General features: G+C 72.4%; 52 protein-coding genes (2 of these 52 running past the window's edge). 31 read left to right on the forward strand and 21 right to left on the reverse strand.

Features of this window, described 5'->3' with window-relative positions; all coding sequences use genetic code 11:
- Positions 1–606, reverse strand: the 5' portion of a protein-coding gene (locus ACFXMG_RS32155) for a helix-turn-helix domain-containing protein (protein ID WP_383821116.1). The gene continues 564 nt to the left of window position 1, outside the view; the window shows 606 of its 1,170 coding nt (coding positions 1–606); the start codon lies at positions 604–606; its stop codon lies off the left edge, out of view.
- 407 nt (positions 607–1,013) lie between these two features.
- Positions 1,014–1,418, reverse strand: coding sequence for a hypothetical protein (locus tag ACFXMG_RS32160; RefSeq protein ID WP_383821119.1), 405 nt, complete (start codon positions 1,416–1,418; stop codon positions 1,014–1,016).
- Positions 1,419–1,787: 369 nt separating this feature from the next.
- Between ACFXMG_RS32160 and ACFXMG_RS32165 the strand changes: the two genes are divergently transcribed.
- Complete coding sequence (locus ACFXMG_RS32165) at positions 1,788–2,309, forward strand: universal stress protein (protein ID WP_355958018.1); 522 nt, start codon at positions 1,788–1,790, stop codon at positions 2,307–2,309.
- 184 nt (positions 2,310–2,493) lie between these two features.
- A complete protein-coding gene (locus tag ACFXMG_RS32170) occupies positions 2,494–3,057 on the forward strand; it encodes a GPR1/FUN34/YaaH family transporter (RefSeq protein ID WP_383821122.1) in 564 nt (187 codons plus the stop codon).
- Between the two features lie 164 nt (positions 3,058–3,221).
- On the opposite strand, the gene glmS is transcribed toward ACFXMG_RS32170, so the two are convergent.
- Positions 3,222–5,039 (reverse strand): glutamine--fructose-6-phosphate transaminase (isomerizing), encoded by a 1,818-nt coding sequence (gene glmS / locus ACFXMG_RS32175; protein WP_383821124.1) that lies wholly within the window; start codon positions 5,037–5,039, stop codon positions 3,222–3,224.
- A gap of 56 nt (positions 5,040–5,095) precedes the next feature.
- Entirely contained in the window at positions 5,096–5,371 is a 276-nt protein-coding gene (locus ACFXMG_RS32180; protein WP_383821127.1) for a hypothetical protein, read from the reverse strand.
- Between the two features lie 166 nt (positions 5,372–5,537).
- On the opposite strand from ACFXMG_RS32180, the gene ACFXMG_RS32185 reads away from it, so the two are divergent.
- On the forward strand, positions 5,538–7,151 hold the full coding sequence (locus ACFXMG_RS32185; RefSeq protein WP_383821130.1) for a beta-N-acetylhexosaminidase: 1,614 nt from the start codon (positions 5,538–5,540) through the stop codon (positions 7,149–7,151).
- Here the strand turns inward: ACFXMG_RS32185 and ACFXMG_RS32190 are convergent, their stop codons facing one another.
- A complete protein-coding gene (locus tag ACFXMG_RS32190) occupies positions 7,152–7,364 on the reverse strand; it encodes a DUF397 domain-containing protein (protein ID WP_383821132.1) in 213 nt (70 codons plus the stop codon).
- The gene (locus ACFXMG_RS32195) at positions 7,361–8,200 is read right to left on the reverse strand and encodes a helix-turn-helix domain-containing protein (RefSeq protein ID WP_383821135.1); all 840 of its coding nucleotides are present in this window, start codon (positions 8,198–8,200) and stop codon (positions 7,361–7,363) included. The genes ACFXMG_RS32190 and ACFXMG_RS32195 overlap by 4 nt, the downstream gene beginning before the upstream one ends.
- A gap of 94 nt (positions 8,201–8,294) precedes the next feature.
- Between ACFXMG_RS32195 and ACFXMG_RS32200 the strand changes: the two genes are divergently transcribed.
- The 4 genes from ACFXMG_RS32200 to ACFXMG_RS32215 all read left to right on the forward strand — a co-directional run bounded on the left by ACFXMG_RS32200 (position 8,295) and on the right by ACFXMG_RS32215 (position 10,487).
- Positions 8,295–8,723, forward strand: a complete 429-nt coding sequence (locus tag ACFXMG_RS32200) for a hypothetical protein (RefSeq protein ID WP_383821138.1) — start codon at positions 8,295–8,297, stop codon at positions 8,721–8,723.
- A gap of 153 nt (positions 8,724–8,876) precedes the next feature.
- Positions 8,877–9,110, forward strand: coding sequence for a DUF397 domain-containing protein (locus ACFXMG_RS32205; RefSeq protein WP_383821141.1), 234 nt, complete (start codon positions 8,877–8,879; stop codon positions 9,108–9,110).
- Between the two features lie 65 nt (positions 9,111–9,175).
- Complete coding sequence (locus ACFXMG_RS32210) at positions 9,176–10,069, forward strand: JmjC domain-containing protein (protein ID WP_383821144.1); 894 nt, start codon at positions 9,176–9,178, stop codon at positions 10,067–10,069.
- On the forward strand, positions 10,056–10,487 hold the full coding sequence (locus ACFXMG_RS32215) for a hypothetical protein (protein WP_383821147.1): 432 nt from the start codon (positions 10,056–10,058) through the stop codon (positions 10,485–10,487). The genes ACFXMG_RS32210 and ACFXMG_RS32215 overlap by 14 nt, the downstream gene beginning before the upstream one ends.
- Here ACFXMG_RS32215 and ACFXMG_RS32220 read toward each other — a convergent pair.
- A complete protein-coding gene (locus ACFXMG_RS32220) occupies positions 10,445–11,941 on the reverse strand; it encodes a hypothetical protein (RefSeq protein ID WP_383821150.1) in 1,497 nt (498 codons plus the stop codon). The two genes, ACFXMG_RS32215 and ACFXMG_RS32220, sit on opposite strands and share 43 nt — an antisense overlap.
- Positions 11,942–12,211: 270 nt before the next feature.
- On the opposite strand from ACFXMG_RS32220, the gene ACFXMG_RS32225 reads away from it, so the two are divergent.
- From ACFXMG_RS32225 to ACFXMG_RS32250, 6 genes are all read left to right on the forward strand, one after another.
- Positions 12,212–13,270 carry an ABC transporter substrate-binding protein gene (locus ACFXMG_RS32225; RefSeq protein WP_383821153.1) on the forward strand — a complete coding sequence of 353 codons (1,059 nt, stop codon included), beginning with the start codon at positions 12,212–12,214 and terminating at the stop codon, positions 13,268–13,270.
- Positions 13,271–13,274: 4 nt separating this feature from the next.
- Positions 13,275–14,168, forward strand: a complete 894-nt coding sequence (locus tag ACFXMG_RS32230; protein WP_383821156.1) for a siderophore-interacting protein — start codon at positions 13,275–13,277, stop codon at positions 14,166–14,168.
- Between the two features lie 160 nt (positions 14,169–14,328).
- Positions 14,329–15,768, forward strand: a complete 1,440-nt coding sequence (locus tag ACFXMG_RS32235) for a pyridoxal phosphate-dependent decarboxylase family protein (RefSeq protein WP_383821159.1) — start codon at positions 14,329–14,331, stop codon at positions 15,766–15,768.
- On the forward strand, positions 15,755–17,038 hold the full coding sequence (locus ACFXMG_RS32240) for a lysine N(6)-hydroxylase/L-ornithine N(5)-oxygenase family protein (protein WP_383821162.1): 1,284 nt from the start codon (positions 15,755–15,757) through the stop codon (positions 17,036–17,038). The genes ACFXMG_RS32235 and ACFXMG_RS32240 overlap by 14 nt, the downstream gene beginning before the upstream one ends.
- Positions 17,035–17,583 carry a GNAT family N-acetyltransferase gene (locus ACFXMG_RS32245; protein ID WP_383821165.1) on the forward strand — a complete coding sequence of 183 codons (549 nt, stop codon included), beginning with the start codon at positions 17,035–17,037 and terminating at the stop codon, positions 17,581–17,583. Before ACFXMG_RS32240 ends, ACFXMG_RS32245 begins: the two co-directional genes overlap by 4 nt.
- On the forward strand, positions 17,580–19,397 hold the full coding sequence (locus ACFXMG_RS32250) for an IucA/IucC family protein (RefSeq protein WP_383821168.1): 1,818 nt from the start codon (positions 17,580–17,582) through the stop codon (positions 19,395–19,397). Before ACFXMG_RS32245 ends, ACFXMG_RS32250 begins: the two co-directional genes overlap by 4 nt.
- A gap of 68 nt (positions 19,398–19,465) precedes the next feature.
- On the opposite strand, the gene ACFXMG_RS32255 is transcribed toward ACFXMG_RS32250, so the two are convergent.
- From ACFXMG_RS32255 to ACFXMG_RS32270, 4 genes are read right to left on the reverse strand one after another with little or no spacing between them, the layout of a single operon-like run.
- Positions 19,466–20,626, reverse strand: a complete 1,161-nt coding sequence (locus tag ACFXMG_RS32255; protein ID WP_383821171.1) for an acyl-CoA dehydrogenase family protein — start codon at positions 20,624–20,626, stop codon at positions 19,466–19,468.
- Positions 20,627–20,634: 8 nt separating this feature from the next.
- Positions 20,635–21,552, reverse strand: coding sequence for a hydroxymethylglutaryl-CoA lyase (locus ACFXMG_RS32260; RefSeq protein ID WP_383821208.1), 918 nt, complete (start codon positions 21,550–21,552; stop codon positions 20,635–20,637).
- A gap of 14 nt (positions 21,553–21,566) precedes the next feature.
- The gene (locus ACFXMG_RS32265) at positions 21,567–23,492 is read right to left on the reverse strand and encodes a biotin carboxylase N-terminal domain-containing protein (protein WP_383821174.1); all 1,926 of its coding nucleotides are present in this window, start codon (positions 23,490–23,492) and stop codon (positions 21,567–21,569) included.
- Between the two features lie 20 nt (positions 23,493–23,512).
- A complete protein-coding gene (locus tag ACFXMG_RS32270; protein ID WP_383821177.1) occupies positions 23,513–25,120 on the reverse strand; it encodes a carboxyl transferase domain-containing protein in 1,608 nt (535 codons plus the stop codon).
- Positions 25,121–25,207: 87 nt separating this feature from the next.
- Between ACFXMG_RS32270 and ACFXMG_RS32275 the strand changes: the two genes are divergently transcribed.
- A complete protein-coding gene (locus ACFXMG_RS32275) occupies positions 25,208–25,807 on the forward strand; it encodes a TetR/AcrR family transcriptional regulator (protein ID WP_383821180.1) in 600 nt (199 codons plus the stop codon).
- 43 nt (positions 25,808–25,850) lie between these two features.
- A complete protein-coding gene (locus ACFXMG_RS32280) occupies positions 25,851–26,633 on the forward strand; it encodes a phosphatase (protein ID WP_383821183.1) in 783 nt (260 codons plus the stop codon).
- Between the two features lie 32 nt (positions 26,634–26,665).
- On the opposite strand, the gene ACFXMG_RS32285 is transcribed toward ACFXMG_RS32280, so the two are convergent.
- The 4 genes from ACFXMG_RS32285 to ACFXMG_RS32300 all read right to left on the reverse strand — a co-directional run bounded on the left by ACFXMG_RS32285 (position 26,666) and on the right by ACFXMG_RS32300 (position 30,879).
- Positions 26,666–27,595, reverse strand: coding sequence for a cation diffusion facilitator family transporter (locus ACFXMG_RS32285; RefSeq protein WP_383821186.1), 930 nt, complete (start codon positions 27,593–27,595; stop codon positions 26,666–26,668).
- A 21-nt stretch (positions 27,596–27,616) separates the two neighbouring features.
- A complete protein-coding gene (locus ACFXMG_RS32290; RefSeq protein WP_383821188.1) occupies positions 27,617–28,489 on the reverse strand; it encodes an acyl-CoA thioesterase in 873 nt (290 codons plus the stop codon).
- Positions 28,490–29,647, reverse strand: a complete 1,158-nt coding sequence (locus ACFXMG_RS32295) for an acyl-CoA dehydrogenase family protein (RefSeq protein ID WP_383821191.1) — start codon at positions 29,645–29,647, stop codon at positions 28,490–28,492.
- A gap of 71 nt (positions 29,648–29,718) precedes the next feature.
- Entirely contained in the window at positions 29,719–30,879 is a 1,161-nt protein-coding gene (locus tag ACFXMG_RS32300) for a helix-turn-helix domain-containing protein (RefSeq protein ID WP_383821194.1), read from the reverse strand.
- Between the two features lie 163 nt (positions 30,880–31,042).
- On the opposite strand from ACFXMG_RS32300, the gene ACFXMG_RS32305 reads away from it, so the two are divergent.
- Entirely contained in the window at positions 31,043–31,648 is a 606-nt protein-coding gene (locus ACFXMG_RS32305; RefSeq protein WP_383821197.1) for a hypothetical protein, read from the forward strand.
- A gap of 10 nt (positions 31,649–31,658) precedes the next feature.
- Here ACFXMG_RS32305 and ACFXMG_RS32310 read toward each other — a convergent pair whose 3' ends face one another.
- Entirely contained in the window at positions 31,659–33,080 is a 1,422-nt protein-coding gene (locus tag ACFXMG_RS32310) for a PucR family transcriptional regulator ligand-binding domain-containing protein (protein ID WP_383821199.1), read from the reverse strand.
- Positions 33,081–33,265: 185 nt separating this feature from the next.
- On the opposite strand from ACFXMG_RS32310, the gene ACFXMG_RS32315 reads away from it, so the two are divergent.
- The 9 genes from ACFXMG_RS32315 (at position 33,266) to ACFXMG_RS32355 (ending at position 44,765) form a co-directional block, all read left to right on the forward strand.
- Positions 33,266–34,762 carry a sodium:solute symporter gene (locus ACFXMG_RS32315; RefSeq protein ID WP_383821202.1) on the forward strand — a complete coding sequence of 499 codons (1,497 nt, stop codon included), beginning with the start codon at positions 33,266–33,268 and terminating at the stop codon, positions 34,760–34,762.
- Positions 34,763–34,847: 85 nt separating this feature from the next.
- Positions 34,848–35,813, forward strand: coding sequence for an agmatinase (gene speB, locus ACFXMG_RS32320; protein WP_383829233.1), 966 nt, complete (start codon positions 34,848–34,850; stop codon positions 35,811–35,813).
- 74 nt (positions 35,814–35,887) lie between these two features.
- Positions 35,888–37,570, forward strand: coding sequence for a thiamine pyrophosphate-binding protein (locus ACFXMG_RS32325; protein WP_383829230.1), 1,683 nt, complete (start codon positions 35,888–35,890; stop codon positions 37,568–37,570).
- Between the two features lie 116 nt (positions 37,571–37,686).
- Positions 37,687–37,896 (forward strand): type II toxin-antitoxin system VapB family antitoxin, encoded by a 210-nt coding sequence (locus tag ACFXMG_RS32330; RefSeq protein ID WP_383829227.1) that lies wholly within the window; start codon positions 37,687–37,689, stop codon positions 37,894–37,896.
- Positions 37,893–38,315, forward strand: a complete 423-nt coding sequence (locus tag ACFXMG_RS32335; RefSeq protein ID WP_383829224.1) for a PIN domain nuclease — start codon at positions 37,893–37,895, stop codon at positions 38,313–38,315. Before ACFXMG_RS32330 ends, ACFXMG_RS32335 begins: the two co-directional genes overlap by 4 nt.
- 130 nt (positions 38,316–38,445) lie before the next feature.
- On the forward strand, positions 38,446–42,192 hold the full coding sequence (locus ACFXMG_RS32340; protein ID WP_383829221.1) for an ABC transporter ATP-binding protein: 3,747 nt from the start codon (positions 38,446–38,448) through the stop codon (positions 42,190–42,192).
- 49 nt (positions 42,193–42,241) lie between these two features.
- Positions 42,242–42,622 carry a hypothetical protein gene (locus ACFXMG_RS32345; RefSeq protein WP_383829218.1) on the forward strand — a complete coding sequence of 127 codons (381 nt, stop codon included), beginning with the start codon at positions 42,242–42,244 and terminating at the stop codon, positions 42,620–42,622.
- Positions 42,623–42,714: 92 nt separating this feature from the next.
- Positions 42,715–43,221 (forward strand): hypothetical protein, encoded by a 507-nt coding sequence (locus ACFXMG_RS32350; protein ID WP_383829216.1) that lies wholly within the window; start codon positions 42,715–42,717, stop codon positions 43,219–43,221.
- A gap of 86 nt (positions 43,222–43,307) precedes the next feature.
- Positions 43,308–44,765: an aminopeptidase gene (locus tag ACFXMG_RS32355; protein ID WP_383829213.1), complete on the forward strand. Its 1,458-nt coding sequence runs from the start codon at positions 43,308–43,310 to the stop codon at positions 44,763–44,765.
- Positions 44,766–44,812: 47 nt separating this feature from the next.
- Here the strand turns inward: ACFXMG_RS32355 and ACFXMG_RS32360 are convergent, their stop codons facing one another.
- Both ACFXMG_RS32360 and ACFXMG_RS32365 read right to left on the reverse strand, forming a co-directional pair.
- Positions 44,813–46,642, reverse strand: coding sequence for a glycoside hydrolase family 3 protein (locus ACFXMG_RS32360; RefSeq protein WP_383829210.1), 1,830 nt, complete (start codon positions 46,640–46,642; stop codon positions 44,813–44,815).
- Between the two features lie 195 nt (positions 46,643–46,837).
- Positions 46,838–47,749: a LysR substrate-binding domain-containing protein gene (locus tag ACFXMG_RS32365; protein WP_383829239.1), complete on the reverse strand. Its 912-nt coding sequence runs from the start codon at positions 47,747–47,749 to the stop codon at positions 46,838–46,840.
- A 101-nt stretch (positions 47,750–47,850) separates the two neighbouring features.
- Here ACFXMG_RS32365 and ACFXMG_RS32370 point away from each other — a divergent pair, with 101 nt between their 5' ends.
- Both ACFXMG_RS32370 and ACFXMG_RS32375 read left to right on the forward strand, forming a co-directional pair.
- On the forward strand, positions 47,851–48,792 hold the full coding sequence (locus ACFXMG_RS32370; RefSeq protein WP_383829207.1) for an EamA family transporter: 942 nt from the start codon (positions 47,851–47,853) through the stop codon (positions 48,790–48,792).
- Entirely contained in the window at positions 48,789–49,355 is a 567-nt protein-coding gene (locus ACFXMG_RS32375; protein ID WP_383829204.1) for an AAA family ATPase, read from the forward strand. Before ACFXMG_RS32370 ends, ACFXMG_RS32375 begins: the two co-directional genes overlap by 4 nt.
- Before the next feature lie 89 nt (positions 49,356–49,444).
- Here the strand turns inward: ACFXMG_RS32375 and ACFXMG_RS32380 are convergent, their stop codons facing one another.
- Positions 49,445–50,491, reverse strand: a complete 1,047-nt coding sequence (locus ACFXMG_RS32380; protein ID WP_383829201.1) for a LacI family DNA-binding transcriptional regulator — start codon at positions 50,489–50,491, stop codon at positions 49,445–49,447.
- Between the two features lie 222 nt (positions 50,492–50,713).
- Here ACFXMG_RS32380 and ACFXMG_RS32385 point away from each other — a divergent pair, with 222 nt between their 5' ends.
- Positions 50,714–51,865: a Gfo/Idh/MocA family protein gene (locus ACFXMG_RS32385; RefSeq protein WP_383829198.1), complete on the forward strand. Its 1,152-nt coding sequence runs from the start codon at positions 50,714–50,716 to the stop codon at positions 51,863–51,865.
- 50 nt (positions 51,866–51,915) lie between these two features.
- Here the strand turns inward: ACFXMG_RS32385 and ACFXMG_RS32390 are convergent, their stop codons facing one another.
- Positions 51,916–53,118 carry an RNA-guided endonuclease InsQ/TnpB family protein gene (locus ACFXMG_RS32390; RefSeq protein ID WP_383829195.1) on the reverse strand — a complete coding sequence of 401 codons (1,203 nt, stop codon included), beginning with the start codon at positions 53,116–53,118 and terminating at the stop codon, positions 51,916–51,918.
- A gap of 144 nt (positions 53,119–53,262) precedes the next feature.
- On the opposite strand from ACFXMG_RS32390, the gene ACFXMG_RS32395 reads away from it, so the two are divergent.
- Together ACFXMG_RS32395 and ACFXMG_RS32400 are read left to right on the forward strand one after the other, a co-directional pair.
- Positions 53,263–54,417: a dihydrodipicolinate synthase family protein gene (locus tag ACFXMG_RS32395; protein ID WP_383829192.1), complete on the forward strand. Its 1,155-nt coding sequence runs from the start codon at positions 53,263–53,265 to the stop codon at positions 54,415–54,417.
- Positions 54,418–54,443: 26 nt separating this feature from the next.
- Positions 54,444–55,217, forward strand: coding sequence for a sugar phosphate isomerase/epimerase family protein (locus tag ACFXMG_RS32400; RefSeq protein ID WP_383829236.1), 774 nt, complete (start codon positions 54,444–54,446; stop codon positions 55,215–55,217).
- A 115-nt stretch (positions 55,218–55,332) separates the two neighbouring features.
- Here the strand turns inward: ACFXMG_RS32400 and ACFXMG_RS32405 are convergent, their stop codons facing one another.
- On the reverse strand, positions 55,333–55,797 hold the full coding sequence (locus tag ACFXMG_RS32405; RefSeq protein ID WP_383829189.1) for a DUF937 domain-containing protein: 465 nt from the start codon (positions 55,795–55,797) through the stop codon (positions 55,333–55,335).
- A 114-nt stretch (positions 55,798–55,911) separates the two neighbouring features.
- Between ACFXMG_RS32405 and ACFXMG_RS32410 the strand changes: the two genes are divergently transcribed.
- A protein-coding gene (locus tag ACFXMG_RS32410) for an ATP-dependent RecD-like DNA helicase (protein WP_383829186.1) crosses the window boundary here: on the forward strand, positions 55,912–56,289 show its 5' portion. The gene runs 1,854 nt beyond the window's last position; 378 of the gene's 2,232 nt are visible here — the first part of the coding sequence; it begins with the start codon at positions 55,912–55,914; the stop codon falls past the right edge of the window.

The raw sequence follows: 56,289 nt of genomic DNA on the forward strand, positions 1-56,289 counted from the left end.
CGCCAGCGCGCCCGCGGCCTCGGTGCCGTGGTCGGTCCGCACGATGTGCAGACAGAGATCGATTCCGGCCGCGGTGCCGGCGGAGGTGAGCACGTCCCCGTCGTCGACGAAGAGCTCCCGCGGGTCCACGTGGACCGACGGGTAGCGCTTGGCGAGCGTCGGCGCGTACATCCAGTGCGTGGTCGCCGGGCGGCCGTCGAGCAGGCCGGCCGCGGCGAGGACGAACGCCCCGGTGCACAGGCCGACGATCCTGGCCCCTTCCTCGTGCGCCCTGCGGAGCGCTTCGAGCGCTTCCGGCGGCGGCGGCGAGGTGATCGAGCGCCAGGCGGGGACGACGACCGTCCCCGCGCGGCCGATCGCCTCCAGGCCGTACGGCGCGGTGAGTTCGAGCCCGCCCGTGGTCCGCAGGGGGCCCTCCTCACCGGCGCAGACGAGCAGCCGGTAGCGGGGCACCCCGGCGTCCTGCCGGTCGATGCCGAACACGGAGAGCGGGATGGAGCTCTCGAAGATGGGGCCGCCGCTGAACAGCAGCACCGCGACGACTTCGCGACGGCGGCGCCCGGACAGCTTCCGTGCGACCTCCGGTGCGGCGGAGTCCTGGCTCATGGTGCTAAGCCCCCCTCGGTGTTGGCGTCTCCCTGGTCGTGTCGCTGTGCCACGTTTCCCCTCGGTTTTGCACGAGACCCCAGTCTTCGGTACCCATGATCGAATCTACTGCGTCCCGTGCCGCCGGCGTGACAAGTTCTCCATCCGGCACATTGTCGACAAGGCCACTTGGCGTGAAGCGATCGATCGCGGGGGGAGCGGCCGGAGGGGCTCCGGAAGGGGTCCCGCGGTGACGAAGTGGCCGTACGCGAAGGGTGCGGCCCCTTGTGGCACGGCGTTCCCGGGGGATCGGGGAGGGCTTGACGTACCGTTTCGCCAAGGACGCGCCGGGAACTTCAAGTTGGCTGAAAACATATGGGATCGGCTGTGCGAACCTGTCAACTCGAAGGGGGTCCGGACGCGTCCGCTCAGCCCTGGCGACGGCTCCCGGCGCCCGTGGCGCCCTCCGCGCGCAGCCCCCGCTCGGCGCGGCGCAGCAGCAGCCGGCAGGCGGCCGTCACGGAGGCGAGCCCGAGGGCGGCTCCGCCCGCCCCGCCCAGCGAGGTCCCGAAGGCGACGAGCACCAGCGGGACGAGGGCGCAGCAGAAGACCGCCCAGCGGACCACGTCGCCGGCCGGGTCCGCGAGGACCCCGCCGTCCGCCGCCGGCTCCGCCCCCGCGGCCGCCACGGGTCCGCCCGGTCCGCCCGGTCCGCCGCCCGGTCCGCCCGTCTCCGGGGCGACGGGCGCCGCGGGGCCCGGGACCCGGGTGCGGCGGCGGGAGCGGACGGAGGGGGCGGGGGCGGCGGAGGCGGGCGTGGACGGTGCGGGCACGGGCGGTCTCCCTGCGGCGGTGATCCGGACCTGTGGGGAACGAGGAACGGAAGGTTCCGGTCACTCTGAGCGACGCCCGTTCGGCCCTCGCGGCGGCGGCCGGAGGACGCCTGTAGGACACATCCGGCATTGCCAGATGGTGAATCCTTCGTGCATCCTCCGGAGGACGCCGCGCGCGCAGAGCCGCGCACGAGCGGTCAGCACGCCGGGTGTGGCACGGCGGGCGCTGGGCAGGAGAGGAGTGTCGCCGTACCCTTGGGGGTATGGGATTGGGAAGATGATTCCCGGACACAGCAGCTCCGCCGCCACCCGTTGTTCCGTCCCTCTCCACCGTCCCTTCCCACGAGGACTTCCCTAGCCGAGACACCCATGGCCGGTCACGAATTCCCCGAACCCGCGGACCGCAAGCGCGTCGCCGACTCCACGGTGGACCCCCTCGCGGTCGAACAGCCACGCCACGCCTGCGACCCGGCCTTCCGGCACGGTGTCGTCGTCGGCTTCGACGGCTCCACGTCCAGTGAGCGCGCCCTCGCCTATGCCATCGGCATGGCCCGGCGCTCCGGCTCCGGCCTGATCATCGTGCACGTCGCGAACCGGCTCCCCACCACCGTGTGGGCCGGCTGCGAGCCGCCGGTCTTCGTCGACGTCCCGGACCACAGGACCGAGGTCCTGGGTCTTGAGCTGGCCTGCGCGGAGCACCTCTCCGAGGTGCCGTGGATCCTGGTGGAGCGCGGCGGGGACATCTGCCACGAGCTGGAGGAGGTCGGCCGGGAGTACTCGGCCGACGCGATCGTGGTGGGCTCGACGCACGGGATCGTCGGGCGGATCTTCGGCTCGGTGGCCGGCCGCCTCGCGCGGCGCGCCCGCCGGCCCGTGATCGTCATCCCGTGACCGTGACCGTGATCCTTTGACGGTGCCCGGACCTCGTCCGTAACGCCCGACCCTCCCTCAACTCCCTTCCCGTGGCGAGAATTTCTGTCCGCCTCAGGTGATTTGTGCGCTTGTGAAGGGTAGCTAAAGAGCACCGGAATCAGCAGCTCACGCGGCATCACCGCTCGTTCGAAGGGAGCCCCACGTGAACAAGGACGTCGCGTCGGGGAACGGCACCTCCACTCTCGGAAACCTCGCACTCGGACTGACCCTCCTGGCCTTCGGCCTGGGTGGTACCGGGGTGCTCGACAACGTCGCGGCAGCGGATGCCGCGGGACTCGCCACCTGGGTGGGTGGCGTGGCGCTCTTCCTGGTCGGCCTGCTCGCCCTGCGCGCGGGCAGCACCGGCGACGGCACGGCCTTCACGGCGCTCGGCGCCTTCTGGTTCACCTGGGGGACCGGGGTGGGCGGCGGGGCCTCGGCCGACGCGGCGGGTCTCTTCCTGCTCCTGTGGGCGCTGCTCGCGCTCACGCTGACGCTGGCCGCCTCGGGCGGCGGGGTCTTCGGGCAGGGCGTGTACGGCCTGCTCTTCGTCGCGCTGGTGCTCTCGGGCATCGCCGCGCTGGCGGGCAACGAGGGCCTCGGCAAGGCGGGCGGCTGGGTGGCCGCGCTGGCGGGCCTCGCCGCCTGGTACGGCGCCACGGCGGCGGTGGCCGGCTGGCCGATGGCCCTGCGCCGCACGAGCGGCGGCACGGCGGCGGCCGCGTAACGGAGGGAAGCACAGCAGAACGGCCCCCTCTCGCTCCTGGGAAGCGAGAGGGGGCCGTTCCTCGTGTCCGGTCGGCTTCGCCGGGGGACAGGCCCGGCGTACGGCTCCGGGGGACAGGCCCGGGGCCGTGGCGTGCTCGGCGGGTGACAGGTCCCGCCGGGCGACTACTCGACCGTGACGGACTTGGCCAGGTTGCGCGGCTTGTCGATGTCGCGGCCCATGGCGAGGGCGGTGTGGTACGCGAAGAGCTGGAGCGGGATGCCCATGAGGATCGGGTCGAGCTCGTCCTCGTTCTTCGGCACGACGATGGTGTGGTCGGCCTTCGCCTGCGGCTGGTGCGCGACCGCGAGGATGCGGCCGGAGCGGGCCTTGATCTCCTCCAGGGCGGCGCGGTTCTTCTCCAGCAGGTCGTCGTCGGGGACGATCGCGACCGTCGGCAGGGCGGGCTCGATGAGGGCGAGCGGGCCGTGCTTGAGCTCGGAGGCCGGGTACGCCTCGGCGTGGATGTAGGAGATCTCCTTCAGCTTGAGGGATGCCTCCAGGGCGACCGGGTAGCCCCGGACGCGGCCGATGAACATCATCGACTGGGCGCCGGCGTACTCGGCGGCGATCCGCTTGATCTCGTCCTCGGTCTTGAGGATCTCCTCGATCTGCGCGGGGAGCCTGCGCAGGCCCTCGATGATCCGCTTGCCGTCGGTGACGGACAGGTCGCGGATGCGGCCGAGGTGGAGGGCGAGGAGGGCGAAGGCGGTCACCGTGTTGGTGAAGCACTTGGTGGAGACGACGCAGACCTCGGGGCCGGCGTGGACGTAGACGCCGCCGTCGGCCTCGCGGGCGATGGCGGAGCCGACCACGTTGACCACGCCGAGGACGCGGGCGCCCTTGCGCTTGAGCTCCTGGACGGCGGCGAGCACGTCGTAGGTCTCGCCGGACTGGGAGACGGCGATGTACAGCGTGTCGGGGTCCACGACCGGGTTGCGGTAGCGGAACTCGGAGGCCGGCTCGGCGTCGGCCGGGATGCGGGCCATGCCCTCGATGAGGGAGGCGCCGATCATGCCGGCGTGGTACGAGGTGCCGCAGCCGAGGATCTTGATGCGGCGGATGGTGCGGGCCTCGCGCGGGTCGAGGTTGAGGCCGCCGAGGTGCACGGTGGAGAAGCGGTCGTCGATCCGGCCGCGCAGCACGCGGTCGACCGCGTCGGGCTGCTCGGAGATCTCCTTGTGCATGTACGTGTCGTGGCCGCCCATGTCGTAGGAGGCGGCCTCCCACTCGACGGTCTCGGGGGTCGACGTGGTGGAGGCGCCGGCCACCGTGTAGGTGCGGAAGTCGTCGGCCTTGAGGGTGGCCATCTCGCCGTCGTCGAGGGTGACGACCTGGCGGGTGTGGGCGATGAGGGCGGCCACGTCGGAGGCGACCAGCATCTCCTTCTCGCCGATGCCGAGGATGACCGGGGAGCCGTTGCGGGCGACGACGATGCGGTCGTTGAAGTCGGCGTGCATCACGGCGATGCCGTAGGTGCCCTCGATGACCTTGAGCGCCTCGCGGACCTTGTCCTCCAGGGACTCGGCCTGGGAGCGGGCGATGAGGTGGGTGATGACCTCGGTGTCCGTCTCGGAGGCGAAGACGACGCCGTCGGCCTCCAGCTTGGCGCGGAGCTCCTGGGCGTTGTCGACGATGCCGTTGTGGACGACCGCGACCTTGTTCTCGGGGTCCAGGTGGGGGTGCGAGTTGTGGTCGCTGGGGGCGCCGTGGGTGGCCCAGCGGGTGTGCGCGATGCCGGTGGTGCCGGAGAAGCGCTTGGGGACGCGGGCTTCCAGGTCACGGACCCGGCCCTTGGCCTTGACCATCTTCAGCGCCGCGCTCTTCGGGCTGTTGATGACGAGGCCGGCGGAGTCGTAACCGCGGTACTCCAGGCGGGCGAGGCCCTCCAGGAGCAGCGGCGCCACGTCGCGCTTACCGATGTAACCGACAATTCCGCACATAAAGGAAACCCCTCCGGTTGGTGATGGTGGTGCTCGGCCTGGACGAGAGGGCCGGACTAGCCGTAGACGATCCGGCGCAGCTGCCGGAGCGAGAGCTCCGGCGGCGCGACGGCCCGGTGCGGCAGTTCGGCCGAGATCCGCTCGAAGATGTCCGCGTTCACCGCTCCGCCGGACTGAAGCTCGCGGTGGCGGCGGCGGACGAACTCCTCGGTCGTCTCGTCGAAGTACGCCAGCACGTCGAGCACCACCCGGGCGGCCTCACCACGCTGGAGCGCGGTGCTCCGGACCAGGTGGTCGATGAGGTCGTCATGGGTCGGGCGGCGTTCGAGCACCCATGAATACTGAGGGGTACCGCGTGGTTCTCGCAAGAATCCTGCCCGAAATCGGGCAGGGACCGCATGATCATCGCGTTCGACACGCTTATTGGTCCAGACCTTGACCCCGAGTGCGGGCGGCAGTACGCATGGTGACCCGCCCGCGCACCGAAAGGGTCCGCCCGTGAGACGGCGCCTGATCGCCCCCGCAGTCCTGCTGCTCGCCGCCGCCCTCGGCTGTACGGAGGCGCCCCCGGCCGACTCCGCGCCGGGACCGGCCCTCCCCGCCGCCGAACCCGAGGTCCGCCCGCTCGGCCGGGTGATCCCCCTCCCCGCCTCCGTCGCGCCCGGCGGAGCCCCGTACACCCTCACCGCCGCCACCCGCATCGGCGTCCCCGGCGGCGGCCCCGGCGTCCGCGCCGTCGCCGAGCAGCTCGCCGCCCGGCTCCGCCCCGCCACCGGCTTCCGGCTCCCCGTCGTCACCGGCGCCGACGCGGAGATCCGCCTCCTGCTCGACCCGGCCGCCGGGGACCTCGGCGACGAGGGGTACCGGCTCCGCTCCGAGCCCACCCGGCTCACCCTCACCGCCCGCACCCCCGCCGGCCTCTTCCGCGGCGTCCAGACCGTCCGCCAGCAGCTCCCCGCCGCCATCGAGCGCACCACCGTCCAGCACCGCGCCTGGAAGATCGCCGGCGGCACCGTCACCGACACCCCGCGCTTCCCCTACCGCGGCGCCATGCTCGACGTCGCCCGCCACTTCTTCACGGTCGAGGAGGTGAAGGCGTACATCGACCGCATCGCCCTCTACAAGCTCAACACCCTCCACCTCCACCTCACCGACGACCAGGGCTGGCGCATCGCCATCGCCTCCCGGCCGAACCTCACCACCGTCGGCGGCGCCACCGAGGTCGGCGGCGGGCCCGGCGGCTTCTACACCCAGGACCAGTACAAGGAGATCGTGCGCCACGCCGCCGCCCGGCACATCGAGGTCGTCCCCGAGATCGACATGCCCGGACACACCAACGCGGCCCTCGTCTCCTACCCGGAGCTCAACTGCGACGGAAAGGCCCCCGAGCCGTACACCGGCGTCGAGGTCGGCTTCTCCACCCTCTGCGCCGGCAAGGAGGTCACCTACGACTTCGCCGACGACGTGCTGCGCGAGATCGCCGCGCTCACCCCCGGCCGGTACGTCCACATCGGCGGCGACGAGGCGCGCTCCACCAGCCCCGCCGACTACCGCACCCTCATGGACCGCATCCAGCCCCTCGTCACGAAGCACGGCAAGCAGGTCATGGCCTGGCACCAGCTCACCGGCGACGCCACGCCCGTGCCCGGCGCGGTCGTCCAGTACTGGGGACACGACCGCACTTCCGCGGAGGAGAAGGAGAAGGTCGCGGAGGCGGCGAAGGCCGGCGCCGGGATCGTCGTCTCGCCCGCCGACCGCGCCTACCTCGACATGAAGTACACCGCCGACTTCCCGCTCGGCCTCCAGTGGGCCGGCACCGTCACCGTCCGCGAGGCGTACGAGTGGGACCCCGGCAGCCACCTCCCCGACGTCCCCGAGAGCGCCGTCCGAGGCGTCGAGGCCCCGCTCTGGACCGAGACCCTGTCGTCCTTGGAGCAGCTAGACACGATGGCCTTCCCTCGCCTCCCCGGCCTCGCCGAACTCGGCTGGTCCCCACGCGAGGGCCGCACCTGGGACACGTATCGGCTCCGCCTCGGCGAACAGGCCCACCGCTTCGAGGCGTTGGGGGTGGACTGGTACCGGTCGCCGGAGGTGCCGTGGCCGGCGGGGTAGTCAGCGGGGGGTGTCGAACCCGCCGTTCTTGACGCCGGTCACGAAGGCGGAGAAGGCGGCGGAGGGGAGGGAGAGGGTGGGGCCGGTGGGGCGCTTGGAGTCGCGGACGGGGACGAGGCCGTGGGGGGTGACGAGGTTGGTGGCAACCTCGACGCACTCGCCGCCGCCGGAGCTGTATGAGGACGTGTGCCAGCGGGGGGAAGCGGTCGTCATGACATGCCCTTTCGTACCTTCTCGATCAAGGCCACGGACTCTGCCTGAGAGAGGCATTCGGCCTGGAGTTGATGGTAGGCGGTCATCAGGGATGCCACGGCGGTGCGCTCGCGGTCCACGTATCCCTGTGCGTGGGTCTCCGCGTACGCGACCATTGAGCGGTCGGCCAGGGTGAGCAGATTGACCGGCAGATCGAACGGGCGACGCTCGCCTATCTCGTACGGCGCCACCTGGAGCATGGTGTTCGGCAACTCGGCAAACTCGACCAGGCGTTCCAGTTGCGCGCCCATGACGGTGCATCCGCCGACTGGGCGGCGGACGCAACTCTCGTCCATCACCACGAGCAGCATGGGCGGACGGCCCGTCTTCAGCGTCGCTTGCCGTTCCGCTAGGAACGCGACGCGTTCGTCTGCCTGTTGCTGCGTGATGGAGCCTCGCCGTACGTCGCCGTTCGCGAGCGCCTGCGCGTAGCCGGCCGTCTGTAGCAGACCCGGAATGATCCCCAGGTGGAACGACCGGATCTCGACGGCGCGCCCCTCGTATGCGACGTACTCCGGAAAGCCCTCTCGCAAGCTGCCATACCGGATCTCGTTCCACAGGCGTTCGAGCGAGTCGGTGGTCCCTGCCGTACCGAGAGCCTGGTCGGCTTCCCGCGAAAACGGAAGGGTTGGAGGCTTCCGGGCAGTTTCCACCGCAGAGACGTGCTGGCTGGAGTAGCCCGTCTGAGCTGCCAGGTCGTCCTGGGTCCAACCCCGACGCTCTCGCAGCCTGCGTAAATGCGCACCATAGGCCGCGCGTGGACCGTCCTCTGGGCTCAGTTCCTTGCGATTAACCATAACTCTTCCTTCCGGACTGCCCGGTTGAAGGGTTCTCGACTCTACGCCACGCTGAGCACCCTTGGTAGTGGAATCGCTACAGAGAGGAGCCGTCATGTCCTCGTTCAACATCCCCGCCGCCGGCGCCTACGTCGTCGACACCGGCCACGGAAAGGCCCGGCTCGGGCGGGTTTCGCGGAGTCAGGCCGGGAGGGTGTACGTGAGCCCGCCGGGCGGCGGCGCCGAGTGGGCCGCGTCGCCCGGGGACCTGCGGGCGCCCGACGAGGGCGAGTGGGCGACGATCCGCGTCCTCACCACGCCCGTGCCCCCGGCACCGGTGATGGTGCTGTCCGTCGACCACGGGCTCCGGCCCCGCCCCGAGCCCGCACCCGACTGCACGGCCTGCGCACACCTCGTCCGGTGGTTCGACCTCTACACGGGTGCGGGGGCACGCCACGACGAATCCGCCGCCGTGGACTGCGTGGTGGAGATCCGGAACCACCCGCACGACCCGCCCAAGATGCGCATCGAGGCGGCGCCGTGAACGACTCCGTGCGCCCCTGCAATGGGTGATGTCTGAACACTCCGCCCTCTCGTTAGAGGGAGCGGTCGCGTCCCGCCCCCGGTCATGTCCGGCAAGACCGTCCGGGGCCGGGACCCAGTCCCCATCGAAGTCAGAGACAGGAGACCAACGGTCATGAGTGATCTGTACGAGCGGGAGGTCACCGGCGAGTTCGCCGCGCTCTGCGGGGGCGGGACGGACAACGACGGCAACATGGAGAGCTGCATCACGCTGGCCGAACTGCACGGCGGCGGATACGCGCTCGGGGACAGCAAGCCCGAGGGCGTCGGGCGGGAGCTGCGGATGAGCGCGGCCGAGATCACCGCGTTCGCGCGCGCCTGGATCGCCCGGGCCGACGCGGCCCACTGACCCACGGCGGGATCCACCCGCGAAGGGGTGGGTCCTGCCCGGCCTCCCTACCGAAGGAGTCAGCTATGCCGCTGGCCGATCTCGTGGACCACGTCCCGGAGATCCTCACGGAATGGCCTACCAGGCCGACCCTCTTCCACCGCGATCCCTCCGCTCTGGCCTCGCTGTTGTCCCTGGGTGAGGTCGACGCGCTGGTGGACGCGGAGTGCCTTCCCGCCAGGAACGTCGTCCTGTTGTCGGAGGGGAAGGTACTGGAGCGGTCCACGTACATCGACGGGGAGATGCCCCGGCCCGGCGCGGTCCGCGCGCACCTCGACGGCGGGGGCACGCTCTCGGTGCGGCAGCTCCAGACGGTGAAACCGTCCCTGAGCGTGCTGAGACGCGAGATCCAGGCCGAGACCGGGTGCGCGGTGCATGTGAACGCGTATCTGACCCCGGCGGGGGCGCAGGGGCTCAAGTACCACTACGACCCGTACGTCACGCTGATCGTCCAGCTTTCCGGACGGAAGGCGTGGCCCCTGCATGCGCCCCTCGTCAAGAATCCGATGACGGAGTACGGGAACTTCCTGGAGAGGGGGTTCACCCCGGCGGAGCGGCACTTCCTCGCCCATACGGCACCGGAGCGGACGGTCACGCTGGCTCCCGGTGACGTGTTCTGGCTGCCGCGCGGCTATGTCCACTCGCCGTACACCGTCGGCGACGAGCCCTCGTTGCACCTCACCTTCGCGCTCAAGGAGCGCACGTTCCACTGGCTGGCCTCCGAGATGACGAGCGAGGTGCTCGCGCAGGCTCTGGTGGATCCCGCCCTCCGGGCGGAGATTCCACCGGCGGACCTGCTGTCCGCACCGGGGGACGCGATCCGGTGGACGCGGGAGTATCTGGTCGGTGCCCTGCTGCTCCTGGAGTCCGGGCACGTCGCCGAGATCGCACGGAGGGCGGCCGCCCGTGCCGGACGGTGAGGAGGGCGTGAGGCGGCACTGGCACGCGTACGCGTACACCGGCAGGTCGTACCCGGACTCGGCGATCCGCCGAGGGGAGGTGCCGGCCGAGTATCCGCCCATCGAGATCAAGGACTGGCTGCGGCGGCCTGCCGGGCAGGTGGTCGCCACGTACTCCGACGTCGATGCGGCGGTCTCCTGGCTGGAAGGGGAGCTGACGCGGAACCCGCCGGTGGACCAGGAGCACTTCCCGGTGTGGGACCGGCTGCTGCGGTGCCGGGAGACGTTGCTGCTGGCGGCGGGGTGTGACGTCGTTCAGGGCTACTACTCGAAGGCCCAGCAGTACGTGTCCCGGGCGCTCGTCGTCTGTCCGCGCGGCGAGGGGGACTCCTGCCCTTACGGGACTACATGGGGTTCGGTCGCCGATGGGGCGATGTAGGCGTCGAGGGGGCGCCAGCCGGGGGCGGAGGGGAGGCGGGTGCGGGGCCAGGTCTGGGCGTAGGGGGGTGGGGTGCGGCCTGCGTGGACGACCACCGCTAGTGGGACCGTGCGGGCAGCCGCTGCCAGGCCCGCTTCGGTGATGCTGCCGTCGTGGCCGCGGGGTTGGCGGGAGGAGCAGCCGGTGTAGTAGCCGATCGGGACGTACTCGCGGCCGGTGACCAGGCAGGGCGGGCGGACGCCGAGGCCGTGCAGGGCGGCCGCGATGCCGGTGAACTGCACGCGTACGGAACGGCTGTAGCCGACGGCGCGGTGGAGGACGGCGTACTGCACGGCCAGATGGACGACCAGCAGGGCGGCCAGCAGGCCGACCCAGAGGCGACGGCGGGCCGAGCGGGTCGCCGCGGTCCACAGGAGGAGCGCGCACTCGCCCACGGGCAGGGCGAGCAGCGCGTAGGCGGGCAGCAGGAAGCGGGGGGCCGCGTAGCCGATGGTGAAGAGGTACGGCCCCGCCAGCGAGGCCGCCGTCACCGTCGCGAGGAGGACGGGCGCGGCGCGGCCCGCCCGGCGCGCGGCGACGAGACCGCCCAGGACGGCGAACGGCAGCAGGAACCACCAGAAGCCCGTCCACGGGTGCGCCCACGCGATGTCGCACGGCCGGCACAGGGTGCGCCCGGCGAGCGCCCGCACATGGTCGTCGACCGAGAAGTACCAGCCCATGTCGCCCTGGATCTCACCGGCCCGGTGCAGCCGCGCGGCGAGCCCGCCGTAGGAGGTGTACGCCTCCACCACCCAGGGGACGGCGCCGAGGAGCAGCCCGGCGGCGGTCACGACCGGGACCCGGGGGCGGCGCCAGGCGGGCACCAGCAGCCCGGCGGCGAGGAGCGGCAGCGCGAGCCAGAGGCCGTCGGCGGGCCGCAGCAGCGTGACGGCCGCGACGGCCGCGCCCAGTCCGGCGAGGGCCCGCCGGTCGCGGCCCGCGCGCGGCAGGCAGCCGACGGCCACCAGGGCCCCGAAGGCGCACCACAGGTTGGGCATCACCCGCGGGCCGTAGAAGAGGGTGACCCACAGCCCGGCGAAGAGGGCGCCCCCGGCGACGAGCACCCGCGCGGGCAGCAGCGGGCGCCACACCCGCAGCGCGCCGTAGAGCGCGGCCCCGGAGAGCAGCGCCAACCAGACGCGGATCGCGGTGGTGGAGGCGGTGAACGCGGCGACGGGGGCGACGAGATAGGTGATGCCCCGGGCCCGGGGGGCGCTGAAGTACGCGGGCGGGGCGTTGCCGCCGACCTGGCTGACGTACACCGCCTCGTCCCAGCCGAGGCCCGTCCCGGGGACGGAGAGGGCGAGTTGGGCGAGGGTGAAGGCCGCCGCGAGGGCGGCCAGGAGCCACCCGCCGCCGTGCACCCGCACAGGGACCAGGGACCGCGGGCCGGTTCGCGCTTCGGAGGTGGTCACACCGTCAACCCTGCGGCGGGCGGCGGGCGCACGTCCGGCGGCGCGCCGCGCCACGGGGCGCACCACCTCGACAGGAGTAGCCGCGCCTCTCAAGGGGTGCGCTCTGCCGTGGGTCCGTCGGCCCCTGGTGGCTCCGGTCTGTCGGAACACGCGCGGTGACGGCGATGTGACGGAGTCCTCGGGCTCGGACCTGTCGATCGCTGTGAGGTTAGGCTAACCTACCTTCGACTTGCCCAGGCCGACCCCGGCACGTACCGAAAGCGACCCCACATGCCCAGCAACGCCCGAGCCACCTCCCTCACCCGCCGCGGCATCCTCGCCGCGGGCGGCGCCCTCGGGCTCGGCGCCGCGCTCGCCGCCTGTGGCGGCGACGGTGACAAGAAGAAGGACTCCGGCGCCTCTTCGTCCGCCTCGGCGAAATCGGGTTCCTGGGAGTTCAAGGACGACCGCGGCCAGACCGTGAAGACCAAGGCGACGCCGAAGAACATCGTCGCCTTCACCGGCATGGCCGCCGCCCTCAAGGACTTCGGCGTCGAGGTCACCGGCGTCTTCGGCCCGACCTACGTCGAGGACCCGAAGACCAAGGAGAAGACGCCCGACGTCCAGGCCGGCGACCTCGACATCACCAAGGTGAAGGTCATCGGCAACGTCTGGGGCGAGTTCAACATCGAGGAGTACCTCAAGCTCCAGCCCGAGGTCCTCATCACCGACATGTGGGAGAAGGACGCCCTCTGGTACGTGCCGGAGGAGCAGAAGGCCAAGATCCTCAAGATCGCGCCCAGCGTCGCCCTGTGGGCCTCCGGCAAGTCGATGCCGTCCGTCCTCCAGCGCCACGCCGACCTGGCCGCCTCCCTCGGCGCCGACGTGAACAGCGAGCAGGTCAAGAAGGACAAGGCCCGCTTCGAGGCCGCCGCCGAGCGCCTGCGCAAGGCCGCCCAGGGCAAGAAGGACATCAAGGTCCTCATCGGCTCCGGCGCCCCGGACACCTTCTACGTCTCCACCCCGGTCCGCCCGACCGACACGCTGTTCTTCCAGGAGCTGGGCATCAACCTCGTCGTCCCGGGGAAGCTGGACCCGTCCGGCTGGTTCGAGCTCCTGAGCTGGGAGAACGTCGACAAGTACAAGGCCGACGTGATCCTCCTCGACAACCGCACGGGCACCCTCCAGCCCGAGCAGCTGAAGGCCAAGCCGACCTGGGCCGCGCTGCCCGCCGTCAAGGCCGGCCAGGTCTTCCCGCGGGTGACCGAGCCCGTCTACTCCTACGCCAAGTGCGCTCCGCTCCTGGAGGACCTGGCCGCCGCCCTGGAGAACGCGAAGAAGGTGTCCTGACCCGATGACGAACGCCGAGACCGCCCCGTTCCAGTTCTTCTCCCTCCAGGTCGACCGGACGCGGCGGCTCGGCCCGTCGCTGGTCCGCGTCACCTTCACCGGAGCGACCGGCGAGGAGCTGAAGGGCTTCGCCGCCGGCGGGCGCGACCAGTCACTCTCGCTCTTCCTGCCGCACCCCGGCCAGGAGGCCCCGGTCCTCCCGCCGCTGGACGACCCGGACATGTACGCGATCCTCGGCGCCTGGCGGGCCATGCCCGACGACGTCCGGGCCGTGATGCGCTCGTACACCGTCCGCGCCCAGCGCACCGAGCCGGTGGACGAGATGGACATCGACTTCGCCGTCCACGAGGACGGCGGCCCGGCCTGCCGCTGGGCGCAGCACGCGAAGCCCGGGGACCGGGTGGTCGTGCTCGGCCCGGCGGTCGCCGACAACACCGGGGTCCGCTTCCGGCTGCCGGAGGGCGCCGACTCGGTGCTGATCTGGGCGGACGAGACGGCGCTGCCCGCCGCCTCCGGGATCCTGGAGTGGCTGCCGGCCGAGACCCGCGCCCAGGTCTTCCTCGAAGTGCCGTACTCCGGCGACCGGATGGAGCTCGCCACGCAGGCGGACGCCACCGTCACCTGGCTGGTCCGGGAGGAGGGCGCGCCCTCCGGCCTGGAGGCCATCGCGGCCGCGGAGCTGCCCGGGGAGTCGCCGTACGTGTGGATCGCGGGCGAGTCCGGCGCGGTGAAGGCGCTGCGGCGGCACTTCGTGCGCGAACGCGGGCTCGACCGGCGCCGGGTGACGTTCGTGGGCTACTGGCGCAAGGGCCTGTCGGAGGACGCCCTGCGCGAGGTCCCGGACGAGACGACGCAGGACGCGGCGCAGGACGAGACGAAGGTCGGAGCTCCGGAGTAGGCAGTCCCAGAAGGAGCCGGCGCAATTCGGCCATTCACCGCACAGCCCCTCAATCTTCACTGATTGAGGGGCTGTTGTCACACAAAATTAGGTTAGGCTAACCTTACTAAGCACCCACGGTTGCGTATTCCGCGTCCCTCGTCCCGAAAGGGCCCCCCACATGCGTTCGCACCTGCTCAACGACACGACGGCGGAGAGCTACCGACGCTCCGTCACCGAAGGAGTCGAGCGGGTGGCGAGGAAACTCGCCACGACGCGCGGCCCGTTCACCGGCGTCACCCCCGCCGAACTGGCGCCCGTGATCGACGCCGTGGACCTCGACCGCCCCCTCGGTGACGCCTCCGCCGCCCTCGACGAGCTGGAGGACGTCTACCTGCGCGACGCGGTCTACTTCCACCACCCGCGCTACCTGGGCCACCTCAACTGCCCGGTCGTCATCCCCGCCGTCCTCGGCGAGGCCGTCCTCTCGGCGGTCAACTCCTCCCTCGACACCTGGGACCAGTCCGCCGGCGGCACCCTCATCGAGCGCAAGCTCATCGACTGGACCGCCGCCCGCATCGGCCTCGGCCCGTCCGCCGACGGCATCTTCACCAGCGGCGGCACCCAGTCCAACCTCCAGGCGCTGCTGCTCGCCCGCGAGGAGGCCGACACCACCGACCTCTCCCGCCTGCGGATCTTCTCCTCCGAGTGCAGCCACTTCTCCGTCCAGAAGTCGGCCACCCTCCTCGGTCTCGGCCACGAGTCGGTCATCTCCATACCCGTCGACAAGAACAAGCGGATGCAGTCCGTCGTCCTCGCCGCCGAGCTGGAGACCTGCCGCGCCGAGGGCCTCGTCCCGATGGCCATCGTCGCCACCGCCGGCACCACCGACTTCGGCTCGATCGACCCGCTGCCCGAGATCGCCGCCCTCGCCGAGGAGTACGGCGCCTGGATGCACGTCGACGCCGCCTACGGCTGCGGACTGCTCGCCTCCCTCAAGCGCCGCCACCTCCTCGACGGCATCGAGCGCGCCGACTCCGTCACCGTCGACTACCACAAGTCCTTCTTCCAGCCGGTGAGTTCCTCCGCCGTGCTGGTCCGCGACCGGGCCGCCCTGCGCCACGCCACCTACCACGCGGACTACCTCAACCCGCGCCGTACCGTGGCCGAGCAGATCCCCAACCAGGTGGACAAGTCGCTCCAGACCACCCGCCGCTTCGACGCCCTCAAACTGTGGATGACCCTGCGCGTCATGGGCGCGGACGGCGTCGGCGAGCTCTTCGACGAGGTCTGCGACCTGGCCCGCGCCGGACACGACCTGCTCGCCGCCGACCCGCGCTACGACGTGGTCGTGGAGCCGCAGCTGTCCACCCTCGTCTACCGCTACGTCCCCGAGGCCGTCACCTCCCCCGCCGAGATCGACCGGGCCAACCTCTACGCCCGCAAGGCGCTCTTCGCCTCGGGCGAGGCCGTCGTCGCCGGCACCAAGGTCGACGGCCGCCAGTACCTCAAGTTCACCCTGCTCAACCCCGAGACCACGGTGTCCGACATGGCCGCCGTCCTCGATCTGATCGCCGGCCACGCCGAGCAGTACCTGGGAGAGAACCTTGTCCACGCCTGAGATCGCTGAGATCCACGACTTCATCGGGATCGGGCTCGGTCCCTTCAACCTCGGACTCGCCTGCCTGACCGAGCCCATCGAGGAGCTGAACGGCCTCTTCCTGGAGTCCAAGCCGGACTTCGAGTGGCACTCGGGCATGTTCCTCGAAGGCGCCCACCTCCAGACGCCGTTCATGTCGGACCTGGTCACCCTCGCCGACCCGACCTCGGCGTACTCCTTCCTGAACTACCTGAAGGAGAAGGGCCGGCTGTACTCGTTCTACATCCGCGAGAACTTCTACCCGCTGCGCGCCGAGTACAACGACTACTGCCGGTGGGCCGCGAACAAGGTCACCTCGATCCGCTTCTCGACGACCGTCGCCTCCGTCGCGTACGACGAGACCGGCGAGGTGTACGTCGTCACCACCGAGGCCGGAGAAACGTTCCGGTCGCGCCGGATCGTCCTCGGCACCGGCACCCCGCCGTACCTCCCCGCCTCCTGCGAGGAGCTCGGCGGCGACCTGATCCACAACTCGCGCTACGTGCCGAACAAGGCGGCGCTCCAGCGCAAGAAGTCGATCACGATCGTCGGCAGCGGCCAGTCCGCCGCCGAGATCTACTACGACCTCCTCGCGGAGATCGACGTCCACGGCTACAAGCTCAACTGGGTGACCCGCTCCCCGCGCTTCTTCCCGCTGGAGTACACCAAGCTCACCCTGGAGATGACCTCCCCCGAGTACGTGGACTACTTCCACGCGCTCCCCGAGCAGACCCGCTACCGCCTGGAGTCCCAGCAGAAGGGCCTCTTCAAGGGCATCAACGGCGACCTCGTCGACTCCATCTTCGACCTGCTCTACCAGAAGAACTTCGCCGGCCCGGTCCCCACCCGGCTCCTCACCAACTCCGCGCTGCACACCGCCTCGTACGACGAGGAGAGCGGCACGTACACCCTCGGCTTCCGCCAGGAGGAGCAGGAGAAGGAGTACGAGATCGAGACCGAGGGCCTGGTCCTCGCGACCGGCTACAAGTACGCCGTCCCCGCCTTCCTGGAGCCGCTCCGCGACCGGCTGCGCTTCGACGGGCAGGGCCGCTTCGACGTGGCGCGCAACTACGCGGTCGACACCACGGGCCGCGAGGTCTTCCTCCAGAACGCCGGTGTCCACACCCACTCGATCACCTCGCCCGACCTGGGCATGGGGGCGTACCGCAACGCCTACATCATCGGGGAGATGCTGGGGTCCGAGTACTACCCCGTCGAGAAGACCATCGCGTTCCAGGAGTTCAGCGTATGATCGCCCCCACCACCCCCGCCGTCGAGATCCGCCCGCTCGATCCCCTCAAGGACGCGGAGCTGATCCACCCCTGGGTCACCCACCCCAAGGCCGCGTTCTGGATGATGCAGGACGCGAAGCTCCAGGACGTGGAGCGCGCCTACATGGAGATCGCCGCCCACGCGCACCACGACGCCTTCATCGGCCTCGTCGACGGTGAGCCCGCCTTCCTCATGGAGCGGTACGACCCCGCCCACGTCGAGCTGGTCGGGCTCTACGAGCCCCAGCCCGGTGACGTCGGCATGCACTTCCTCGTCGCGCCCACCGACACCCCCGTGCACGGCTTCACCCGCACGGTGATCACCGCCGTGATGCGGGAGCTGTTCGCCGACCCGGCGACCGCCCGCGTGGTCGTCGAGCCCGACGTGCGCAACACCGCCGTGCACGCGCTCAACGAGGCCGTCGGCTTCGTGCCCGACGGCCCGATCCGGAAGCCCGAGAAGGAAGCCCTGCTGAGCTTCTGCACCCGGGCGCAGTTCGACGCCGCCGTGGGAGCCGCGATATGAGCCGCCTGGACGTCACCGACCCGGTCGCGCACCTCACGCCCGACCGCTGGGCCGCCGCCAACCGCGCGCTGATCCGCAAGGGCCTCGCCGAGTTCGCCCACGAGCGGCTGCTGAACCCGCAGGAGCTTGGGGGCACCTCCCAGGCCGAAGGCTCTGGGGGAGAGTCCCGCTACCGGGTGCTCAGCGACGACGGCGCCACCGAGTACCGCTTCACGGCGGACCGTTTCGCCCTCGACCACTGGCAGGTCTACCCCGAGTCGATCAGCCGGCACCGGGGCGACGAGCAGCTGCCGCTGGACGCCCTCCAGTTCGTCACCGAGCTGCGCGGCGCGCTGGGCCTGAGCGACGAGATCCTGCCGGTCTACCTGGAGGAGATCTCCTCCACGCTCGCCGGCACCGCCTTCAAGTCGACCAAGCCGCAGGTGCCCGCCGCCGAGCTGGCCCGCGCCGACTTCCAGGCCATCGAGACCGGGATGACCGAGGGCCACCCCTGCTTCGTCGCCAACAACGGGCGCCTCGGCTTCGGCGTCGACGAGTTCCGCGCCTACGCCCCCGAGGCCGCGAGCCCGATCCACCTGGTGTGGCTGGCCGCCCGCCGCGACCGGGCCGCCTTCACGGCCGGCGCGGGCATCGAGTACGAGACCTTCATCCGCGCCGAGCTCGGCGACGCGGCCGTGGACCGCTTCGCCGGGATCCTCACCGCGCGCGGCCTGGACCCGGCCGACTACCTCCTCATGCCGGCCCACCCCTGGCAGTGGTGGAACAAGCTGTCGGTGACCTTCGCCGCCGAGGTGGCGCAGCAGCGCCTGGTGTACCTGGGCGAGGGCGAGGACGCCTACCTGGCGCAGCAGTCGATCCGTACCTTCTTCAACACGGCCGACCCGGCCAAGCACTATGTGAAGACCGCCCTGTCGGTCCTCAACATGGGCTTCATGCGCGGCCTCTCGGCCGCGTACATGGAGGCCACCCCGGCGATCAACGACTGGCTGGCGCAGCTGATCGAGTCGGACTCGGTGCTGAAGGCGGCCCGCTTCTCGATCATCCGGGAACGGGCGGCGGTCGGCTACCGGCACCTGGAGTACGAGGCCGCGACGGACCGCTACTCGGCGTACCGGAAGATGCTGGCGGCGCTGTGGCGCGAGTCGCCGGTGGAGCGGCTCGCCGACGGCGAGCGCCTTGCGACGATGGCCTCGCTGCTGCACGTCGACCACGCGGGCGCGTCCTTCGCGGGCGCGCTGATCAAGGAGTCGGGCCTGGAGCCCGCGGTGTGGCTGCGGAAGTACCTGGACGCGTACCTGCTGCCGGTGCTGCACTGCTTCTACGCCTACGACCTGGTCTACATGCCGCACGGCGAGAACGTGATCCTGGTCCTGGACGAGCGGGGCGCAGTCGACCGGGCGGTCTTCAAGGACATCGCCGAGGAGATCTGCGTGATGGACCCGCACGCGGTCCTTCCGCCGGCGGTGGAGCGGATCCGCGCCGAGGTCCCGGAGGACATGAAGCTCCTCTCGGTCTTCACGGACGTCTTCGACTGCTTCTTCCGCTTCCTGGGGGCGACCCTGGCGGCGGAGGGCACGGTCGGCGAGGACGTGTTCTGGCGGACGGTCGCGGAGTCCGTGAAGGGCTACCAGGAGTCGAAGCCGGAGCTGGCGGACCGCTTCGCGCAGTACGACGTGTTCGCGGAGACCTTCGCGCTGTCCGCGCTCAACCGCCTCCAGCTGCGCAACAACAAGCAGATGGTCGACCTGGCCGACCCCTCGGGGGCGCTCCAGCTCGTCGGCGACCTGGTGAACCCGATCGCCCGGTTCGCCTGACCCATACCGATGCGGGCCCCGGCGGAGTACGGTCCTCCGCCGGGGCCCGCATCTCTGCGCGAGCGGGCTCAGCCGCCGAGGCCGAGCTCCCGGGCGATGAGCATGCGCTGGACCTCGCTGGTGCCCTCGCCGATCTCCAGGATCTTCGAGTCGCGCCACATGCGGGCCACGGGGTACTCGTTCATGAAGCCGTAGCCGCCGTGGATCTGGGTGGCCTCGCGGGCGTTGTCGACGGCGACCGTGGAGGAGTACAGCTTCGCGATGGCCGCCTCCTTCTTGAAGGGCTCGCCCAGGACGAGGCGGGAGGCCGCGTCCCGCCAGCCGATGCGGGCCATGTGGGCGCGCGTCTCCATGTCGGCGATCTTGAACTGGATGGCCTGGTTGTCGGCGATCGGCCGGCCGAAGGCGTGACGTTCCTTCGCGTACTTCACGGACTCGTCGACACAGCCCTGCGCGAGGCCCGTGGCGAGCGCCGCGATGGCGACCCGGCCCTCGTCGAGGATCCGGAGGAACTGCGCGTAGCCGCGGCCCTCCTCGCCGAGGAGGTTCTCCACCGGGACGCGCACGTCGTCGAAGGAGAGCTCCCGGGTGTCCGAGGCGTTCCAGCCGACCTTCGAATAGGGCGCGGCGACGGTGAAGCCGGGGGTGCCGGAGGGGACGATGATCGAGGAGATCAGCGGGCGGCCGTCCGGCTTGCGGCCGGTGACGGCGGTGACGGTCACCAGACCGGTGATGTCCGTACCGGAGTTGGTGATGAAGCACTTCGAGCCGTTGATGACCCAGTGGTCGCCGTCGCGGACGGCCGTCGTGCGGGTGCCGCCCGCGTCCGAGCCCGCGCCGGGCTCGGTCAGGCCGAAGGCGCCCAGCATCTCGCCGGAGCACAGCTTCGGCAGCCAGGCGCACTTCTGCTCCTCGGTGCCGAAGCGGTAGACGGGCATGGCGCCGAGCGAGACGCCCGCCTCCAGGGTGATCGCCACCGAGGAGTCGACCCGCGCCAGTTCCTCCAGGGCGATGCCGAGCGCGAGGTAGTCGCCGCCCATGCCGCCGTACTCCTCCGGGAACGGCAGGCCGAAGAGGCCCATCCGCCCCATCTCGGCGACGATCTCGTACGGGAACTCGTGCCGCTCGTAGTAGTCGCCGATCTTAGGCGCCACCACATCGTGGGCGAACTGCTCGACGGTGCGGCGCAGTTCCTCGTGCTCTTCGGTGAGCCGGTGGTCGAGGGACATGTCTTTCGTCACTCCTTGTGGGAGAGGGCGCGGACGGTGCGGGACGGGCTTGGGCGGCCCAGTTGGTCGGCCATCCACGTGCTTGTGGCGGTGAGGGCGGCCAGGTCGACCCCGGTCTCGATGCCGAGGCCGTCGAGCATCCACACCAGGTCCTCGGTGGCGAGGTTGCCGGTGGCGGACTTGGCGTAGGGGCAGCCGCCGAGGCCGCCCGCGGAGGCGTCCACGGTGGTCACGCCGGCCCGGAGCGCGGCCAGCGTGTTGGAGAGCGCCTGCCCGTAGGTGTCGTGGAAGTGGACGGCGACCCGGGAGAGCGGCACGCCGGCGCCGGACAGCTCGCCGAGGAGCTTGTCGACGTGTCCCGGGGTGGCGACGCCGATGGTGTCGCCGAGGCTCAGCTCGTCGCAGCCCATCTCGGCGAGCGCCTTGGTGACGCGGACGACCTGCTCGACGGGGACGGCGCCCTCCCAGGGGTCGCCGAAGCACATCGACAGATAGCCGCGGACCCTCAGGCCCGCCTCTATCGCCCGGATGACGACCGGCTCGAACATGGCGAGCGCCTCGTCGACGGTCCGGTTGAGGTTGGCCTTGGCGAACGACTCGGTGGCGGAGGCGAAGACGGCGACCTCGCGGGCGCCGAGCGCGAGCGCCCGGTCGAGCCCGCGCTCGTTCGGCACGAGGACGGGGAGGCGTACGGGCACGTCCCGGACGAGCGGGAACAGCGCCTCGGCGTCGGCCAGCTGGGGCACCCACTTCGGGTGCACGAAGCTGGTCGCCTCGACGGTGGAGAGCCCGGCGGCGGCGAGCCGGCGGATGAACTCCGCCTTCACCTCGGTCGGGACGGCCGTCTTCTCGTTCTGGAGCCCGTCCCGCGGCCCCACCTCGTGGATCCGGACCCGGGCGGGCAGCGACGGGTCGGGCACGGTCATCGGCAGTCCGGTGCTCACGCGTCCTCCTCCTCGCGGGGGGTGACCACGGCCAGGACCTGGTCCATGGCGACGGTCGTGCCGGGCGTGACGTCCAGTTCGGTGACGGTGCCGGCGTGCGGGGCGGAGATGACGTGCTCCATCTTCATCGCCTCCACCACCAGCAGGCTCTGCCCCGCCTCCACCTCGTCCCCGACCGCCACCTTCACGACGGTGACGGTGCCGGGCATCGGCGCGGCGAGCGTGTCCGCCCCGCCGTGCCGCGCCCCGGAGAGCGCGGCGGCGACCGGATCGTGGTCCAGGACGTGCCAGGAGTGCCCGTCCCGGCCGAGCCAGGCGCCGGCCCGGTGGAAGGTGTGGGTGACGCCGTCGACCGTGACGGTGACGGAACGGTCCGTCACGCGCGCGCCGCCGGGTGCCTCGACCGTGACGGCTTCGAGTCCGGGCGCCCGGAGCGGGAAGCCGAGCGGCTTCGGCGTGCCGCCGAGACGCCAGCCGCTCGGCACGTCGAACGGGTCCGTCCAGCCGGCCCGCGGCGCGGGCGCCAGCTCCGCCCGCCGCACGGCGGCGGCCGCCGCGTACACCTCGGCCGGGACCTCCGCCGTCGTCAGGCTCTCCGCGTCCCGCTCCACCAGCCCCGTGTCCATGGCGCCCGACACCACGTCCGGGTGGGCGAGCAGGTTGCGGAGGAAGCCCGCGTTGGTGGGGACGCCGAGGGTGACGAGGTCGGCGAGGGCGGCGCGGAGCTTGCGGAGGGCGGTGGGGCGGTCGGCCGCGTGGACGATGACCTTCGACAGCATCGGGTCGTAGAGCGACGAGACCTCGGTGCCTTCGAGGAGGCCGGAGTCGGTGCGCACTCCCTCGCCGGACGGCTCGTTCAGCGCCAGCACCGTGCCGCCCGAGGGCAGGAAGCCCCGGGAGGGGTCCTCGGCGCAGATCCGCGCCTCGACCGCCCATCCGTCGAGCCGGACGTCCTCCTGGCCGAAGGCCAGCGGCTCGCCGGCCGCGACCCGCAGCTGCCACTCCACCAGGTCCAGGCCCGTGATCAGCTCGGTCACCGGGTGCTCGACCTGGAGGCGGGTGTTCATCTCCATGAAGTAGTACGCGGACGGGTCCCCGCCCGGCACGATGAACTCGACCGTGCCCGCGCCGACATAGCCGCAGGACCGGGCCGCCTCCACGGCCGCCGCGCCCATCGCCGCCCGGGTCGCCTCGTCCAGGAGGACGCTCGGCGCCTCCTCGATGATCTTCTGGTGGCGGCGCTGGAGCGAGCACTCGCGCTCGCCGAGGTGCACCACGTTCCCGTGGGTGTCCGCCAGGACCTGGATCTCGATGTGCCGGGGGCGGTCGATCCACCGCTCCACGAGCAGCGTGTCGTCGCCGAAGGAGGCGCGCGCCTCCCGGCGGGCCGCCGCGATCTCCTCCTCCAGGACCGTCAGGTCCCGCACCAGGCGCATGCCCTTGCCGCCGCCGCCCGCGCTGGGCTTCAGCAGGACGGGCGCGCCCAGCTCACGGGCGGCCTCGGCGATCTCCGGGTCGGCGGCGCCGGGCACGACCGGGACGCCGGCCTTCTTCACGGTCTCCTTGGCCCGGATCTTGTCGCCCATCAGGGCGATCGCCTCGGCGGAGGGCCCGATGAAGACGAGCCCGGCCTCGGCGCAGGCGCGCGCGAAGGCCGCGTTCTCCGCGAGGAAGCCGTAGCCGGGGTGGACGGCCTGCGCGCCGGTGCGGCGGGCCGCGTCCAGCAGGGCGGGGACGGAGAGGTACGACTCCGAGGCCGGCGCGGGCCCGATCCGTACCGCCGTGTCCGCCTCCCGTACGTGCCGGGCGTCGGCGTCCGCGTCGCTGTACACCGCCACCGAGCGGACGCCGAGCGCGCGCAGGGTGCGGATGACGCGGACGGCGATCTCGCCCCGGTTCGCGACGAGGACGGTGTCGAACATGTGCTGCATCGTCGTGGTCCTCACATCCGGAAGACGCCGAACTGGGGGTCACCCAGGGGCGCGTTGGCACAGGCGGTCAGGGCGAGACCCAGCACCTGCCGGGTCTCCAGCGGGTCGATCACGCCGTCGTCCCAGAGGCGGGCGGTCGCGTAGTAGGCGCTGCCCTGGGACTCGTACTGCTCGCGGATCGGCGCCTTGAACGCCTCTTCCTCGTCGGCGCTCCAGGCGTCCCCGAGCTGGTCGCGCTTGACCGTGGCGAGGACCGAGGCGGCCTGCTCGCCGCCCATGACGGAGATCTTGGCGTTGGGCCACATCCACAGGAAGCGGGGGGAGTAGGCCCGGCCGCACATCGAGTAGTTGCCCGCGCCGAAGGAGCCGCCGACGACGACCGTCAGCTTCGGCACGCGCGTGGTGGCGACCGCCGTGACCATCTTGGCGCCGTGCTTGGCGATGCCGCCGTGCTCGTACGCCTTGCCGACCATGAAGCCGGTGATGTTCTGGAGGAAGACCAGCGGGATGCCGCGCTGGTCGCACAGCTCGATGAAGTGCGCGCCCTTCTGGGCGGACTCGGCGAACAGGATGCCGTTGTTGGCGACGATCCCCACCGGGTGGCCGTGGATCCGGGCGAAGCCGGTGATCAGCGTCTGCCCGTACTCGGACTTGAACTCCTGGAAGCGGGAGCCGTCCACCACGCGGGCGATGACCTCGCGCACGTCGTACGGGGTGCGGGAGTCGACCGGCACCGCGCCGTACAGCCCGTACGGGTCGACCTTGGGCTCCTCGACCGGCTCGACCTTCCAGGGCAGCGGGCCCCGCTCGGGCAGGGTCGCCACGATGTTCCGGACGATCCGCAGCGCGTGCGCGTCGTCCTCCGCGAGGTGGTCGGTGACGCCGGAGATCCGCGAGTGGACCTCGCCGCCGCCCAGCTCCTCGGCCGTGACGACCTCGCCGGTCGCCGCCTTCACCAGCGGCGGCCCGCCGAGGAAGATCGTCCCCTGGTTCCGGACGATCACGGCCTCGTCGCTCATCGCCGGGACGTACGCGCCGCCGGCCGTGCAGGAGCCCATGACGGCCGCGATCTGCGGGATGCCCGCGCCCGACATGCGGGCCTGGTTGTAGAAGATCCGCCCGAAGTGCTCGCGGTCCGGGAAGACCTCGTCCTGCATCGGCAGGAAGGCGCCGCCCGAGTCGACGAGGTAGAGGCAGGGGAGGCGGTTGTCGAGCGCCACCTCCTGCGCCCGCAGGTGCTTCTTCACGGTCATCGGGTAGTAGGTGCCGCCCTTGACCGTCGCGTCGTTGGCGACGATCACGCACTCGCGGCCGCTGACCCGCCCGATCCCCGCGATCACTCCGGCGGCCGGGGCCTGGTCGCCGTACATCCCGTTCGCCGCGAGGGGCGCCAGTTCCAGGAACGGCGAGCCCGGGTCGAGGAGGGTGTCCACCCGGTCGCGCGGCAGCAGCTTCCCGCGCGCGGTGTGCCGGGCGCGGGACCTCTCACCGCCCCCGAGCGCGGCCTCGGCCAGCTTGGCGCGCAGGGTCTCGGAGAGCTCCTGGTGCGCCGCCTCGTTGGCCCGCCAGGCCGCCGAGGCGGGGTCTGCCGCACTCGACAGCACAGGTGCCTGCTGCATCGACCGATCTCCCTTGTCCGGTTAATGAGCGTTAACGTACGTGTCTCAGGTTAACGACCGCTAACAGGGTTGTCTAGAATCGAAAGCATGACCACGAGCCCGACGCGGATGGACGCGCCGACCCGCCGCGAGCAGATCCTCAAGGAGGCCGCCCGCCTCTTCGCCGAGCGCGGCTTCCACGGCGTCGGTGTGGATGAGATAGGAGCCGCCGTCGGCATCAGCGGCCCCGGCCTCTACCGCCACTTCCCCGGCAAGGACGCGATGCTCGCCGAGCTGCTGGTCGGCATCAGCGAGCGGCTGCTCGACGGCGGGCGCCTGCGGGCGGCCGAGTCCGACGGCGACCCGCGGCTCCTCCTCGCCGCCCTCATCGACGGCCACATCGACTTCGCCCTCGACGACCGGCCGCTGATCACCCTCCACGACCGGGAGCTCGACCGCCTCAAGGACGAGGACCGCAAGCGGGTCCGGCAGCTCCAGCGGCAGTACGTCGAGCTGTGGGTGGACGTCGTCCGCGCCCTCCACCCGGAGGCGGGCGAACCGGAGGTCCGGGCCGCCGTGCACGCGGTCTTCGGCCTGCTCAACTCCACCCCCCACCTGCGCACCCCGCTCTCCCGCGAGGCCCTGGAGCAGCTCCTGCGGAACCTGGCCCACGGCGCGCTGACCGCCCTCGCCGCGCCGACCCCCTGAGACACCGTCCCGGCCGGGACGGGGGCGCGGCAGAATGAGGCGCATGCCGATACTCAGCCGTGACGCCCTCGTCGAGCACCTCCTCCGCAGCCGGATCGCGGGGGACGTCGCCACACCCCGCGAGAACAACCTGGACCACTACCGGAAGCTCGCCAACGGAGACCGGCACTACTGGCTCGGTCTGGAGCTCGGCGACCGGTGGACGGACGAGCAGGACGTGCTGGCGGTGATGGCCGAGCGTTGCGGCGTCGTCGACGACCCCGCCCACCGGGCCGGCCAGGACACCATCGACCCCGAGCTGACCGTCGACGCCCTGGACCGGATGGCCGCCCGGCTCAAGGAGGCCGCCGCCGGCCGGCAGCGGGTGCTCTTCGCGACCGGCCACCCGGGCGCGCTGATCGACGCGCACAGCCGGGTCGCCTCCGCGCTGCGCGCGCAGGGCTGCGACATCGTGCGGATCCCCGGCGGGCTGACCGCCGACGAGGGGTACGTCGTGCAGTTCGCCGACGTCGCCGTCTTCGAGCGGGGCGCCAGCCTCTGGCACACCCACTCGCCCGAGCCGATGAACGCGATCCTCGACGGCCTCGCCCTGCTCGGCGAGGCCGCGCCGGACCTCGTCGTCGCCGACCACGGCTGGGCCGGGCGCGCGGCCCAGCGCGGCGTCGACTCCGTCGGCTACGCGGACTGCAACGACCCGGCGCTCTTCCTCGGCGAGGCCGAGGGCACCATGAAGGTCACCGTCCCGCTGGACGACCACGTCGTGGACCCCCGCTTCTACGAGCCCCTGACCGCGTACCTGCTGAACGCGGCGGGGCTGCTCGGCTAGGGCCTGCCCGACCGTTCCCACCTGGTCCGGCCCTACGGCCCCGGCGTCGGGTCCAGGTAGACCCGGCGTACCGAGGGGAAGCGGGCCCGCAGCCGGGCCTCCGCCTGTTCGCAGGCCCGCTCCACCTCGGCCGCCGTCACCACGTCCCGGAAGTCGATCTTCGCGGCGATCAGCACCTCGCCGGGGCCCTGGATCAGGGTGACCAGGTCCAGGACCTCCACCACGTGCGGGACGCCCAGCAGTTCCTCCCGGACCTCCGCGCGCATGGGGCGGGGGAGCGGGCGGCCGATGAGGAGCTGCGCGTTGGCGTGGCCCAGCACCCAGGCGACGTACACGAGCAGGCAGCCGATGAGGATCGAGGCGACGCCGTCCCAGACGCCGGAGCCGGTGATCTGGCCGCCGAGGAGGCCGCCGGCGGCGAGCATCAGACCGGCGAGGGCGGCGGAGTCCTCCAGCACCACCGCCTTCACGGTGGTGTCCGGGGTCAGCCGCAGGTACTGGGCGAACGGCGCCCGCATCCGCTCCGCCTCCGCCTTGACCTGTCGGACGCCGGTCCGCAGGGAGAACGCCTCCAGGACGAAGGAGACGCCGAGCACGATGTAGGAGACGAGCGGGTCGCCGAGCTCCTCGCCGTGGGTGAGGGTGTGGATGCCGTCGTAGACGGAGAAGACCGCGCCGCCGACGAAGGTGGCGACGGCGGCGAGCATCGCCCACACGTACCGCTCGCCCGCGTGCCCGACGGGGTGGTCCTCGTCGGCGGGTTTCTCGCTCCGCTTGAGCGCGGTGAGCAGCATGACCTCGGTGACCGTGTCGGCGACCGAGTGGGCGGCCTCCGACAGCATCGCGCTCGATCCGCTGATGACACCGGCGACGGCCTTGGCGACCGCGATCCCGAGGTTCGCGCCCGCCGCCACGATCACCGTGAAGGTGCTCTCACCGTTCTCCGTCTTGGCATCCGTCATGACATCGGACGGTATGTCCGGTCAGAGGCGCGGGACGCGAACGACACCCTCCTGGATGACGGAGATCGCCAGGCGTCCGTCCCGGGTCCAGATCCTGGCCTGCCCGAGGCCGCGTCCGGCGGAGGCGGACGGCGACTCCTGGTCGTAGAGGAGCCATTCGTCGGCCCGGAAGGGCCGGTGGAACCACATGGCGTGGTCGAGCGAGGCGCCGACCACGTCCCCGACGGCCCAGCCGCCGCGCCCGTGGGCGAGCAGCACCGAGTCGAGCAGCGTCATGTCGGAGACGTAGGTGGCGAGCACGACGTGCAGCAGGGGGTCGTCGGCGAGTTTGCCGTTGGTACGGAACCAGACCTGCGAGCGGGGTGCGCGCGGCTCGCCGACGGAGCCCCACGGCGGGGTCTCGGCGTACCGCAGGTCGACGGCGGCGCGGGCCTCGACGAGGCGCCGGGCGACGCCCTCCGGCAGGTGCCGGGGGAGCATCTCCTCGGCGGTCGGCAGCGTCTCCGGGTCGGGCGCGTCCGGCATCGCGTCCTGGTGGTCGAGCCCGTCCTCGTACGTCTGGAAGGACGCGGAGAGGTGGAAGATCGGCTGCCCGTGCTGGATCGCGACGACCCGGCGGGTGGTGAAGGAGCGGCCGTCCCGGATCCGGTCGACCTCGTAGACGATCGGCGCGCCGGGGTCGCCCGCCACGAGGAAGTACGCGTGGAGGGAGTGGGCGAGCCGGTCGGCGGGGACGGTCCGGCCCGCGGCCACCAGCGCCTGGGCGGCCACCTGGCCGCCGAAGACGCGGGGGACGATCGCGGACCGGGACCGGCCCCGGAAGATGTCCTGCTCGATCCGCTCCAGGTCGAGCAGAGCGAGCAGGTCATCCAGTGCGGAAGGTGCTTCGGGCACTTACAGGCCCATGCTCTTGGCGATGATCGTCTTCATGATCTCGCTGGTGCCGCCGTAGATGCGGTTGACGCGGTTGTCCGCGTACAGGCGGGCGATCGGGTACTCGTTCATGTAGCCGTAGCCGCCGTGCAGCTGGAGGCAGCGGTCGATGACGCGGTGCGCGACCTCGGTGCAGAAGAGCTTGGCGCTCGCGGCCTCGGCCGGGGTCAGCTCGCCCGCGTCCAGGGCCTCCAGGGCGCGGTCGGCGACGGCCTCGGCGGCGTCGACCTCGGCCTGGCAGCCGGCCAGCTCGAACTTGGTGTTCTGGAAGGAGGCCACCGTCTTGCCGAAGACCGTGCGGTCCTGCACGTACTGCTGGGCGAAGCGGATCGCGGCCTTGGCCTGCGCGTAGGCGCCGAAGGCGATGCCCCAGCGCTCGGAGGCGAGGTTGTGGCCGAGGTAGGAGAAGCCCTTGCCCTCCTCGCCGAGCAGGTCCTCGACGGGGACCTTGACGTCGACGAAGGCGAGCTCGGCGGTGTCGGAGGTGCGCAGGCCGAGCTTGTCGAGCTTGCGGCCGATGGAGTAGCCCTCGGACTTGGTGTCGACGGCGAAGAGGGAGATGCCGAAGCGGCGGTCCTCGGCCGAAGGGGCGGAGGTGCGGGCGCAGACGATCACGCGGTCGGCGTGGACGCCGCCGGTGATGAAGGTCTTGGCGCCGTTGAGGACGTAGTGCGTGCCGTCCTCGGAGAGCTTGGCGGTGGTCTTCATGCCCGCGACGTCGGAGCCGGTGCCCGGCTCGGTCATCGCGAGGGCCCACATCTCCTCGCCGGAGACGAACTTCGGCAGGTAGCGCTTCTTCTGGTCGCCGGTGGCGAGCATCTTGATGTACGGCAGGGCGAGCAGCACGTGCACGCCGGAGCCGCCGAACTGCACGCCGGCGCGGGAGGTCTCCTCGTAGAGGACGGCCTCGAACTTGTGGGTGTCGAGACCGGCGCCGCCGAACTCCTCGGGCACGTTGATGCCGAAGATGCCCAGCTCACCGAGCTTGTAGTAGAAGTCGCGCGGAGCCTGGCCGGCCGCGAACCACTCGTCGTAGACGGGCACGACCTCGGCCTCGATGAAGGCCCGGATGGTCTCCCGGAACGCCTCGTGGTCCTCGTTGAATACGGTACGGCGCACGAGCCGCCTCCTCATCGCTGCCAGTTGTCTAAGCGCTTGCTCAGCCTGTCACGTTCGAAGTTACCCAGCGGTCACCCGCCCTGTCCAGACTCCGCGCCTGTGATCCAGGCCCGCCCGGCGGAGTCGTACGCGTACACCGGCCGCCCCTCGCTCCCGCTCGTCCGGAAGGGCGCCCCGCCCTCGTCCCCGATCCGCGCCGTGCCCCTCCTCCCCTCCGCGCTCCACTCCAGCTCCAGGTACCAGCGGCAGTCGCAGCCCGCCGTCCGCGCCGACACCAGCAGCTCCTCGGGATCGGCCGCGGTCACCGCGTACGGGAAGGAGACCGCCGGGAGCCTCCGTCCCTCCTCCCCGGAGGCGTCATACCCGTCCACGGGCCGCGCCACCGGTCGCGGCCGGTCCAGATCCACCGCGAAGTGCCGCGGGGTCACCGCCCCGCCGCACCCGTCGTCCATCCGGTACCCCGCCCACGGCAGCGGCGCGCCCCGCTCCACCACGCGCACGTGCAGCGCCTGGAGCACCACCGCGGAGGCCCCCTTCCCCTGCACCGAGACCCGCACCAGCGTCTCCCCGCCGTGCACCGCGCCCTCCGCCGCCGCCCACCGCCGCGCGTCGGCGGCCGGCGGCGGGGGAGCGGGCGTCCCGTCCACGAGGTAGGTGTGCCCGCACCCGTTCTGCCAGACGTGCGAGGCGACGGTCCACGTCAGCGGCGGAGGCGGAGCGGCCGCCGGCTCCCGCGACTTCCCCGGAAGGAGTACGGCTCCGAGCGTCACCGCCCCGACGACCGCCAGCGCCCCACTCCCCACGCCCACCCGCGCCCACCGGCGGCGCCGCCCCCGGGACGGGAGGCCCGCCGGGCCGGCCCCGGCCACCGCGCGGGGGACCTCCGGCCCGGCCGCCGGCTCTCGCGGCGGGGTGGGCGCAGGACCGGGCACGGGCACGCGCGCGTGCGGGGCCTCCGGCACCGGTGGCCTGCGGGTGCGGTCCGCCGCGGACCAGGCCGCCTCCAGGGCCCGTCGCTCCTCCTCGTCCGCCCCGCACAGCAGGGCCAGACGGTCGACCACGGCGAAGGTCTCCGGGACGGTCGCGCCGGAGCAGTAACGGTGGAGGGTGGACGCGCTGACGTTCAGACGGCGGCCCAGCGCCTCGTAACTCCGCCCGTCCTTCGCCTTCAGCGCGCGCACGAGCCGCGCGAACTCCTCGACGGCGGCGTCCTTCACCCGTCCCGGAACCATTCCATCCCCCTCGACCCCGCGTCCCACGCTTCACGTCCATGCACGTCAGCGGGGGTGGAATGGTTCCGGGACGGGTGACGGGCGCGTCACCGTTGCGGGCGGCGGGCGCCGGCCCGACGCTGGTGGAGCACTGACCGAACGACCCGACGGGGGATCCACCACCATGAACAAGCTCCGCACCGCACTCGCCACCGCCGCCGCCGGCGCCCTGGGCCTCGCCGCCCTCGCCACCGCCCCGGCGCAGGCCGCCGCCCAGCCCGCCTTCCTCGCCGCCTCCCAGATGCCGAAGTCGTCCACGCCGTGGACCGCCACCCAGATCTTCGACGGCGTCCCGGAGAACGGCGGCGTCCTCTGCGCCCCGTACAAGATCCCGGCGCAGAACACCCGCTACCGCGAGTTCGCCACCGAGCTCGACACCAACGGCGTCCAGGTCACCACCGTCGCCCGCACCGAGGCCGACGCCGTGAAGCTGGTCGACACCCTGCGCAAGGCCCTCGCCGGCTGCGGCCCCCTCCTGGAGCGGCAGAACCCCGGCCTGAAGGCCGTCAGCGCCTCCCACGGCAAGCTCGCCGTCGAGGAGGGCGCCTGGGTCTACAGCCTGGACACCGCCGACCCGCAGGTCGGCAACACCGACATCCACCTCTTCTCCGTCGGCCGCGACGGCCGCACCGTCACCCTCGTCCGCTGGGGCCAGATGGGCGACTTCAAGGACGCCCCGCTGACCGCCTTCCGCACCACGACGAAGACCGCCGTCAACAAGCTGTACTGACCCCCCGTCCTCACCTGAGGGCGAACCACAGCTCCATCCGCGCGTCCGCGTCGTCCAGGTCGCGGTCGAGGAGCAGCGCGCAGCGGGCGATGCGCTGGCGGACCGTGTTGCGGTGGACGCCCAGCGCGGCGGCGGTGCGGTCCCAGCTGCCGTGCAGGGAGAGCCAGGTGCGCAGGGTCTCGGCCTGCGGCTCGCTGAGGGGGGCGAGCAGCACGCGCGCGTGGGCGGCGGCCTCGTCAGGGTCCACCAGACCAGCGAGGCCGTTCGCGCGGTGCCGCACCAGCGGCGCCCGGGTCGCCTCCGCCCGCCGCAGCGCCCTGGCGGCCTGGGCGTCCGCCGCCGGGAGGCCGTCCGGCCCGGCGGGAGCGCTCACCCCGAGCGCCCAGCCCGGCTGGGCCGCGACCGCCGCGCCCGGCGGCAGCAGGAGCCGTACCGTCGGCCCCGCGTCCACCAGGTCCGTGCCCAGCGCCGCCGCCAGCGCCGCCGCCGCGAACGGGGTGCCGTCGCCGCCCCGGGCGTGCACCACCGTCCACGGCCCGGCGGAGAGCGAGGCCGCCGCCTCCGCCGCCGGCGCGCCGAGCAGCAGCCTCGTCAGCGCCCCGTCCCGCACCGACACGTCGGTCGCCCGGTGCGGGGCGGTCAGCAGCGACAGCAGCACCACCGCCACCCCGGCGACCGTGTGGTCACCGGGGTCCCGCCGCTCCGTCGCCACCCCGAGGGTCAGCCCGTCGCCGCCGCCGAGCGCGTACGCCGCGAGCTTCAGCCCGCCTCCCTCGCCGCTCGCCGACGCCGGGCCGCCCGGCCGGGGCCCGACCACCCCGGCCAGCTCCGCCAGCGCCCGCGCCGCCTCCGGGGGCAGCGCCCGCCCGGCCGCCGCCGACTCCGTGCCGTCCGCCCCGAACAGCACCGCCCGGCCGCCCAGCCGCGAGGCCAGCGCGCCCAGCACCGCCGGGACCGGCGCCGGGCGGGCGGCGGCCGTCGCAAGGGACTGCTGCGCCTCCGTGACCCGGCGCAGCTCGTACAGCCTGGCCTCCGCCATCAGCCGCCACAGCGCCCGCGCCACCGCCGTGAACGGGGTCCGGGGCGGCACCTCGATCAGCGGCAGCCCGTGCCGGACGCACGCCTCGACCAGCTCCTCCGGCACCGTGTCGTACACCGGCGTCACCCCGAAGCCGAGCGCCGCCGCCCCCGCCTCCACCACCCGCTCCACGTACCGCGCGGGGTCCGTCAGCTGCACGCCGGCGGTCATCAGCAGCTCGCCGCCGAGGAGGTACGGATACGGGTCGGCCATCTCCGAGGTGTGCACCCAGTGCAGCGCCACGTCGTCCGGACCGGCGAGCAGCCGCAGGCCCAGCTCCCGGCGCGCGAGCAGCGCGGCCAGGGTGACCCGGGGTACGGGAGGTGTCGTGGCGGCTTCCCGCGCAGCGTTCATGGGCATGGATCCTTCGTACAGCCCCCGCCCCTCCAGTGGAGGAAACGTACACTTCATCGTCGCTTTCCGGCCACCTACTGTCGAGGGATCCAGGAGCCGCGGGTACGGGCGGATGTCCCCGCGATCCGCTCCTGGGCAACTCATCCCCGCACGACACGCCACCGAGGTGCGCGAAGGAGGGCCGCATGGCCGTCGACTACACCGTGATCGTCCTGTACTTGGCCGGCATGCTCGCGATGGGCTGGTGGGGCATGCGCCGCGCCAAGTCCAAGAGCGAGTTCCTGGTCGCCGGACGGCGCCTCGGCCCCTGGATGTACTCCGGCACCATGGCCGCGATCGTCCTCGGCGGAGCCTCCACCATCGGCGGCGTCGGCCTCGGCTACAAGTACGGGCTCTCCGGCGCCTGGATGGTCGTCACCATCGGCCTCGGCCTGCTGGCCCTCAGCGTCTTCTTCTCCGCCCGCATCGCCCGGCTGAAGGTCTACACCGTCTCCGAGATGCTGGACCTCCGCTACGGCGGCCGCGCGGGCATGATCTCCGGCATCGTCATGTGGGCGTACACCCTCATGCTCGCCGTGACCTCGACGATCGCCTACGCCACCATCTTCGACGTCCTCTTCGACCTGCCCCGCACGGTCGCGATCGTCCTCGGCGGCGCCATCGTCGTCGCCTACTCGACGCTCGGCGGCATGTGGTCCATCACCATCACCGACATGGTGCAGTTCGTCGTGAAGACCATCGGCGTGCTGCTCCTGCTGCTGCCGATCGCCGTCGTCAAGGCCGGCGGCTTCGCCGAGATGAAGGCCCAGCTGCCCACCGCGTACTTCGAGCCCCTCGGCATCGGCGGCGAGACGATCTTCACCTACGTGCTGATCTACACCTTCGGCATGCTCATCGGACAGGACATCTGGCAGCGGGTCTTCACCGCCCGCACCGACAAGGTCGCCAAGTGGGGCGGCACCGTCGCCGGCACCTACTGCCTCCTGTACGCCGTCGCCGGCGCGATCATCGGCACCGCGGCCAAGGTCATGTACCCGAACCTGCCCTCCGCCGACGCCGCCTTCGCCACGATCGTCAAGGACGAGCTGCCCATGGGCGTCCGGGGCCTCGTCCTCGCCGCCGCCCTCGCCGCCGTCATGTCGACCTCCTCCGGCGCCCTCATCGCCTGCGCCACCGTCGCCAACAACGACATCTGGTCCCGGCTGCGCGGGCTCACCCACGCCAAGGAGCCGAGCGACGACCACGACGAGGTCAAGGGCAACCGGGTCTTCATCCTCGTCATGGGCATCGGCGTCATCCTCATCGCCATCGCGCTGAACGACGTCGTCCAGGCCCTCACCGTCGCCTACAACCTCCTCGTCGGCGGCCTCCTCGTGCCCATCCTCGGCGGCCTGCTGTGGAAGCGCGGCACCGTCCAGGGCGCCCTCGCGGCCATCGCCGCCGGCGGCCTCACCGTCGTCGGCCTGATGGCGGCCTACGGGATCCTCGCGAACCAGCCCATCTACTTCGGCCTGCTCGCCTCCCTCGCCGCCTACGTGGTCGTCTCCCTCGCCACCCGGCCCACCGACGCCGCCGTCCTCGCCAACTGGCGCGCCCGCCTCGCCGGCGAGGCGGGCACCACCGAGACCCCGGAACCGGCCACCGCCGGTGCCGCCGCGGCCGGCGCCGGAGCCGGCGCCTGACGCTTCCGGGCGGCCGTGACCAGGCCGCCCGGCACACCCAGCCGTACCCTCACCCCCACCCGATCCCACCCGGAGGAAGCCGACCATGAGCAGCGACCAGAACACCCCGCGCGGCCCGATCGACTCGTCCCGCGTCCCGCGGTACGCCGGTCCCGCGACGTTCGCGCGGCTGCCGCGGCTCGACGAGGTCGGCACCGCCGACATCGCCGTGGTCGGCGTCCCCTTCGACAGCGGCGTCTCCTACCGCCCCGGCGCCCGCTTCGGCGGCAACGCGATCCGCGAGGCGTCCCGCCTGCTGCGCCCGTACAACCCGGCGCAGGACGCCTCCCCGTTCGCCCTCGCGCAGGTCGCGGACGGCGGCGACATCGCCGTCAACCCGTTCAACATCAACGAGGCCGTCGAGACCATCGAGGCCGCCGCCGACGACCTCCTCGGCACCGGCGCCCGCCTGATGACCCTCGGCGGCGACCACACCATCGCCCTCCCGCTGCTCCGCTCGGTCGCGAAGAAGCACGGCCCCGTCGCCCTGCTCCACTTCGACGCCCACCTGGACACCTGGGACACCTACTTCGGCGCCGAGTACACCCACGGCACGCCGTTCCGCCGCGCCGTCGAGGAGGGCATCCTCGACACCGAGGCCCTCTCCCACGTCGGCACCCGCGGCCCGCTGTACGGCAAGCAGGACCTGACGGACGACGAGAAGATGGGCTTCGGCATCGTCACCTCGGCGGACGTCTACCGCCGCGGCGCCGACGAGGTCGCCGACCAGCTCCGCCAGCGCATCGGCGACCGCCCGCTGTACATCTCCATCGACATCGACTGCCTCGACCCGGCCCACGCCCCCGGCACCGGCACCCCCGAGGCCGGCGGCATGACCTCCCGCGAGCTCCTGGAGATCCTCCGCGGCCTCTCCTCCTGCAACCTCGTCTCGGCCGACGTGGTGGAGGTCGCCCCCGCCTACGACCACGCCGAGATCACGTCGGTGGCCGCCTCCCACACGGCCTACGAACTGACCACGATCATGAGCCGCCAGATCGCGGCGAGCCGATAATTCCCGGGGGTGCCCGGCCCGACCGGGCCGGGCACCCCTCGCGCACGACCGACCACGACGCCCAGGGAACCGACATGACCCACGACCACGACCTGGTCCTGCGACCGACCGCCGCCCAGATCGAGGCCGCGCTGAACCCGCCCGCGGGGCGGACCGGCGGTGACCTCGTCATCGAGACCCTCACCGGCCTCGGCGCCACGACGGTCTTCGGTCTCCCCGGCCAGCACGCCCTGGGCATGTTCGACGCCCTGCGCCGCTCCTCCCTCCGCTACGTCGGCCTCCGCGTCGAGAACAACGCCGGCTTCGCCGCCGACGCCTACGGCCGCGTCACCGGAGAGGCCGCCCCCCTCCTCCTCTCCACCGGCCCCGGCGCCCTGATGTCGCTCGCCGCGCTCCAGGAGGCCGCCGCCGCCTCCGCGCCGGTCCTCGCCATCGGCAGCCAGATCCCCGCCGCCGGGCTCGGCGGCGGCCGGCACGGCTACCTCCACGAGCTCCGCGAGCAGCAGGCCAGCTTCCGGGACGTCGTGAAGTCCGTCCACACGGTCCGTACGCACTCCCAGATCCCGTCCGCGATCGCCGCGGCGTGGGAGTCGGCGCTCACCGCCCCGCACGGCCCGGTCTGGGTCGAGATCCCGCAGGACGTGCTCCTCGCGGAGACCACCCTCCCGGTCGTGACGCCCATGGACGCGACCCCCGAGGACGTCGTCCCGCGCCCCGAGCTGACGGCCGTCGCCGCGCACCTGCTGTCGACGGCCGAGCGCCCGGCGATCATCGCCGGCGGCGGCGTCGTGCGCTCCGACGCCTCCGGCAAGCTGCTCGCGCTCGCCGAGAAGCTGGACGCGCCCGTGGTCACCACCTTCGGCGGCAAGGGCGCCTTCCCGTGGGAGCACCCGCTCTCCCTCCAGTCCTGGCTGGAGGACCGGCACACCACCGACTTCCTGGAGGACGCCGACGTCCTCCTGGTGGTCGGGTCCGGTCTCGGCGAGCTGTCCTCGAACTACCACACCTTCGCGCCGCGCGGCCGGGTGATCCAGATCGAGGCGGACGCGGGCAAGCTGGAGTCCAACCACCCGGCGCTCGGCATCCACGCCGACGCGCGCCTCGCCCTCCAGGCGCTCCTGGAGACGGCGGAGGACCGCACGGACGCCACCGCCCCGACGCGGGTCCGCGCGGTCCTGGACAAGGTCGCGGACCGGCTGGCCGGGCAGGACCTGGACCTGGAGCGGCGGATCGTCGCGTCGGTCCGCGAGGCGCTGCCGTCCCGCGCCCCCAGCTTCTGGGACATGACGATCCTCGCCTACTGGGCGTGGTCCGCCTTCGACGCCCGGCACCCCAACACGATGCACTCCGCGCAGGGCGCCGGCGGCCTCGGCTACGGCTTCCCGGCCGCCCTCGGCGCCGCGGCCGCCGACCCGACGACCCCGGTCCTCGCGGTCTCCGGCGACGGCGGAGCGATGTACTCGATCGCGGAGCTGGCGACGGCGAAGCAGTACGGCTTCGACGTCACCTGGCTGATCGTCGACGACGGCGGCTACGGCATCCTGCGCGAGTACATGACGGAAGCCTTCGGCGAGGCCACCGCCACCGAACTCACCCGCCCCGACTTCGTGGCCCTCGCCGAATCCTTCGGCGTCCCCGCCACCCGCACCACCCCCGAATCCCTCACCGCCGACCTGGCAAAGTCCCTCGCCACCCCCGGCCCCTCGATGGTCGTCCTCCCAGCCCTCCTGAAGATGTTCGAACCGACGCATCTCTGAGCCGTCGCGCCCGGTGCGCACCCCTTCGCGCCCGTCACTCTCCGGAGTGACGGGCGTTGCGCTGCCCGCGCGATGTCAAATATTCTCGACTTGTCACCCATATATGGAGGTCGGGCATGTCGAACCTGTACATGGAAGTGGACGATGCGGCCCTTGAGCAGGCCGCCGAAATACTGGGCACGAAGACCAAGAAGGAGACGGTCAACGAGGCCCTGCGAGAGGTCGCGCGGCGCCATGACCGTCTGCGGGCGCTGAACGAACTCGTCGCCATGGGCGAGCGCGGCGACTTCGAGGTCCTACGGGAGAAGAAGAACTACCGCCGATGAGTCCCGTCACCTACCTCATCGACACGTCGGCCGTCTTCCGCGTCATCGACGCGAAGCACGTGCGCGAGGCATGGCTCAAGAACCTCACCGAGGGAGTCATCGGCCTGTGTGACATCACGGAGCTGGAGATCCAGTACTCCGCCCGGTCGGGGGCCGACCGTCGTGCCAAGGAGCAGATCCTCGGACGGCTCTTCAACTGGACCGCCGTCCCCGACGGCGTCTACTCCCGCGCCCGCAAAGTCCAGAAGTCCCTCACCGACCGCGGCGAGCACCGGAGCGCCGGCCCGGTCGACCTGCTCGTCGCCGCCACCGCGGAACTCTCCGGGCTGACCCTCCTCCACTACGACAAGGACTTCGACGCCATCGCCCGGGTCACCGGCCAGCCCGCCCGGTGGATCGCCCCGCCCGGCACGGCCTGACCGGGTCGACCCGGCCGACCCGGTCGGCCGGGTCCTAGGACTTCCGGCCCGTCTTTGTTGCGGCGGGATGAAATCGCACGTCGGGCACGTTGTGGCCTTCCGGTAGACCTGGACGGACGGGAGGCGCCACGTGGCGGTGGTGGGGCAGCAGCAACAGGGGTGGGCGCGGCGGCTGTGGTCGTACGCCTGGCGGTACAAGGCGGACGTCGTGCTCGCGCTGGGCTCGTCGCTGGCCGGAATGGCGCTGCTCGCGCTCGTGCCGCTCATCACCAAGGTGATCATCGACGACGTGATCGGGGCCGGGACGCGCTCCCTCGGCGTGTGGACCGGGCTGCTGCTCGGCGCCGCCGTGCTCGTCTACGGGCTGACGTACGTGCGCCGCTACTACGGCGGGCGGCTCGCGCTCGACGTGCAGCGGGACCTCCGCGAGGACATGTACGGGACGATCCTGCGGCTCGACGGGCGGCGACAGGACGAGCTGTCCACCGGACAGGTCGTCGGGCGCGCCACCAGCGACCTCCAGCTCATCCAGGGCCTGCTCTTCATGCTCCCGATGACGATCGGGAACATCCTCCTCTTCGTCATCTCCCTGGCCGTCATGGCCTGGCTGTCGATCCCGCTCACCCTCGTCGCCCTCGCCGTCGCCCCCGCCCTGTGGTGGATCGCCAAGCGGAGCCGCACCCGGCTCCACCCCTCCACCTGGGCCGCCCAGCAGGAGGCCGCCGGGGTCGCCGGCGTCGTCGACGGCGCCGTCACCGGCGTCCGGGTCGTCAAGGGCTTCGGGCAGGAGGACCAGGAGACCGGGAAGATCCGGGACGCGGGGCGGAAGCTGTTCGCCGCCCGGCTGCGCACCATCCGGCTGAACTCCCGCTACACCCCCGCCCTCCAGGCCGTCCCCGCCCTCGGCCAGGTCGCCGTCCTCGCGCTCGGCGGCTGGCTCGCGTACAAGGGCCAGATCACCCTCGGCACCTTCGTCGCCTTCTCCGCCTACCTCGCCTCCCTCGTCGGCCCGGTCCGGATGCTCGCCATGGTCCTCACCGTCGGCCAGCAGGCACGCGCGGGCGTGGAACGGGTCGCCGAGCTGATCGACACCGAGCCCGCCATCGAGGACGGCACCAAGGAGCTGCCCGCCGACGCCCCCGCGACCGTCGAGTTCGACCACGTCACCTTCGGCTACTCCGGCGACCGGCCCGTCCTCGACGGCTTCTCGCTGGAGCTGCGGGCCGGCGAGACCGTCGCCCTCGTCGGCTCCTCAGGATCCGGCAAGTCGACCGTCTCCCTCCTCCTGCCCCGCTTCTACGACGTCGACCGCGGCGCCGTCCTCGTCGGCGGCCACGACGTCCGCGAGCTGACCCTGGAGTCGCTGCGGGCCGCGATCGGCCTCGTCCCCGAGGACTCCTTCCTCTTCTCCGACACCGTCCGCGCCAACATCGCGTACGGCGTCCCCGACGCCACCGACGAGCAGATCGAGGCCGCCGCGCGGGCCGCCCGCGCCGACCGCTTCATCGCCGAGCTGCCGGACGGCTACGCCACCAAGGTCGGCGAGCACGGCCTCACCCTCTCCGGCGGGCAGCGCCAGCGCGTCGCCCTCGCCCGCGCGATCCTCACCGACCCCCGCCTCCTCGTCCTCGACGACGCCACCTCCGCCGTCGACGCCAAGGTCGAGCACGAGATCCACGAGGCCCTCAAGGCCGTCATGGCGGGCCGTACGACCCTGCTCATCGCCCACCGCCGCTCCACCCTCGGCCTCGCCGACCGGATCGCCGTCCTCGACGGCGGGCGGCTCGCCGACCTCGGCACCCACGAGGAGCTGGAGGAGCGCTCCGCGCTCTACCGCCGCCTCCTCACCGACCCCGACGAGCTGGGCGGCGTCTCGCCCGGACACGTCACCAAGGCGGGCGCCGCCCGCGCGGACGAGGACGCCCTCAGGGCCGAGCTGGACGCCGAGTTCGACGCCGAGCGGGGCATCACCCCCGCCCTGTGGGTACGCGACGAGACCGCCGGCCGCGAGGCCGCGGCCGCCGGGGCGACCCCCGAGCTGCTCGCCGCCGTCGCCGCCCTGCCGCCCGCCGCCGACACCCCGGACGTGGACGAGGCCCGCGCCGTCGAGCCGGAGACCGGTTACGGGCTCCGCCGGCTGCTGCGCGGCTTCGGCACGCCCCTCCTGATCAGCCTCGGCCTGGTCGCGCTCGACGCCGGCGCGGGCCTGCTCCTGCCGGTCCTCATCCGGCACGGCATCGACGAGGGCGTGAACCGGCTCGCGGTCGGCGCCGTCTGGGCCGCCTCCGCGCTCGCGCTCGTCACCGTCCTCGTGCAGTGGGTCGCGCAGACCGCCGAGACCCGGATGACCGGCCGCACCGGCGAGCGGGTCCTCTACACCCTCCGCCTCAAGATCTTCGCCCAGCTCCAGCGGCTCGGCCTGGACTACTACGAGCGCGAGCTGACCGGCCGGATCATGACCCGGATGACGACGGACGTCGACGCCATGTCGACCTTCCTCCAGACGGGCCTGGTCACCGCCTTCGTCTCGGTCGTCACCTTCTTCGGGATCATGGTGGCGCTGCTGGTCCTCGACCTCCAGCTCGCCCTGGTCGTCTTCGCGACCCTGCCGTTCCTCGCCGTCGCCACGTACTACTTCCGCCGCTCCAGCGTGAAGGCGTACGAACTGGCCCGCGAGCGGATCAGCGTGGTCAACGCCGACCTCCAGGAGTCCGTCGCCGGTCTCCGGATCGTCCAGGCGTTCGGCCGGGAGCGGTCGGGCGCCGCGCGGTTCGCCGAGCGGGGCGACGCGTACCGGGACGCGCGCGTGCGCGGGCAGTGGCTGATCTCGGTCTACTTCCCGTTCGTCACCCTGCTGTCCTCGGGCGCCGCCGCTGCCGTCATGATCGTCGGCGCGAACCGGATCGAGGCCGGCACCCTCACCACCGGCGCGCTCGTCGCCTACCTCCTCTACATCGACCTGTTCTTCGCCCCCGTCCAGCAGCTCTCCCAGGTCTTCGACGGCTACCAGCAGGCCGCCGTCTCGCTCGGCCGCATGCGGGAACTCCTGGAGGAGCCGACGTCGACGGCCCAGGCCGACGCGCCCCGCGAGGTGCCGTCGCTGCGCGGCGACATCGCCTTCGAGGACGTCTCCTTCGGGTACGGGGGCGAGTCGGGCGACGGCGAGGAGACCGCCCTCGCCGGGATCGACCTGCGGATCCCCGCCGGTCAGACCGTCGCCTTCGTCGGCGAGACAGGCGCCGGCAAGTCGACCCTGGTCAAGCTGGTCGCCCGCTTCTACGACCCGACCTCGGGCCGGGTCACCGCGGACGGCGCCGACCTCAGGGACCTCGACCTCACCTCGTACCGGCACCGGCTCGGCGTCGTCCCCCAGGAGGCGTACCTCTTCGCCGGGACGATCCGCGACGCCATCGCCTACGGGCGTCCCGGCGCCACGGACGCCGAGGTGGAGGCGGCGGCCCGCGCGGCCGGCGCGCACGACATGATCGCCACCCTGGACGGCGGCTACCTCCACGAGGTCGCCGAGCGCGGCCGGAACCTCTCGGCGGGCCAGCGGCAGCTCATCGCCCTGGCCCGGGCCGAGCTGGTCGACCCGGACGTCCTCCTCCTCGACGAGGCCACGGCCGCGCTCGACCTGGCCACCGAGGCGCAGGTGAACGCCGCCACCGAGCGGCTCTCCGGCCGCCGTACGACCCTGATCGTCGCCCACCGCCTCACCACCGCCGCCCGCGCCGACCGCGTCGTCGTCATGGACCACGGCCGCGTCGCCGAGGACGGCAGCCACGCCGAACTCCTCGCCCGCGACGGCCGCTACGCGGCGCTGTGGCGCACCTTCATAGGCGAGACGGACCCGGAGGAGGAACCGGCCGCGATCTGAGTACGGGGGCTCATGACGGGGCCCGGGCGGAACGGGTTGGATCGAGACCATGAACGACCCGGCCCCCGCACCCACCCCCGCCTCCGCCCCCGCACCCGCCCCCGCCTCCGCGCCCACCCCCCTCCCCGCCAGCACCCTGCGCAGGTGCGCGCTCTGGGCCGGGCTGCTGTTCCTGCCGGCGACGCTGCTCGGGGTCGTGCTCGCGCTCGCGTCCGAGAGCGGTACGGAGTGCGTGATGCGGGGGACGTGCGGCGACGTCCCCGGCTGGCTCTACGCCGCCACGCTGGTCGTCGCGGGCGGTGCCTGGATCAGGGCGCTCACCGTCCCGGACGGGGCCCCGCCCACCCCCGCCCGCTGGGCCGCGCTGTGGACGCTGATCGGCGCCGAGCTGACTTTTCTCGGCCTCGTGATGGGCTACTTCGCCGGGTGACCGGGGGTGACCCGGCTCACGTGGGCAACCGTACGGGCGTCGGGGACGTCGTAAGCGTGTACGGCCACAGGCGGAGCGGGGGAGGAACGGGCATGTCCGGAGGCACTGCGGTCCGACCGTCCGCCGGGCGCACGCGCGCGTCCGTCCGCCGGGGCCACGCGCGCGGGGAGGCCCGGAAGCCGGGCCCGTTCGCCGCGCTCCGGCGGGGCCTCGCACGCGCGCGCGTGCACCCCGTCGCATACGCCCTCGTCCTGGCCCTCGCCGCCGGGCTGCTGACGCTGGCCGGGCCCGGCGCGGGGACGGCCGACGCCGTCTCGGTCTGTCAGGGGCGGCCCGCCCGCACGGTCTCCTTCGCCACCGGCGAGCTGCGCCTGTACCGGACCCGCCACTACGCCTGCGCGCTGGTCCTCGCCAAGCGGCCCGGCGCGCCGCGCCCCATGAAGGTCACCCTCCAGCCGCGCGGCGGGCGGGCGGCCGTCGTGAGCGGGCGCTGGGGCCGGCAGGCCGGGCCGGTGACCGTGCACGCCCTCAACCGCTGCGTGCGTGCCTCGGCGACCGTCTCCGGACGCTCCACCACCACCGGCTGGATCCTGTGCTGATACAGAGGTAAGGCTCAACCGGGTCTGGCGGCCCGGACGTTCACCCCGCTAGGTTCACGGCACCGTTGTGAATCATGGGAGGGTGCATGCGTAAGTCGCTGAGACTGATGCTGTCGCTTTCGGTGCTCATAGGCACCGTGGGCTCCACCGGCGTGGCCACCGCCACCGCCGCGGAGACGGAGTCCGCCGGCATCGTCGGCACCGCCGTAGACGTGCGGAGCCAGGACATCAAGGACCGCCTCCTGGCGATCCCCGGGATGAGCCTGATCGAGGAGAAGCCGTACGCCGGCTACCGCTTCTTCGTCCTGAACTACGAGCAGCCGATCGACCACAAGCGCCCGTGGGCCGGCACGTTCCAGCAGCGGATCTCGGTCCTCCACAAGGGCACCGACCGCCCCACCGTCTTCCGTACGAGCGGCTACGGCCTGAGCACCACCCCGAGCCGGGCGGAGCCGACCCGGATCATCGACGGCAACCAGATCTCCATGGAGTACCGCTTCTTCACGCCGTCCCGCCCGGCGCCCGCCGACTGGTCCAAGCTCGACATCTGGCAGGCCGCCACCGACCAGCACCGCATCTTCACCGCGCTGAAGCGGGTCTACGGCGAGAACTGGCTCTCCACCGGCGGCTCCAAGGGCGGCATGACCGCCACCTACTACGAGCGCTTCTACCCGCGCGACATGGACGGCGTCGTCGCCTACGTGGCCCCCAACGACGTGGTGAACAAGGAGGACTCGGCCTACGACCGGTTCTTCGCCAACGTCGGCACCAAGGAGTGCCGCGACCGCCTGAACTCGATGCAGCGCGAGGCCCTGCTCCGCCGCGCCCCGCTCCAGGAGAAGTTCAAGACCTGGGCGGCGGCCGAGGGCGCCACCTTCAACACGGTCGGCTCGCTCGACAAGGCGTGGGAGGCGACTGTCCTCGACTTCGTCTGGGGCTTCTGGCAGTACTACGGCGAGGACGTCTGCGGCACGATCCCGGAGGCGAAGGGCGCGAGCGACGACGCCGTCTACGAGACGATCGACGCCTACGCCGGCTGGGCCGCGTACACCGACCAGGGCCTGGAGTACTACACGCCGTACTACTACCAGGCGGCCACCGAGCTCGGCTCGCCCAGCATCAAGCAGCCGCACCTCGCCGGGCTGAGCCGCTACGGCTACCAGCCCGCCTCGAACTTCGTGCCGCGCGAGATCCCCATGCGGTTCAAGCCGTGGGTCATGCGCGACGTGGACAACTGGGACCGCAAGAACGCGAACCGGATGCTCTTCGTCTACGGCGAGAACGACCCGTGGGGCGCGGAACCGTTCCGCCTCGGCAAGGGCGCCCGGGACAGCTACGTCTACTACGCGCCCGGCGGCAACCACGGCGCCAACGTCGCCGGACTCGTCGACGCCGAGCGGGAGAAGGCCACCGCCCGCATCCTCGCGTGGGCCGGTGTGGACGCCCCCGCCGTCGCGGCGGCCGAGCCGCTGGCCGCCTTCGACGCCCGCCTGGACCGGCCGGTGGACGAGGACGTGACGAAGGAGCACGGCCTGCGGCCGTAGCCCCGCCGGTGGGGTGCGGCCCCGCGTGGAGCCGCACCCCGCCCCCGTCAGTACCTGAGGCCGAACCCGACCGGGTAGAGCGTCACCGCCGGGTCCTCGGCGCTCCGCACCGGCACCGGCAGCCGCCCGCGCGGCCTGGCCCGCCCGGCCAGCACCCGTACGGCGGCGCGTAGTTCCACGTCGGTCCACGAGTAGGCGGCGAGCGCGGCCCGCTGCCCGGAGGTCCGGGCGACGTCGTACGGGTTGCGGATGGCGACCGTCACCACCGGAACCCCGGTCGCCACCAGCCGCGCCACCAGCGTGCGCTGCGGGCTGGTCGCCGAGAGGTTGTACGTGCCCACCACGATCACGTCCCGGCCCTCGGCGGCGGCCACCGCCTCGTCGATCCGGGCGGCGGTCGGGGTGATCCCGGTGGAGAGCGCGGTCGCCGTGAAGCCCAGCTCGCGCAGGGCCCCCGCGAGGGTGGCGGTCGGCGGTCCCGTCGTACCGGACGGGGAGGCCGGGTCGGCGCCGACGACCAGGACGTTCCCGTGCGAGGCGGGGCTCAGCGGCAGGAAGCCGTCCTCGTTGACCAGCAGCGTGGTGGTCCGCTCGGCGATCCGGTCGGCCTCCGCGAGGTGCCGGGGGGTGCCGACGGTCGCGTCCACGTCCTTCCGGGTCGTGTACGGGTCGGAGAACAGGCCGCGCCGGGCCTTCAGCCGCAGGATCCGAAGAATCGATTCGTCGAGGCGTTCCTCGGTCAGTTCCCCGCTGCGTACGGCTCCGAGGACGGCGTTCCAGGCGACGTCGAGCTTCGGCGGGTTGAGCAGCTGGTCCACCCCGGCCTTGAGGGCGAGCACCGGCACCCGGTCGTCGCCGTACTTGGTGCGCACACCCTGCATGTCGAGGGCGTCGGTCACCACCACCCCGTCGTAGCCGAGCTGTTCGCGGAGCACGCCGGTGAGGATCGGGTACGAGAGCGTGGCCGGGTCCTCGGACGGGTCGAGCGCCGGCACGACCAGGTGCGCGGTCATGATCGCGTCGATCCCGGCGGCGATCGCGGCCCGGAACGGCGGGGCGTCCAGCTCGGCCCACTGCTCGCGGGTGTGGGTGATCACCGGCAGGCCGTAGTGGCTGTCCACGGCGGTGTCGCCGTGCCCGGGGAAGTGCTTGGCGGTGGCCGCGACACCGGCCCCCTGGTAGCCGCGGATCTGGGCGGTGACGAGCCCGGAGACCGCGCGCGGGTCGGAGCCGAGGGAGCGGACGCCGATGACCGGGTTGCCCGGGTTGACGTTGACGTCGGCGACCGGGGCGTAGTTCTGCCGGATGCCCAGGGCGGCCAGTTCGGAGCCCGCGATCCGGGCCGCCTTGCGGGTGTCGGCGGGGGAGCCGCCCGCGCCGAGGGCCATCGCGCCGGGCAGCAGGGTCGCGGGCTCGCCGACCCGGCAGACGATGCCGTGCTCCTGGTCGGTGGAGATCAGCAGGGGGATCGGGGTGCCCCCGGCGAGGGCGGCCGTCTGGAGGCCGTTGGAGAGTGCCGCGATCTGTTGCGGGTCGCGGGTGTTGTGGGCCCAGGCGAAGTAGATGATCCCGCCGAGGTGGTAGCGCTCGACCAGCTCGGCGGCGGTGCGGACGCCGAGCTCCCGGAGGTTGGCGTCGACGTCCGCCTGGTCGGGGGCGGTGGCCGAGTGGCCGTACACCCGGGAGACGAAGACCTGGCCGACCTTCTCCTCCAGCGACATCCGGCCGATGATCCGGCGGAGCCGCTCCTCGGTGCGGGCGTCGCGGGCGGCGGGGCCGTGGGCGGCGGCGGGGGCCGCGGCTCCGGTGACGGCCGCGGCGGTCGCGGCGGCGGTGACGGCGAGCAGGGTGCGGCGGGTGGGGGCGGGGTGGGGCACTGGTGCTCCTTCCGGCCGTGCAGGGGTGACAGCGAGGGGTGGCAGTCGGGGTGGCACGCAGAGGTGAAAGAAACTGCCAAGGTGAACGGATAGTCTGAAAGTAACTACCAGGTCAAGGATTCCCGCACGAATCGCCGAGAAGGCCGAGAAGAGAGAGTCGAGAAGAGAGGGCCGAGAAGTGAGGTCCGTCCCGGTTCAGGCGGCCGACGCGATCGAGGGCCACAGTTCCTGGAGCGTACGGACCGTCTCCCGGATCGCCGGGCGCCGCGCCGCGCCCGCCCGCCACAGCGCGTGCAGCCGCCGCGTCGGCGCCGGGTCGAGCCGCAGCGGCGCCACCTCGGGCGGCAGCCCGCCGCGCCCGAGCCGGGGGACGAGCGCGATGCCGAGACCGGCCGCGACCAGCGCGACTTGCGTGTGGTTCTCCTCCGCCTGATGGACGATCAGCGGCTCCACGCCGGTCGACCGCAGCGTCCGTTCCAGCCAGTCGTGGCAGACCGTCCCCGGCGGCTGCGAGATCCACCGCTCGTCCGCCAGCTCCTCCCGCCGCACCGCCGTGCGCGCCGCCAGCGGATGGTCCCGGTGCACCAGGATGTCGCAGCCGTCGTCGCCGATCACCGCCTGCTCCACCCCGGGCGGCGCGGGCAGCGGCGCGATGTCCCAGTCGTGCGCCACCGCCAGGTCGAGCACCCCGCGCGCCACCAGGTCCACCGACAGGTGCGGGTCCACCTCGGTCAGCCGGGCGTCCAGATCGGGATGGCGCAGGGCCAGGTCCGCGAGCACCCGGGGCATGAGACCGCGCGCGGCGGACGGGAAGCAGCCGATCGAGAGCCGCCCGGCGGGCAGCCCGCGCCGCTCCTCCAGCCGCACCTCCGCCTCCTCCACGAGGGAGAGCAACTGCCGCGCGGTGGCGGCCAGTTGGCGGGCCTCGTCGGTGAGGCGGACGCCGCGTCCGCTCCGTTCGAGCAGGGTCGTACGGGTCTCCCGCTCCAGCTTCGCGATCTGCTGGGAGACCGCCGACGGGGTGTAGCCGAGGGCCGTCGCGGCGGCGCCGACGCTGCCGTGGACGGAGACGGCGTGCAGGGCGCGCAGCCGGCCGAGGTCGAGCACGGGAACCTCCGAGAGGCAGGTCCGGATGTAGCGGTGCTTCATCCAACCATGAAGGAATCCGTGCTGGTGCTACACGGTCACGGGCGGTCATGCTCGCTTCCATGCGCCCCGCACACATCGCCCTCGCCGCGCTCGTCGCCGCGGTCTGGGGGGTCAACTTCGTCGTCATCGAGATCGGCCTCGACCACTTCCCCCCGCTGCTCTTCTCCGCCCTCCGCTTCCTCGTCGCCGCGCTCCCCGCGGTCTTCCTCGTCGGCCGCCCCAAGGTCGCCTGGAAGTGGATCGTCGCCGTCGGACTCGCCCTGGGCGTAGCCAAGTTCGGGCTCCTCTTCACCGGCATGGACCTCGGCGCCCCCGCCGGGCTCTCCTCCCTCGTGCTCCAGGTGCAGGCCGTCTTCACCGCCCTCTTCGCCTTCGCCGCGCTCGGCGAGCGGCCCGCCGGGACCGCCGTCCTCGGCATGGCCGTCGCCCTCGCGGGCATCGGCGTCGCCGCCGTCGACGAGGGCACCTCCGGGCCCGTCACCGGCTTCGTCCTGGTCGTCGCGGCGGCCGCCTGCTGGGGCGTCTCCAACGTCCTCACCCGCAAGGCCGCCCCGCCCGACCCGCTCAACTGGATGGTCTGGGTCAGCACCGTGCCCGTCCTGCCGCTGCTGGCCCTCTCCCTCCTCCTGGAGGGCCCCGAGCGGGACCTGGCCGCGCTGCGCGCCCTCGACTGGACCGGCGCCGGCGTCATCCTGTACGTCGCCTGGATCACCACCGTCTTCGGCTTCGGCGCCTGGGGCTGGCTGCTGCGCCGTCACCCCGCCTCCTCCGTCGCGCCCTTCTCCCTCCTCGTCCCCGTCTTCGGCATGTCCTCGGCCGCGCTCTTCCTGGGCGAGTCGGTGAGCCCGCTGCGCTGGGTGGCGGCGGCGCTGCTCGTCGGCGGCGTGGCGCTGGCGTCGCTGACCCCCGGACGGACCGCGACGGCCCCGAAATCCCTGGTGCGGGAGGCGCCCGTCCCCGTATCGTCCGGGGGTCCCACCGGCGAGGAAAGGCCCGCATGACCTTCGAGAACGTGACCGTCGACGCCCCCGTCCCCGCGCCCGGCGCGCTGCTCCTCGCGGGCATCCCCGGCAGCGGCAAGTCGACCGTCTCGGCCGCCCTCGCGGCCCGCTTCGCCCGCGCCGCGCACATCGAGGTCGACCACCTCCAGGAGTTGATCGTCAGCGGCGGCCACTGGCCCACCCCCGACGGCGACCCGGAGGCGGACCGCCAGATCCTCCTGCGCGCCCGCAACGCCTGCCTCCTGGCGGGCAGCCTCGCCGCCGCCGGCTTCCTCCCGGTCCTGGACGACGTCGTGGTCCGCCGCTCCCACCTGGACTTCTACCGGTCCCAGATGGGCACGGTCCCCCTCCACGTGGTGATCCTCGCCCCCGGCCCCGCCACGGCATGGGAGCGCAACAACGCCCGCCACAAGCGCCTCACCACCAACTGGGCCTTCCTGGACGAGGCCATGCGCGCCGAACTCCCCGACCAGGCCGTCTGGATCGACAACGCCACCCAGACGATCGACGAGACGGTCGAAGCGATCCTGACGGCGACGGGCCTGGACCCCGCCGCCGCGTGACTCAGTCCTCGGCGCGCGGAAACCCGTCGGTCTCCACGACGATCTCGCGCCCTTCGAGGGTCTCGAAGTCGTCACCACGGTAGTGGCGTCTACCCCCGCGGCGCCGCCGTCGAGTCGCGTACGACCAGCTCGCCCGGGACCTGTTCCGTGCCGTCGGCCGGGGCCTCCTCCGTGGCCATCGCCAGGCGTCCGGCGCGTACCCCCGACTCGTGGAGCGGGAGCCGTACGGTCGTCAGTGCCGGGACCGCGTCGACCGAGAAGGGGAGGTCGTCGAAGCCGGCCACCGAGACGTCGCCGGGGATCGACAGGCCGCGTTCCCGCAGGGCCGCGCAGACGCCCAGGGCCACCGTGTCGTTGGCGGCGACGATCGCCGTGAGGTGCGGGTCGCGGGCGAGGAGTTCCGCGACGGCCGCGTGGCCGGCGGCGCGGTCGTACGGGCCGTGGACGGTCGGGCCCTCGGGGACGCCCGCCGCCGCGAGGGCCTCCCGGTGGCCCTCCAGGCGGTGCCGGGTGGTGGTGCGGTCGGCCGGGCCCGCGACGTAACCGATCCGCGTGTGGCCGAGGCCGAGCAGGTGGCGCGTGAGCACGCGGCCCCCGGCGCGGTTGTCGAAGACGAGCGCGGCAGTGTGCGCGTCCCCGGGCACCGGCGGGCGCCCGCACAGCACGACCCGGGTCCCGGCCTCGGCCATCCGGGCCAGCTTGGCGGCGGTCGCGGCCAGGTGCTCCGGGTCCTCCAGCGAGCCGCCCATGAGGATCACGGCGGCGGCGCGCTGCCGCTGGAGCAGCGTGAGGTAGGTGAGCTCGCGCTCGGGGGAGCCGCCGGTGTTGCAGACGACGGCCAGCTTCTCGCCGCCCGCCCGCCCCGACGCGCCCTCGCCGATCGCGCTCTGCGCCGCGCTCGCCATGATCCCGAAGAAGGGGTCGGCGATGTCGTTGACCAGCACCCCGACCAGGTCGGAGGTGGCGGCGGCGAGCGAGCTGGCGGGCCCGTTCAGGACGTAGTCCAGCTCCTCGACGGCCTTGAGGACCCGCTCCCGCGTCGAGGCGGCCACCGGGTAGTTGCCGTTGAGGACGCGGGAGACGGTCGCGGGGGAGACCCGGGCGCGGGCGGCCACGTCCGACAGGGTGACGGTCATCGCGTGCGTACCTCCGACATTCGCGTGCGTACCTCCGGCGATCACGTGTGTGCCTCCAAGGCCGAAGGTGCTGGGCCCTTGTCCGGCGTGATGTCGGCAGGCTAGCGTCATCCGCGACAGAAAGCGCTTTCTATCGTCGCGCCGGAAGCGCTTTCTGTCATGCCTTCACGCAGTGATCGCAGTCGAACGAGGGCGTACGCCCGCCGGGGAGAGGAACATTCCGTGACACGCAGGACAGTCCGCATCGCCATGAACGGCGTCACGGGGCGCATGGGCTACCGCCAGCACCTCGTCCGCTCGATCCTCGCCCTCCGCGAGCAGGGCGGCCTCGACCTCGGGAACGGCGAGGTCATCTGGCCCGAACCGGTCCTCGTCGGCCGCCGCGAGCACGCCCTGCGCGCCCTCGCCGAGAACCACGGCCTGACCGAGTGGTCCACCGACCTCGACGCCGTCCTCGCCGACGACACGATCGACGTCTACTTCGACGCCCAGGTCACCTCGGCCCGCGTCGGCGCCCTCACCCAGGCGATCGCGGCCGGCAAGCACATCTACACCGAGAAGCCCACCGCCGCCGACTTCGCCGGCGCCCTCGACCTCGCCCGCCTCGCCGCCGAGAGGGGCATCAAGCACGGCGTCGTCCAGGACAAGCTCTTCCTCCCCGGCCTGCTGAAGCTCAAGCGGCTCATCGACGGCGGCTTCTTCAGCGAGATCCTCTCCGTGCGCGGCGAGTTCGGCTACTGGGTCTTCGAGGGCGACTGGCAGGAGGCCCAGCGCCCCAGCTGGAACTACCGCTCCGAGGACGGCGGCGGCATCGTCGTCGACATGTTCCCGCACTGGGAGTACGTGCTCCACGAGCTCTTCGGCCGGGTCACCTCCGTCTCCGCCGAGATCGCCACCCACGTCCCCCGCCGCTGGGACGAGGAGGGCAAGCCGTACGAGGCGACCGCCGACGACGCCGCCTACGGCACCTTCCACCTGGAGGGCGGCGCCATCGCCCAGATCAACTCCTCCTGGGCGGTCCGAGTGAACCGCGACGAGCTCGTCGAGTTCCAGGTCGACGGCACCGAGGGCTCCGCCGTCGCCGGCCTGCGCAACTGCCGCGTCCAGCACCGCGGCCTCACCCCGAAGCCGGTCTGGAACCCCGACATCCCCGCCACCTACTCCTTCCGCGACCAGTGGCAGGAGGTCCCCGACAACGCCGAGTTCGACAACGGCTTCAAGGCCCAGTGGGAGCTCTTCCTCCGCCACGTCGTCCTCGACGAGCCGTACCACTGGGACCTCCTCGCCGGCGCCCGCGGCGTCCAGCTCGCCGAGCTGGGCCTGAGGTCCGCCGCCGAGGGCCGCCGCCTCGACGTCCCCGAGGTGTCCCTTTGAAACCTCCCCTCCCTGACGGGAGGGGATTCCTGGCTCACTTTGCCTGTCCGTCAGCGACGGACAGGTCTTACAAGATCAGCACCAGCCGGGGCGAGACCAGCCCGGACGAGCATCACGTGTGCGGAGTTCTTGTCCCTGGGGGACACGGCTCCGCACGCGGTGCACGTATACGTTCTTTCGGAGAGGGGGAGTGCGTGCTTGGCTCTCGCTCCGCACTGTGCGCAGTCCTTCGTGGTGTGCGCGGGGTGGACCAGGTGCACGGTGCGTCCGTGCTTGCGCGCCATCTCTATCAGCGCGGTCTTGGTCGCGCCGATCGCGGCGTCGGCCGCTTGGCGGGCCATGGTGGTCTTCGCGAGGAACTTCGGCTTGAAGTCCTCCACCGCGAGCTGGTCGAAGTCGCGGACGACGGTCTTGGCCCACTTGCGGCCGGCGTCCTGACGCTGCCGGGCGATCTTCTTGGACACCTTCGCGGCGGCCTTGCGGGCCCTGCGGTATCCGGAGGTGTCGGGCCGGTTCTTCGGCGTCGCCCTGCGGGCCATCATCCGCTGATAGCGGGCGAGTTTCTGCGCGGCGCTCTTTCCGTGCCGGACGTGGGGCAGGTCGTGGGCATCGGAGGTGGTGGTGGCGGTCTCCCGCACACCCCAGTCGACGCCGATCGACCGGCCGGTCTCCGGCAGGGGCTTGGTCTCGCCAGCGACGACGAACGAGCAGTACCAGTGCCCGAGGTTGTCCTGGTACACCCGCACACTGGACGGCGCCGAAGGCAGATCTCGCGACCACACGACCGTCAGCACGATTCCGCCCGCCAGGTGCAGACGCCCGTCCTTGATCCGGAAACCCCGCCGCGTGTAGTTCAGGGTGGGCAGTGCCTCGCGTTTGCGCTTGGCGCGGGGCATCCCGGCCCTCTGGCGCACAGGCAGCTTCGCCTTGATGTCCTTCAACGCCTTGGCCCGGGACGTGGCGAAGTCCCGGACGATCTGCTGCTGCGGAACCGACGAACCCTCCCGCAGCCACACCATCGACCGCCGCGCCCCGGTCAGCATCCTGTCCAGCTGAGCCGGACCACACGCGATCTTCTCCGCGACGGCCTTACCCAGGGCGTGGACCTTGCGTGACACCGCCACGCACTCGTTCCACACCCACCTGCACCGCACCCACTCCACCTCAAGACCAACGCGAGCGGCCGACGACACACGTAACCGGAAGGTGTACCGGGCGTGCCCGGCCACCGTCTCGGCCACTGTCGTCGTCATGTCCTGGAAGCTAACACCCGCCACTGACAACGGAAGAGAGCGCAGGTCAGAACAGATGAGTAGAGAACTCCAGTGCCTGGCTCCCCTGGAGCGAGGATCCATTACTTCCCGACGTGAAGAACCCGGCATCCTGGGAGAATTCAAGTGACCCTCCACCTCCCCGCCCCCGGCGGCGGCACGCGCGCGTACGCGCCCCGCGCCGAACCGCTCGCGCCCGCCGCGCCCGGCCCGCTGACCTCCCGCACGGTCTTCTCCGCCGCGCACGTCGTCGCCGACCCGTACGCCGACACCACCCCCGACGGCCCCGCCGCCGTCGACTGGGACGCCACCCTCGCCTTCCGCCGCCACCTGTGGTCCCACGGCCTCGGCGTCGCGGAGGCCATGGACACCGCCCAGCGCGGCATGGGCCTCGACTGGACGGGCGCCGCCGAACTGATCCGCCGCTCCGCCGCCGAGGCCAAGGCGTCCGGCGGCGCCATCGCCTGCGGTGTCGGCACCGACCAGCTCACCGGCCCTGCCTCCCTGCCGGAGATCCGGGCCGCCTACGAGGAGCAGCTCGCGGTCGTCGAGGAGTCCGGCGCCCAGGCCATCCTCATGGCCTCCCGCGCCCTCGCCGCCGCGGCCACAGGACCCGAGGACTACCTGGAGCTGTACGGCCACCTGCTGCGCCAGGCCGCGGAGCCCGTGATCCTCCACTGGCTGGGCCCCATGTTCGACCCGGCCCTGGAGGGCTACTGGGGCTCCGCCGACCTGGACGCGGCCACCGAGACCTTCCTGGAGGTCATCGCCGCCCACCCCGACAAGGTCGACGGCGTCAAGATCTCCCTCCTCGACGCGGGCCGCGAGGTCGCGCTCCGCCGCCGGCTCCCCGAGGGCGTCCGCTGCTACACCGGCGACGACTTCCACTACCCCGAGCTCATCGCGGGCGACGAGCAGGGCTTCAGCCACGCCCTGCTCGGCATCTTCGACCCCCTCGGCCCGCTGGCGGCCGAGGCGGTCAGGACCCTCGACACCGGCGACACCGCCGGCTTCCGCAAGCTCCTCGACCCGACGGTCGCGCTCTCCCGCCACCTCTTCGAGCCCCCGACCCGCTACTACAAGACGGGCGTGGTCCTCCTTGCCTGGCTCGCGGGCCATCAGGAGCACTTCACCATGGTCGGCGGCCTCCACTCGGCCCGCTCCCTGCCCCACCTGGCCCGCGCCTACGAACTCGCCGACGGCCTCGGGCTCTTCCCGGACCCGGCCCGCGCCGAGGCCCGCATGCGCGCCCTCCTGACCGTCCACGGAGTCCCGCAGTGAACCTCGACCGCTTCAGCATCAACCAGATGACGGTGAAGCAGCTGCCGCTGCCGCGCCTGGTGGAGGAGTGCGTCCGCCTCGGCGTCCCGGGCGTCGGCCTGTGGCGCGACCCGGTGAAGGAGTACGGGATCGAGGCCGCGGCCGCCCTCGTGCGGGACGCCGGGCTCGCCGTCACCACCCTCTGCCGGGGCGGGTTCTTCACCTCCGACGGCTGGGAGGCCGACAACCGGGCGGCGATCGACGAGGCGGCGGCGCTCGGCACCGACACCCTGGTCCTGGTCTCCGGCGGCCTGCCCGCCGGCAGCCGCGACCTGCCCGGGGCACGCGCGCGTATCGCCGACGCCATCGGTGTCCTCGCCCCCTACGCGGGCGCGCGCGGGGTCCGGCTCGCCATCGAACCCCTCCACCCCATGTACGCCTCCGACCGCTGCGCGATCTCCACCCTGGACCAGGCCCTGGACGTCGCCGAGCGCTTCCCGGCCGACCAGGTGGGCGTCACCGTCGACACGTACCACCTGTGGTGGGACGAGAACGCCCCGGCGGCCGTCGAACGCGCCGCGGCGACCGGCCGCGTCCACTCCTTCCAGCTCGCCGACTGGACGACCCCCCTCCCGGAGGGCGTCCTCAACGGCCGGGGGCAGCTCGGCGGCGGCGCGATCGACCTCACCTGGTGGGCCGGTCTGCTGGAACGGGTCGGCTACACAGGACCGGTGGAGGTCGAGCTCTTCAACGACGGGCTGTGGGCGAGGGACGGCGTCGAGGTCCTGGAGGAGACCCTGAACGCCTTCCTCAAGGTCTGAGTTCTCGGCCTTGTTCTTGTTTCCTCGCGTCTTCCGAGAGGGTGGGGGTCCCGTGTGCGGCGCGGATCCACACCGGGGCCGTCCGGCGCCGTGCGACGCCGGACGGCCCTCGCGGCTACTTCTTCCCGCCGCCCAGCAGGTCGCCCAGACCCCCGCCCTTCCTGCCCGCGGCGCGCTTCGTCAGGACCGCCAGCACCACCGGCACCAGGAGGTCGACCGCCCGGTTCACCGTGGCAGGGGGCAGGCCGGTGCGCTTGGCGACCGCGTTGGCGGCGGGCTTCGCCAGCTTGGCCAGGACGCCCGCCATCAGACCGCCCGCCGCGAGGCCGCCGAAGGAGGCGACGCCCTGGAGCGGCGGCTCCTCGGAGGTGACCTCGTCGACGGCCGCCTTGACCTCGTCCGCGCTGCCCGGTTCGGCCGCCGCCTGCCGCAGCTCGCCCGACAGCTCCGTGACCGAGCCGCCCACGAGGGTCCGCGCCCCGGCAGTGTCGGTGCCGGCGAGCGCGGCGATCTCCGCCAGACGGTCCTCGCCGAGTTCGGCCAGGACCTCGTCCTGGAAAGACTCACTGCTTTCACTCATGTCCGAAACGCTACGGTTCATCCTTCTGTTCGGCACCCCGGACCGGCAGTTGTCCACAGGGCAGTCGTCCACAGGCCCGCCCGCGCTGTCGGTGCACTTCGCTACGGTCGCCCCATGTCCAACGAGGGTCAGCCGCACCGCCCCGCCGTGGTCGAGGGGGTGCTGGAGAGGATCACGTACGCCAACGAGGAGAGCGGCTACACGGTCGCCCGGGTCGACACCGGCCGCGGCGCCGGTGACCTGCTCACCGTCGTCGGCGCGCTGCTCGGCGCCCAGCCGGGGGAGTCGCTGCGCATGGAGGGCCGCTGGGGCTCCCACCCGCAGTACGGCCGGCAGTTCCAGGTGGACAACTACACGACCGTGCTGCCCGCCACGATCCAGGGCATCCGCCGCTATCTCGGCTCCGGGCTGATCAAGGGCATCGGCCCCGTCTTCGCCGACCGCATCACGACCCACTTCGGCCTGGACACCCTCGACGTCCTGGAGGAGGAC

Source organism: Streptomyces sp. NPDC059201, from assembly GCF_042754585.1.
Taxonomy (GTDB): domain Bacteria; phylum Actinomycetota; class Actinomycetes; order Streptomycetales; family Streptomycetaceae; genus Streptomyces.

Bases quoted from the DNA above. Each gene is read 5' to 3' on its own strand.
- ACFXMG_RS32165 (WP_355958018.1), top strand. From the start codon at position 1,788: ATGGCCGGTCACGAATTCCCCGAACCCGCGGACCGCAAGCGCGTCGCC.
- glmS (WP_383821124.1), bottom strand. From the start codon at position 5,039: ATGTGCGGAATTGTCGGTTACATCGGTAAGCGCGACGTGGCGCCGCTG.
- ACFXMG_RS32190 (WP_383821132.1), bottom strand. From the start codon at position 7,364: ATGACGACCGCTTCCCCCCGCTGGCACACGTCCTCATACAGCTCCGGC.
- ACFXMG_RS32195 (WP_383821135.1), bottom strand. From the start codon at position 8,200: ATGGTTAATCGCAAGGAACTGAGCCCAGAGGACGGTCCACGCGCGGCC.
- ACFXMG_RS32200 (WP_383821138.1), top strand. From the start codon at position 8,295: ATGTCCTCGTTCAACATCCCCGCCGCCGGCGCCTACGTCGTCGACACC.
- ACFXMG_RS32205 (WP_383821141.1), top strand. From the start codon at position 8,877: ATGAGTGATCTGTACGAGCGGGAGGTCACCGGCGAGTTCGCCGCGCTC.
- ACFXMG_RS32210 (WP_383821144.1), top strand. From the start codon at position 9,176: ATGCCGCTGGCCGATCTCGTGGACCACGTCCCGGAGATCCTCACGGAA.
- ACFXMG_RS32225 (WP_383821153.1), top strand. From the start codon at position 12,212: ATGCCCAGCAACGCCCGAGCCACCTCCCTCACCCGCCGCGGCATCCTC.
- ACFXMG_RS32230 (WP_383821156.1), top strand. From the start codon at position 13,275: ATGACGAACGCCGAGACCGCCCCGTTCCAGTTCTTCTCCCTCCAGGTC.
- ACFXMG_RS32235 (WP_383821159.1), top strand. From the start codon at position 14,329: ATGCGTTCGCACCTGCTCAACGACACGACGGCGGAGAGCTACCGACGC.
- ACFXMG_RS32245 (WP_383821165.1), top strand. From the start codon at position 17,035: ATGATCGCCCCCACCACCCCCGCCGTCGAGATCCGCCCGCTCGATCCC.
- ACFXMG_RS32250 (WP_383821168.1), top strand. From the start codon at position 17,580: ATGAGCCGCCTGGACGTCACCGACCCGGTCGCGCACCTCACGCCCGAC.
- ACFXMG_RS32255 (WP_383821171.1), bottom strand. From the start codon at position 20,626: ATGTCCCTCGACCACCGGCTCACCGAAGAGCACGAGGAACTGCGCCGC.
- ACFXMG_RS32260 (WP_383821208.1), bottom strand. From the start codon at position 21,552: ATGACCGTGCCCGACCCGTCGCTGCCCGCCCGGGTCCGGATCCACGAG.
- ACFXMG_RS32265 (WP_383821174.1), bottom strand. From the start codon at position 23,492: ATGTTCGACACCGTCCTCGTCGCGAACCGGGGCGAGATCGCCGTCCGC.
- ACFXMG_RS32270 (WP_383821177.1), bottom strand. From the start codon at position 25,120: ATGCAGCAGGCACCTGTGCTGTCGAGTGCGGCAGACCCCGCCTCGGCG.
- ACFXMG_RS32275 (WP_383821180.1), top strand. From the start codon at position 25,208: ATGACCACGAGCCCGACGCGGATGGACGCGCCGACCCGCCGCGAGCAG.
- ACFXMG_RS32280 (WP_383821183.1), top strand. From the start codon at position 25,851: ATGCCGATACTCAGCCGTGACGCCCTCGTCGAGCACCTCCTCCGCAGC.
- ACFXMG_RS32285 (WP_383821186.1), bottom strand. From the start codon at position 27,595: ATGACGGATGCCAAGACGGAGAACGGTGAGAGCACCTTCACGGTGATC.
- ACFXMG_RS32300 (WP_383821194.1), bottom strand. From the start codon at position 30,879: ATGGTTCCGGGACGGGTGAAGGACGCCGCCGTCGAGGAGTTCGCGCGG.
- ACFXMG_RS32305 (WP_383821197.1), top strand. From the start codon at position 31,043: ATGAACAAGCTCCGCACCGCACTCGCCACCGCCGCCGCCGGCGCCCTG.
- ACFXMG_RS32310 (WP_383821199.1), bottom strand. From the start codon at position 33,080: ATGAACGCTGCGCGGGAAGCCGCCACGACACCTCCCGTACCCCGGGTC.
- ACFXMG_RS32315 (WP_383821202.1), top strand. From the start codon at position 33,266: ATGGCCGTCGACTACACCGTGATCGTCCTGTACTTGGCCGGCATGCTC.
- speB (WP_383829233.1), top strand. From the start codon at position 34,848: ATGAGCAGCGACCAGAACACCCCGCGCGGCCCGATCGACTCGTCCCGC.
- ACFXMG_RS32325 (WP_383829230.1), top strand. From the start codon at position 35,888: ATGACCCACGACCACGACCTGGTCCTGCGACCGACCGCCGCCCAGATC.
- ACFXMG_RS32330 (WP_383829227.1), top strand. From the start codon at position 37,687: ATGTCGAACCTGTACATGGAAGTGGACGATGCGGCCCTTGAGCAGGCC.
- ACFXMG_RS32335 (WP_383829224.1), top strand. From the start codon at position 37,893: ATGAGTCCCGTCACCTACCTCATCGACACGTCGGCCGTCTTCCGCGTC.
- ACFXMG_RS32345 (WP_383829218.1), top strand. From the start codon at position 42,242: ATGAACGACCCGGCCCCCGCACCCACCCCCGCCTCCGCCCCCGCACCC.
- ACFXMG_RS32350 (WP_383829216.1), top strand. From the start codon at position 42,715: ATGTCCGGAGGCACTGCGGTCCGACCGTCCGCCGGGCGCACGCGCGCG.
- ACFXMG_RS32355 (WP_383829213.1), top strand. From the start codon at position 43,308: ATGCGTAAGTCGCTGAGACTGATGCTGTCGCTTTCGGTGCTCATAGGC.
- ACFXMG_RS32370 (WP_383829207.1), top strand. From the start codon at position 47,851: ATGCGCCCCGCACACATCGCCCTCGCCGCGCTCGTCGCCGCGGTCTGG.
- ACFXMG_RS32375 (WP_383829204.1), top strand. From the start codon at position 48,789: ATGACCTTCGAGAACGTGACCGTCGACGCCCCCGTCCCCGCGCCCGGC.
- ACFXMG_RS32380 (WP_383829201.1), bottom strand. From the start codon at position 50,491: ATGACCGTCACCCTGTCGGACGTGGCCGCCCGCGCCCGGGTCTCCCCC.
- ACFXMG_RS32390 (WP_383829195.1), bottom strand. From the start codon at position 53,118: ATGACGACGACAGTGGCCGAGACGGTGGCCGGGCACGCCCGGTACACC.
- ACFXMG_RS32400 (WP_383829236.1), top strand. From the start codon at position 54,444: ATGACGGTGAAGCAGCTGCCGCTGCCGCGCCTGGTGGAGGAGTGCGTC.
- ACFXMG_RS32405 (WP_383829189.1), bottom strand. From the start codon at position 55,797: ATGAGTGAAAGCAGTGAGTCTTTCCAGGACGAGGTCCTGGCCGAACTC.